64 protein-coding genes, 1 pseudogene and 1 riboswitch (2 of these 66 cut by a window edge) are annotated in these 57,671 nt (G+C 41.4%); of the genes and pseudogenes, 54 read left to right on the top strand and 11 right to left on the bottom strand.

Annotation, left to right across the window (positions count from 1 at the left end):
* Positions 1 to 961, top strand: partial view of a copper amine oxidase N-terminal domain-containing protein gene (locus NV379_RS01395; protein ID WP_258205470.1) — the 3' portion only. The gene continues 656 nt to the left of window position 1, outside the view; only the last 961 of its 1,617 coding nucleotides appear in the window; the start codon falls outside the window, past its left edge; its stop codon occupies positions 959 to 961.
* Positions 962 to 1,145: 184 nt separating this feature from the next.
* Positions 1,146 to 1,973: a hypothetical protein gene (locus NV379_RS01390; RefSeq protein WP_258205469.1), complete on the top strand. Its 828-nt coding sequence runs from the start codon at positions 1,146 to 1,148 to the stop codon at positions 1,971 to 1,973.
* Positions 1,974 to 2,047: 74 nt separating this feature from the next.
* On the opposite strand, the gene NV379_RS01385 is transcribed toward NV379_RS01390, so the two are convergent.
* The gene (locus NV379_RS01385; protein WP_258205468.1) at positions 2,048 to 3,163 is read right to left on the bottom strand and encodes an aminopeptidase; all 1,116 of its coding nucleotides are present in this window, start codon (positions 3,161 to 3,163) and stop codon (positions 2,048 to 2,050) included.
* A gap of 120 nt (positions 3,164 to 3,283) precedes the next feature.
* Between NV379_RS01385 and NV379_RS01380 the strand changes: the two genes are divergently transcribed.
* Positions 3,284 to 3,832, top strand: coding sequence for a hypothetical protein (locus tag NV379_RS01380; protein ID WP_258205467.1), 549 nt, complete (start codon positions 3,284 to 3,286; stop codon positions 3,830 to 3,832).
* Here the strand turns inward: NV379_RS01380 and NV379_RS01375 are convergent.
* On the bottom strand, positions 3,829 to 4,149 hold the full coding sequence (locus NV379_RS01375) for a hypothetical protein (protein ID WP_258205466.1): 321 nt from the start codon (positions 4,147 to 4,149) through the stop codon (positions 3,829 to 3,831). The genes NV379_RS01380 and NV379_RS01375 overlap by 4 nt on opposite strands.
* 348 nt (positions 4,150 to 4,497) lie before the next feature.
* Between NV379_RS01375 and NV379_RS01370 the strand changes: the two genes are divergently transcribed.
* The 31 genes and pseudogenes from NV379_RS01370 to NV379_RS01220 all read left to right on the top strand — a co-directional run bounded on the left by NV379_RS01370 (position 4,498) and on the right by NV379_RS01220 (position 29,053).
* On the top strand, positions 4,498 to 5,436 hold the full coding sequence (locus tag NV379_RS01370) for a metal ABC transporter solute-binding protein, Zn/Mn family (protein ID WP_258205465.1): 939 nt from the start codon (positions 4,498 to 4,500) through the stop codon (positions 5,434 to 5,436).
* A 30-nt stretch (positions 5,437 to 5,466) separates the two neighbouring features.
* Positions 5,467 to 6,234: a metal ABC transporter ATP-binding protein gene (locus NV379_RS01365; protein ID WP_258205464.1), complete on the top strand. Its 768-nt coding sequence runs from the start codon at positions 5,467 to 5,469 to the stop codon at positions 6,232 to 6,234.
* Between the two features lie 31 nt (positions 6,235 to 6,265).
* Complete coding sequence (locus NV379_RS01360; protein WP_258205463.1) at positions 6,266 to 7,198, top strand: metal ABC transporter permease; 933 nt, start codon at positions 6,266 to 6,268, stop codon at positions 7,196 to 7,198.
* The gene (locus NV379_RS01355; protein WP_258205462.1) at positions 7,195 to 8,058 is read left to right on the top strand and encodes a metal ABC transporter permease; all 864 of its coding nucleotides are present in this window, start codon (positions 7,195 to 7,197) and stop codon (positions 8,056 to 8,058) included. The genes NV379_RS01360 and NV379_RS01355 overlap by 4 nt, the downstream gene beginning before the upstream one ends.
* A gap of 152 nt (positions 8,059 to 8,210) precedes the next feature.
* The gene (locus NV379_RS01350) at positions 8,211 to 9,725 is read left to right on the top strand and encodes an MFS transporter (protein ID WP_258205461.1); all 1,515 of its coding nucleotides are present in this window, start codon (positions 8,211 to 8,213) and stop codon (positions 9,723 to 9,725) included.
* A 6-nt stretch (positions 9,726 to 9,731) separates the two neighbouring features.
* Positions 9,732 to 10,331 (top strand): acyl-CoA-like ligand-binding transcription factor, encoded by a 600-nt coding sequence (locus tag NV379_RS01345; RefSeq protein ID WP_258205460.1) that lies wholly within the window; start codon positions 9,732 to 9,734, stop codon positions 10,329 to 10,331.
* A gap of 164 nt (positions 10,332 to 10,495) precedes the next feature.
* A complete protein-coding gene (locus NV379_RS01340; RefSeq protein ID WP_258205459.1) occupies positions 10,496 to 10,960 on the top strand; it encodes an NUDIX domain-containing protein in 465 nt (154 codons plus the stop codon).
* A gap of 40 nt (positions 10,961 to 11,000) precedes the next feature.
* Positions 11,001 to 11,792, top strand: coding sequence for a GNAT family N-acetyltransferase (locus NV379_RS01335; RefSeq protein ID WP_258205458.1), 792 nt, complete (start codon positions 11,001 to 11,003; stop codon positions 11,790 to 11,792).
* A 37-nt stretch (positions 11,793 to 11,829) separates the two neighbouring features.
* A pseudogene (locus tag NV379_RS01330) lies at positions 11,830 to 12,096 on the top strand (NUDIX hydrolase); the annotation flags it as partial.
* A 309-nt stretch (positions 12,097 to 12,405) separates the two neighbouring features.
* Positions 12,406 to 12,837 carry a GNAT family N-acetyltransferase gene (locus tag NV379_RS01325; protein ID WP_258206193.1) on the top strand — a complete coding sequence of 144 codons (432 nt, stop codon included), beginning with the start codon at positions 12,406 to 12,408 and terminating at the stop codon, positions 12,835 to 12,837.
* A 27-nt stretch (positions 12,838 to 12,864) separates the two neighbouring features.
* Positions 12,865 to 13,416: a GNAT family N-acetyltransferase gene (locus tag NV379_RS01320; RefSeq protein WP_258205457.1), complete on the top strand. Its 552-nt coding sequence runs from the start codon at positions 12,865 to 12,867 to the stop codon at positions 13,414 to 13,416.
* Positions 13,417 to 13,444: 28 nt separating this feature from the next.
* Positions 13,445 to 14,140 carry a PIG-L deacetylase family protein gene (locus NV379_RS01315; protein WP_258205456.1) on the top strand — a complete coding sequence of 232 codons (696 nt, stop codon included), beginning with the start codon at positions 13,445 to 13,447 and terminating at the stop codon, positions 14,138 to 14,140.
* Positions 14,141 to 14,195: 55 nt separating this feature from the next.
* The gene (locus NV379_RS01310; RefSeq protein WP_258205455.1) at positions 14,196 to 14,696 is read left to right on the top strand and encodes a DUF4937 domain-containing protein; all 501 of its coding nucleotides are present in this window, start codon (positions 14,196 to 14,198) and stop codon (positions 14,694 to 14,696) included.
* Between the two features lie 314 nt (positions 14,697 to 15,010).
* On the top strand, positions 15,011 to 15,427 hold the full coding sequence (locus NV379_RS01305; protein ID WP_258205454.1) for a hypothetical protein: 417 nt from the start codon (positions 15,011 to 15,013) through the stop codon (positions 15,425 to 15,427).
* A gap of 161 nt (positions 15,428 to 15,588) precedes the next feature.
* The gene (locus tag NV379_RS01300; protein WP_258205453.1) at positions 15,589 to 16,689 is read left to right on the top strand and encodes a hypothetical protein; all 1,101 of its coding nucleotides are present in this window, start codon (positions 15,589 to 15,591) and stop codon (positions 16,687 to 16,689) included.
* A gap of 300 nt (positions 16,690 to 16,989) precedes the next feature.
* Entirely contained in the window at positions 16,990 to 17,448 is a 459-nt protein-coding gene (locus NV379_RS01295; protein WP_258205452.1) for a DUF5677 domain-containing protein, read from the top strand.
* 71 nt (positions 17,449 to 17,519) lie between these two features.
* Positions 17,520 to 17,711 (top strand): hypothetical protein, encoded by a 192-nt coding sequence (locus NV379_RS01290; RefSeq protein ID WP_258205451.1) that lies wholly within the window; start codon positions 17,520 to 17,522, stop codon positions 17,709 to 17,711.
* Between the two features lie 199 nt (positions 17,712 to 17,910).
* A complete protein-coding gene (locus tag NV379_RS01285) occupies positions 17,911 to 18,474 on the top strand; it encodes a hypothetical protein (protein ID WP_258205450.1) in 564 nt (187 codons plus the stop codon).
* Between the two features lie 184 nt (positions 18,475 to 18,658).
* Entirely contained in the window at positions 18,659 to 20,416 is a 1,758-nt protein-coding gene (locus NV379_RS01280; protein WP_258205449.1) for an ATP-dependent nuclease, read from the top strand.
* A 528-nt stretch (positions 20,417 to 20,944) separates the two neighbouring features.
* Positions 20,945 to 21,541 carry a chloramphenicol phosphotransferase CPT family protein gene (locus tag NV379_RS01275; RefSeq protein ID WP_258205448.1) on the top strand — a complete coding sequence of 199 codons (597 nt, stop codon included), beginning with the start codon at positions 20,945 to 20,947 and terminating at the stop codon, positions 21,539 to 21,541.
* A gap of 53 nt (positions 21,542 to 21,594) precedes the next feature.
* Positions 21,595 to 22,158 (top strand): GNAT family N-acetyltransferase, encoded by a 564-nt coding sequence (locus NV379_RS01270; protein WP_258205447.1) that lies wholly within the window; start codon positions 21,595 to 21,597, stop codon positions 22,156 to 22,158.
* A gap of 338 nt (positions 22,159 to 22,496) precedes the next feature.
* On the top strand, positions 22,497 to 22,940 hold the full coding sequence (locus NV379_RS01265) for a GNAT family N-acetyltransferase (RefSeq protein WP_258205446.1): 444 nt from the start codon (positions 22,497 to 22,499) through the stop codon (positions 22,938 to 22,940).
* A 244-nt stretch (positions 22,941 to 23,184) separates the two neighbouring features.
* Positions 23,185 to 24,066, top strand: a complete 882-nt coding sequence (locus NV379_RS01260) for a protein kinase domain-containing protein (RefSeq protein WP_258205445.1) — start codon at positions 23,185 to 23,187, stop codon at positions 24,064 to 24,066.
* 591 nt (positions 24,067 to 24,657) lie between these two features.
* Positions 24,658 to 25,008 carry a hypothetical protein gene (locus NV379_RS01255; protein ID WP_258205444.1) on the top strand — a complete coding sequence of 117 codons (351 nt, stop codon included), beginning with the start codon at positions 24,658 to 24,660 and terminating at the stop codon, positions 25,006 to 25,008.
* A 24-nt stretch (positions 25,009 to 25,032) separates the two neighbouring features.
* A complete protein-coding gene (locus tag NV379_RS01250; protein ID WP_258205443.1) occupies positions 25,033 to 25,488 on the top strand; it encodes a GNAT family N-acetyltransferase in 456 nt (151 codons plus the stop codon).
* Positions 25,489 to 25,806: 318 nt separating this feature from the next.
* Complete coding sequence (locus NV379_RS01245; RefSeq protein ID WP_258205442.1) at positions 25,807 to 26,277, top strand: NUDIX hydrolase; 471 nt, start codon at positions 25,807 to 25,809, stop codon at positions 26,275 to 26,277.
* Positions 26,278 to 26,281: 4 nt separating this feature from the next.
* Positions 26,282 to 26,665 carry an NUDIX hydrolase gene (locus NV379_RS01240; RefSeq protein ID WP_258205441.1) on the top strand — a complete coding sequence of 128 codons (384 nt, stop codon included), beginning with the start codon at positions 26,282 to 26,284 and terminating at the stop codon, positions 26,663 to 26,665.
* 50 nt (positions 26,666 to 26,715) lie between these two features.
* The gene (locus tag NV379_RS01235) at positions 26,716 to 27,240 is read left to right on the top strand and encodes a GNAT family N-acetyltransferase (protein WP_258205440.1); all 525 of its coding nucleotides are present in this window, start codon (positions 26,716 to 26,718) and stop codon (positions 27,238 to 27,240) included.
* A gap of 48 nt (positions 27,241 to 27,288) precedes the next feature.
* Positions 27,289 to 27,822, top strand: coding sequence for a GNAT family N-acetyltransferase (locus tag NV379_RS01230; RefSeq protein ID WP_258205439.1), 534 nt, complete (start codon positions 27,289 to 27,291; stop codon positions 27,820 to 27,822).
* Between the two features lie 119 nt (positions 27,823 to 27,941).
* On the top strand, positions 27,942 to 28,364 hold the full coding sequence (locus tag NV379_RS01225; protein ID WP_308860242.1) for a histidine phosphatase family protein: 423 nt from the start codon (positions 27,942 to 27,944) through the stop codon (positions 28,362 to 28,364).
* A 284-nt stretch (positions 28,365 to 28,648) separates the two neighbouring features.
* On the top strand, positions 28,649 to 29,053 hold the full coding sequence (locus tag NV379_RS01220) for a RidA family protein (RefSeq protein WP_258205438.1): 405 nt from the start codon (positions 28,649 to 28,651) through the stop codon (positions 29,051 to 29,053).
* Between the two features lie 205 nt (positions 29,054 to 29,258).
* Here NV379_RS01220 and NV379_RS01215 read toward each other — a convergent pair whose 3' ends face one another.
* Positions 29,259 to 30,092, bottom strand: a complete 834-nt coding sequence (locus NV379_RS01215) for a helix-turn-helix transcriptional regulator (RefSeq protein ID WP_258205437.1) — start codon at positions 30,090 to 30,092, stop codon at positions 29,259 to 29,261.
* Between the two features lie 125 nt (positions 30,093 to 30,217).
* Here NV379_RS01215 and fabF point away from each other — a divergent pair, with 125 nt between their 5' ends.
* From fabF to NV379_RS01170, 9 genes are all read left to right on the top strand, one after another.
* A complete protein-coding gene (gene fabF, locus NV379_RS01210; protein ID WP_258205436.1) occupies positions 30,218 to 31,453 on the top strand; it encodes a beta-ketoacyl-ACP synthase II in 1,236 nt (411 codons plus the stop codon).
* Positions 31,454 to 31,758: 305 nt separating this feature from the next.
* Complete coding sequence (locus NV379_RS01205) at positions 31,759 to 32,691, top strand: manganese-dependent inorganic pyrophosphatase (RefSeq protein WP_258205435.1); 933 nt, start codon at positions 31,759 to 31,761, stop codon at positions 32,689 to 32,691.
* A gap of 132 nt (positions 32,692 to 32,823) precedes the next feature.
* Complete coding sequence (locus NV379_RS01200; protein WP_258205434.1) at positions 32,824 to 33,351, top strand: YfiT family bacillithiol transferase; 528 nt, start codon at positions 32,824 to 32,826, stop codon at positions 33,349 to 33,351.
* The gene (locus NV379_RS01195) at positions 33,352 to 34,050 is read left to right on the top strand and encodes an HAD family hydrolase (RefSeq protein WP_258205433.1); all 699 of its coding nucleotides are present in this window, start codon (positions 33,352 to 33,354) and stop codon (positions 34,048 to 34,050) included.
* Positions 34,050 to 34,892, top strand: coding sequence for an alpha/beta fold hydrolase (locus NV379_RS01190; protein WP_258205432.1), 843 nt, complete (start codon positions 34,050 to 34,052; stop codon positions 34,890 to 34,892). Before NV379_RS01195 ends, NV379_RS01190 begins: the two co-directional genes overlap by 1 nt.
* A gap of 32 nt (positions 34,893 to 34,924) precedes the next feature.
* On the top strand, positions 34,925 to 35,446 hold the full coding sequence (locus NV379_RS01185) for a DinB family protein (protein WP_258205431.1): 522 nt from the start codon (positions 34,925 to 34,927) through the stop codon (positions 35,444 to 35,446).
* A gap of 126 nt (positions 35,447 to 35,572) precedes the next feature.
* Entirely contained in the window at positions 35,573 to 35,770 is a 198-nt protein-coding gene (locus tag NV379_RS01180; protein ID WP_258205430.1) for a YwbE family protein, read from the top strand.
* Positions 35,771 to 35,859: 89 nt separating this feature from the next.
* Positions 35,860 to 36,195 carry a cupin domain-containing protein gene (locus NV379_RS01175; protein WP_258205429.1) on the top strand — a complete coding sequence of 112 codons (336 nt, stop codon included), beginning with the start codon at positions 35,860 to 35,862 and terminating at the stop codon, positions 36,193 to 36,195.
* A 15-nt stretch (positions 36,196 to 36,210) separates the two neighbouring features.
* A complete protein-coding gene (locus NV379_RS01170; RefSeq protein WP_258205428.1) occupies positions 36,211 to 36,852 on the top strand; it encodes an HAD family hydrolase in 642 nt (213 codons plus the stop codon).
* 62 nt (positions 36,853 to 36,914) lie between these two features.
* Here NV379_RS01170 and NV379_RS01165 read toward each other — a convergent pair whose 3' ends face one another.
* From NV379_RS01165 to NV379_RS01140, 6 genes are all read right to left on the bottom strand, one after another.
* Positions 36,915 to 37,670 (bottom strand): DUF8817 family protein, encoded by a 756-nt coding sequence (locus NV379_RS01165; RefSeq protein ID WP_258205427.1) that lies wholly within the window; start codon positions 37,668 to 37,670, stop codon positions 36,915 to 36,917.
* A gap of 91 nt (positions 37,671 to 37,761) precedes the next feature.
* Entirely contained in the window at positions 37,762 to 39,036 is a 1,275-nt protein-coding gene (locus tag NV379_RS01160) for an ABC transporter ATP-binding protein (RefSeq protein ID WP_258205426.1), read from the bottom strand.
* A 9-nt stretch (positions 39,037 to 39,045) separates the two neighbouring features.
* On the bottom strand, positions 39,046 to 40,770 hold the full coding sequence (locus NV379_RS01155) for an ABC transporter permease (protein WP_258205425.1): 1,725 nt from the start codon (positions 40,768 to 40,770) through the stop codon (positions 39,046 to 39,048).
* A 267-nt stretch (positions 40,771 to 41,037) separates the two neighbouring features.
* Positions 41,038 to 41,208: riboswitch (M-box (ykoK) riboswitch) on the bottom strand.
* A gap of 80 nt (positions 41,209 to 41,288) precedes the next feature.
* On the bottom strand, positions 41,289 to 42,644 hold the full coding sequence (locus tag NV379_RS01150) for a polysaccharide deacetylase family protein (RefSeq protein ID WP_258205424.1): 1,356 nt from the start codon (positions 42,642 to 42,644) through the stop codon (positions 41,289 to 41,291).
* Positions 42,637 to 43,851: an MFS transporter gene (locus tag NV379_RS01145; RefSeq protein ID WP_258205423.1), complete on the bottom strand. Its 1,215-nt coding sequence runs from the start codon at positions 43,849 to 43,851 to the stop codon at positions 42,637 to 42,639. The genes NV379_RS01150 and NV379_RS01145 overlap by 8 nt, the downstream gene beginning before the upstream one ends.
* 201 nt (positions 43,852 to 44,052) lie before the next feature.
* Complete coding sequence (locus tag NV379_RS01140) at positions 44,053 to 44,346, bottom strand: YerC/YecD family TrpR-related protein (RefSeq protein WP_258205422.1); 294 nt, start codon at positions 44,344 to 44,346, stop codon at positions 44,053 to 44,055.
* A 230-nt stretch (positions 44,347 to 44,576) separates the two neighbouring features.
* Here NV379_RS01140 and hppD point away from each other — a divergent pair, with 230 nt between their 5' ends.
* From hppD to hisC, 7 genes are read left to right on the top strand one after another with little or no spacing between them, the layout of a single operon-like run.
* A complete protein-coding gene (gene hppD / locus NV379_RS01135) occupies positions 44,577 to 45,692 on the top strand; it encodes a 4-hydroxyphenylpyruvate dioxygenase (protein ID WP_258205421.1) in 1,116 nt (371 codons plus the stop codon).
* Between the two features lie 45 nt (positions 45,693 to 45,737).
* Complete coding sequence (locus NV379_RS01130; RefSeq protein ID WP_258205420.1) at positions 45,738 to 46,349, top strand: flavin reductase family protein; 612 nt, start codon at positions 45,738 to 45,740, stop codon at positions 46,347 to 46,349.
* Positions 46,350 to 46,383: 34 nt separating this feature from the next.
* On the top strand, positions 46,384 to 47,337 hold the full coding sequence (locus tag NV379_RS01125) for a fumarylacetoacetate hydrolase family protein (protein WP_258205419.1): 954 nt from the start codon (positions 46,384 to 46,386) through the stop codon (positions 47,335 to 47,337).
* Between the two features lie 19 nt (positions 47,338 to 47,356).
* Positions 47,357 to 48,520, top strand: coding sequence for a homogentisate 1,2-dioxygenase (locus tag NV379_RS01120; protein ID WP_258205418.1), 1,164 nt, complete (start codon positions 47,357 to 47,359; stop codon positions 48,518 to 48,520).
* A gap of 50 nt (positions 48,521 to 48,570) precedes the next feature.
* Positions 48,571 to 49,290, top strand: a complete 720-nt coding sequence (locus NV379_RS01115) for a CoA transferase subunit A (protein WP_258206191.1) — start codon at positions 48,571 to 48,573, stop codon at positions 49,288 to 49,290.
* On the top strand, positions 49,287 to 49,937 hold the full coding sequence (locus tag NV379_RS01110) for a 3-oxoacid CoA-transferase subunit B (RefSeq protein ID WP_258205417.1): 651 nt from the start codon (positions 49,287 to 49,289) through the stop codon (positions 49,935 to 49,937). Before NV379_RS01115 ends, NV379_RS01110 begins: the two co-directional genes overlap by 4 nt.
* Positions 49,938 to 49,966: 29 nt before the next feature.
* Positions 49,967 to 51,073 carry a histidinol-phosphate transaminase gene (hisC, locus tag NV379_RS01105; protein ID WP_258205416.1) on the top strand — a complete coding sequence of 369 codons (1,107 nt, stop codon included), beginning with the start codon at positions 49,967 to 49,969 and terminating at the stop codon, positions 51,071 to 51,073.
* Positions 51,074 to 51,271: 198 nt separating this feature from the next.
* Here hisC and NV379_RS01100 read toward each other — a convergent pair whose 3' ends face one another.
* Positions 51,272 to 51,772 carry a hypothetical protein gene (locus tag NV379_RS01100; protein ID WP_258205415.1) on the bottom strand — a complete coding sequence of 167 codons (501 nt, stop codon included), beginning with the start codon at positions 51,770 to 51,772 and terminating at the stop codon, positions 51,272 to 51,274.
* A 185-nt stretch (positions 51,773 to 51,957) separates the two neighbouring features.
* Between NV379_RS01100 and NV379_RS01095 the strand changes: the two genes are divergently transcribed.
* From NV379_RS01095 to NV379_RS01080, 4 genes are all read left to right on the top strand, one after another.
* Positions 51,958 to 52,851: a TetR/AcrR family transcriptional regulator gene (locus NV379_RS01095; protein WP_258205414.1), complete on the top strand. Its 894-nt coding sequence runs from the start codon at positions 51,958 to 51,960 to the stop codon at positions 52,849 to 52,851.
* A gap of 33 nt (positions 52,852 to 52,884) precedes the next feature.
* On the top strand, positions 52,885 to 56,025 hold the full coding sequence (locus NV379_RS01090; RefSeq protein ID WP_258205413.1) for an efflux RND transporter permease subunit: 3,141 nt from the start codon (positions 52,885 to 52,887) through the stop codon (positions 56,023 to 56,025).
* Between the two features lie 117 nt (positions 56,026 to 56,142).
* Positions 56,143 to 56,241, top strand: a complete 99-nt coding sequence (locus tag NV379_RS01085) for a YjcZ family sporulation protein (RefSeq protein ID WP_258205412.1) — start codon at positions 56,143 to 56,145, stop codon at positions 56,239 to 56,241.
* 155 nt (positions 56,242 to 56,396) lie between these two features.
* Positions 56,397 to 56,894, top strand: a complete 498-nt coding sequence (locus NV379_RS01080) for a DinB family protein (protein WP_258205411.1) — start codon at positions 56,397 to 56,399, stop codon at positions 56,892 to 56,894.
* A gap of 141 nt (positions 56,895 to 57,035) precedes the next feature.
* Here NV379_RS01080 and NV379_RS01075 read toward each other — a convergent pair whose 3' ends face one another.
* Positions 57,036 to 57,671: the 3' portion of a MarC family protein gene (locus tag NV379_RS01075; RefSeq protein ID WP_258205410.1), read on the bottom strand. The gene runs 3 nt beyond the window's last position; the window shows 636 of its 639 coding nt (coding positions 4-639); its start codon lies beyond the right edge, outside the window; the stop codon is at positions 57,036 to 57,038.

Below are 57,671 nucleotides of genomic sequence, written 5' to 3'. Positions count from 1 at the left end.
GGGTGGCGGCAGTGCCACAGCACCAACGCCAAGTCCATCTCCGACTCCAGCAAATACCTCCACACTAAAGCTAGATAGCAATGGAAAACTCAAGTTATCGCTGGACCAGCTAAATAAGCTGAAATCAGATAAACAACAACTAGCGGTGCAAACAACAGATACGTTGCTCACATTTACGGGAGACTTACTGGATAATGAAGTACTTAGTCAAAGTTTATTTTCATCTGGATCCTATCTGGAGTTATCTGTTAAAGTGCTCAAGCAAGATGAACGTAAAGAGCTGCTCTTACAGGCAGGGGTTGGTGAATCGAAAGGGATCATTGATGTTGGCGGCGTGACCTTGGAGCTAACTGCAGCAATTGTACAGAAAGACGGCTCTAAGACATCCATATCGAACCTGAGTGAACCTCTTGCCGTTACGATGGATGTTTCGGATATTATGCTAACGAGTAAGGATATCGCTCATCTAACGGGAGTCAGTTATTCAACTGATGAACGAGGAGTGGTTACCATTGTGAAGTTAGGTGGCACGTACGACGCCTCGAAGAAGACAATTACGTTCTATGTGAATCAACTAGGAAGTAAGATCAGCATTGCTAAAGCTACAAACCTAACAACAATTGGCTTGAAATTAGGTGATACGAATACGAAAGTTAATGGGGTTAATAAATTGAATGATGTCGCACCAATCCTCATAAATGACCGTGTTATGGTGCCTGCAAGGTATATTGCTGAGAGTTTAGGAGCAATAGTCAGTTGGGATGAAGCAACTGGACACATTGGTATTGAACTTGATGGAAAGCGACTCACGATGACAATCGGCCAGCTGATCGAAGGGTTCGATACTCCACCTGTAGTCGTTTTGGATCGTGTGCTTGTTCCAATCCGCTATATTGCTGAGCAGTTCGGTGCTTACGTGCTCTGGTTCCCATCTTCAAGTTCAGTCGAGATAGTGAAGTAAGCTTTTGTCAGGTAATAACGGGAGGTGTAAACCTCCTCAGGCTGTCGAGAAAGTCCTCGACAGCTTTTTTTAATTCCACATGTTGCGCTCAAATCGGGCAGATTCAATTTTTCCAATTGTTGTAATTTATTTCATGCGTTATGATGAGGATAGAATTGTCCTAATAGTTGAGGGAGATGATACGATGCCTACGCCTGCACAAAGTAAGGAGAAGGTTGAAGCTGTACTACCATTGCCGCGAAAATGGAGTTCGATCATGGTTGCCGCTCATATTGTGCTTGCTTTTGCAGTAGCATTCATAGCTGCCTGGCTTCTACATCCCGGATATAACCTGATCGCAGTTCTTGTGATTGAAGCTTATGTGATCGCTGTCATCGGTCTGGGTAAAATGAACAACATATTTGGTATTTTTATCAATGAAAGAAATTTAATGAGCTTGTCACGCTTACAGGTTGTGGTGTGGACGCTACTAATCACTTCTTCTTTTTTCACCGTGTTTGTCGAAAGACTGGCTTCAGCTACAGCTGATCCGCTTAATATTGAAGTAGATCCGTCCCTCTGGACATTAATGGGGATCAGTGTGTCATCTGCTTTGTTCGGAGCTATGATCCAGAATACGAAGAAGAATCGTACGGTTGATATCGAACTGAAAAATACGCTTATTCGTAAAGCTGATGCCGCTTATGGGCAAGGGGAAGATCAGATCGCAGAGAACTTGCAAGGTACGTTATTTGCGAATACTTCATACACCGAAGCACGGTTCACAGATATTTTTGAAGGAGAAGAAATTCAGAATCATGCTTATATCGATATCGCAAAAGTACAAATGTTTATTTTCTCGGCAATAACATTTATTGCATACTTTGCAGCGGCTTTTAGTCTCATACACAAAGCAGGTGTACCTACGCAACTCCCCATTCTTAATGATCAATTCCTAGCACTAATCGGCGTTAGCCACGGGGGTTACTTAATAGGAAAGATCCCGAACTATACGAAATCTACTCCTGAATAAAATAGCTCCCAACAAAAAAACTGCTAAGAACGTTAAGTTCCTAGCAGCTTTTCATGTATAGGTGACCTTCTAACTTATTTCAAGTTCTCAGGGTTCAAGCACTCAAGTTCAGGAAGGACAAAGCGTCCATCTTTACGAATAAGTACATCATCGAAGTAAAGTTCGCCGCCGCCGTATTCAGGGCGTTGGATCAATACCATATCCCAGTGTACGGAAGAACGGTTCGTGTTATCTGCTACTTCATAAGCTTGTCCTGGCGTGAAGTGGATGGAACCATCGATCTTCTCGTCGAACAAGATATCTTTCATTGGTGTTTGGATGTATGGATTCACACCGATTGCGAACTCACCGATAAAGCGTGAGCCTTCATCTGTATCCAAGATTTCGTTAAGCTTCGCTGTATTGTTGGAAGTCGCTTCAACGATCTTACCATTTTCAAAGCGAAGAACCACATTTTCAAAAGAAGTGCCTTGGTAAATGGTTGGGCAGTTATAAGAGATAACGCCGTTTACGGAATCAAGAACCGGTGCTGTGTACACTTCACCGTCTGGAATGTTACGCAAGCCCGCACACTTAACCGCAGGGATGTCCTTGATGGAGAACGTTAGGTCTGTTCCAGGGGACACTAGACGTACTTTGTCTGTTTTATTCATTAAGTCTTGAAGTGGAGTCATAGCTGCATCCATTTTGCTGTAATCTAAGTTACACACGTTGAAATAGAAGTCTTCGAAAGCTTCTGTACTTGTGTTCGCTTGTTGCGCCATGGATGGGCTTGGGTAACGCATAATGCACCATTTCGTATGGTTAACACGTTGATTAAGTACAGGACGCATATACTCAGTCATGAATAGTTTCATTTGAGCATCTGGCACGTCGGATGATTCTGTGATGTTGTCGCCACCGCGAACACCGATGTAAGCTTGCATTTTCTTCATACGGAACAATTCAACTTCAGCCATACCACGGAATAATTCAGCAGTACCTGTCATTTGAATTTTACGAGTTAGAGTAGGGTTGCGGTATTCAACGAAAGCATGTCCACCAGCAAGAGCTGCTTCTTCGATGAAGCATTTACCTACTTCAGGATCCGTTATGCCGATAAGTTCGATAAGTACATTCTCACCCGGTTGTAGGTTACAGGAGTAGTTAATAATGTTTTTCGCAAAAGTTTGTAGACGAGGATCTCTCATATTTAATCAATCTCCTTATAATTTAAAAATAACAATCAATTCTTATTATATATCATTTTGCGGAAGGATTCCAAAGAAAAAGGGTATCCTACATCAAGGAATGAATAGGAGGCAAATCATATGGCAAGACAGCAAATACAAGTTCCGTTTGGTTATGTAGAGCCGAAGGCAACGATGAAGGGTACGATGATCGTATTCGATCTGTTCGAGGATTGGGATGAAGATGCTATGCAAGTCCTTATTCAATATGCGGAGGAAAAATCGTTCGAGAAGGTCGTTCTCTACCCCCAGCACGAAGAAACGTTAAAGCGGATGGGGATCAAGACGACGATGCCGTATTATGCAAGGGTGAAACATCTTCACTCTTTATTAAAAATGCCCGAGGCAAACGATACATTTGTAGAAATAGATATCGATGAATGGGAAGGCAAGCGGAAGAAATATACGCCGCTGGATACTTCACTTCGTTTTTTAACAGAGAAGAATAAAGGACCTTATTTCGTCTTCATGCCGGACATCTATGCGAATATTTTCGCGGCAATAACTGAATTCGATATGTGGATCAAGCAGCTTAGGATGCTTATTGATGTGAAACATGTTCCCGCTTTGCACCCTAAACTGCAAGCATTAAGTCATCGGTGGGACGTCATATCGTTTGTGAAACGTTAGCGCACTTGCTTCGGCAACTTGGACTTATCGATGGATGCTTTCACATCTTGGCTAGCATCTTGTAATTCTTCAGCTGTCTGATGAAGCTGTCTGCTAAAGTGATAATCCGTACTGAACTCGGATAAATGTTTGGTTGCATCCATGACTTTATTATTCACTTGTGCTAAGCGATCCTTGGCGGAATGAATAAGCTCAGGATCTGCTAGTTCAAGTGCATCAGCTAGCATGGCTTCTGCTCGCTGTGCCGCCATAATTGCACTCTCTGCATGTTCTTCTGCATGTTTGATTGGTTCTTGGTGCTGCTCGGATTGTGTCATCGATATACCTCCTGCGAATTAGGTCAAACTTCTTACCTTACCATGTGTCAAAAAGGATGGATTCATTCGGGAAATGAGTCAATTACTATTTCCCAGGCAAGCGCAGAATGTGAGCCAGATTGCGTTTTTCGACAACAAAAAAAGGAGATTTAACAAAAATTTTCTGCAAAATTAGTTTTTCCCTCTTGCAACTTTTTTTCATTTGTATAATAATGTGGTTATAAGTAAACAAGGGCCGTATATTTTTTTAAGCAAAAAGTTTCCTTAGGACAACATTATTTCGCAAGTGAAAGTTCATTGTATAACATATAAAGGGGGAGCAGAATCCAAATGCGTATTGGGAAGCGAATGAAATCTTTGCAAATCATGATCATGTTACTTGTAATATCCTTAGCAGTTGCAGCTTGTGGCAAGAACGAACAGATCAAGCAAGGACAAGGTGAAGATAACAAAATTAAAGTAACGACAACCATTGGAATGATTGCCGATATTGCTCATAATGTTGGCGGTGAGCATGTGGAAGTGACAGGACTTATGAAACCGGGTGTTGACCCGCATTTATATAAAGCATCGCAAGGCGATATTAAGAAGCTGGAACATGCGGACATCATTTTCTATAACGGAATACACTTGGAAGGCAAGATGGTCAACATTCTGGAAAAAATGAACGAGCCTGACCGCCCGACGGTTGCTGTCTCGGATGGGATCGATCATGCCACATTAAGATCTGGCGGCGATATGGGAACGGAGTTTGACCCGCACATTTGGTTTAATGTACAGAACTGGATCAAGGCGACGAAGAAAGTTCAAAGTGAGCTCATTAAACTTGATCCTACAAATCGCACTGGATATGAACGCAATGCTGAAGCTTATATTGCAAAGCTAACAGAACTTGATGAATACGTGCGTACGCAGATACAGACGATTCCGAAGCAGTCCAGAGTACTCGTTACCGCGCATGATGCGTTTGGATATTTTGGGGATGCATATGACATTGAGGTAAGGGGCTTGCAGGGCATGTCTACAGCCTCAGAGTACGGTTCGAAGGACGTTATGGTACTTCGTGATTACCTCGTAGAGCACAAGATCAAGGCTGTATTCGTAGAGTCATCGGTTCCGAAGAAAGCCATTGAAGCTGTTATTAGCGGCGCGAAGGAAAAAGGACATACAATCGTAATCGGTGGTGAATTGTTCTCAGATGCCATGGGAGCGACAGGCACACCAGAAGGTACGTATATCGGAATGGTTAAACACAATGTAGATACAATAGTTAATGCACTTAAATAATGGATCATCTATGAAAAAGGAGGAAGCAATATGAAAGCAACACCACTTCAAGTAAATGGATTAACAGTAGCTTATCAGAAGAAACCCGTTCTAACGGATGTAACATTCGAAGCTCCAGCAGGGAAATTGATCGGTATCGTTGGGCCTAACGGAGCGGGGAAATCGACATTAATTAAAGCAGCACTCGGACTCATACCCAAGTTATCTGGTGATGTAGCGTTCTTTGGTCAGTCTTATAAAATGCAGCGTAAACAAATCGGTTATGTACCACAGCGTGAATCAGTTGATTGGGATTTCCCAACGAATGCTCTTGATGTTGTGACGATGGGACGTTATGGACATCTTGGTCTATTCAAGCGTCCAGGTAAGAAAGAGAAAGATATCGCGATGCATTGCTTGGAAAAGGTCGGAATGGCGGACTTTGCGAATCGTCAAATTTCTCAATTGTCTGGCGGACAGCAGCAGCGTATTTTCCTTGCTCGTGCACTTGCACAGGATGCCTCTCTCTACTTTATGGATGAGCCGTTCGTCGGTGTAGATGCCGCGACTGAGAAAGCAATCATTGCCCTTCTTGAAGATTTGAAAAAGCAAGGCAAAACCGTTCTAGTCGTTCATCACGACCTATCGACTGTTAAGGAATACTTCGATTGGGTCATGCTGCTGAATGAAAGCATTATCGCCTACGGACCAACGGAAGAAACATTTACCCACGCGAATTTGCATCAAGCATACGGAGGCAGACTTGCCTTATTAGATAGAGAAGAAGTAAAGAGTCGTGAAGAAGTAACAACTGGATAAATGAAATCAGCTAGAGAGGGGAGGATATGAAATGATAAGCCAGTGGATCGAGGCAATTATGGATCCGAACTTGCAGTGGATCTTGATCGGAAGTGCACTGCTCGGACTAAGTTCGGGGGTATTAGGGTGTTTCACTTATTTGCGTAAGCAATCTCTGATGGGTGATGCGCTGTCTCATGCGGCGCTGCCGGGCATATGTATTGCGTTTATGATAACAGGAACGAAGTCGATCTTCGGATTCTTGATTGGAGCCGCTATTGCGGGAATATTAGCGACATTAATGATCGGTTGGATTACGCGTTATTCGAAGCTGAAGCAAGATGCAGCGCTCGGAATTGTGTTGTCAGTATTCTTCGGATTCGGGATTGTATTATTAACTCAGATTCAACATAGCGACAGCGGTAATCAGAGTGGATTAGATAAGTTCTTATTCGGTCAAGCTGCGTCCATGGTATTGACAGACGTAGTGACACAAGCCATTATTTCTGTGCTGCTGATTGTAATCTGCGTTCTCTTTTTCAAAGAGTTCAAGATTATTAGCTTTGACCCGGGATTTGCACGGGGGATGGGTATTCGAGTAGGGATCTTGGAGCAATTGTTAATGTTATTAGTTGTTATTGCAGTCGTAGTCGGCATTCAAGCAGTAGGGGTTGTCTTGATGGCAGCGCTGCTGATTACACCAGCGGTTGCGGCACGGTATTGGACAGAGAAACTTGGGGTTATGGTCATCTTATCCGGTGTGTTCGGCGCAATTAGCGGTTGTATCGGTGCATTCGTATCTTCAATGGGTGCGAACCTACCAACAGGTCCTCTATCAGTTCTAGCAGCGACATTGATGTTTGTGATCTCCTTGCTATTTGCTCCGAAACGCGGATTGTTAATGAAGTTAATTCGATTTACCCTTTTGAGAAGAAAAACAAGAATGGAACAACAAAGCATAACTGAAAGGGGGCGAGCCGTATGAGTGATTTCTGGGTCATCTTAACTGGAGCATTGGTTGCATGTGCTTGCTCTCTGGTCGGTTGTTTCCTTGTATTACGCAAAATGTCGATGATAGGTGATGCGATCTCGCACTCGGTATTACCCGGAATTGTGATTGCGTTCTTGATCTCATCCTCACGTGATTCGATTCCAATGATGATCGGTGCGGCGGTAGTAGGCTTGATTACCGTATTTCTAATTGAGATGTTTAAACAAAGTGGACTGCAAAGTGATGCATCGATCGGAGTTGTATTTACGGCATTATTCTCAATCGGAGTATTGCTGGTCAGCATTTATACACGCCAAATTGACTTTGATCTAGATTGCGTTCTGTATGGGGAAATCGCTTATGTTCCTTGGAATACGATTGAAGTTGGCGGTGTGGATATTGGTCCAAAAGCCGTATGGATTATCGGGGTTGCCTTACTCTTGAGCGTACTTGTGATCGGATTATTCTTCAAGCAGTTCAAGATCTGTGCATTTGACCCCGCGATGGCAGCGGCGATCGGTATTCCGGTCATATTGTTCCACTACCTACTTATGGGACTTGTCAGTGTGACGACTGTGGCGTCTTTTGAAAGTGTAGGCGCGATTCTCGTGTTCGGTATGTTAATCATCCCTGCATCAACAGCGTACCTTCTGACAGAGCGTCTTAGTCGCATGATTGCACTTAGTATGGTGTTCGGTATTCTAAGTGCGATTCTCGGTTATGGAGTTGCTTATATGCTCGATGTATCGATCGCAGGCAGTATGATTGCAGTAAGCGGCATCCTATTCGGTATCGTGTTTGTAGGAACGAATGTGATGCGTAGAATTGGAATGCAGCGCTCGCAAGCAGTTTAATTTATAGGTGATTAGAAGGCTGTTGACTCTATGTAGTCAGCGGCTTTTTTTGTTGTATACGCAAAATAGTAAAAATGAAAGTTAGTGTCATTTGACAGTAACTATCAAATGTAATAATATACCATTATAAATATGGAGAGGTGGTTCATGTGATGGTTTCAGAAAAGAATCGTAAATGGTGGGTACTTGGAGCACTTGCCGTTAGCTTGCTGACAGTTGGTTTGGATATCACGGTACTCAATCTAGCGCTACCGACCCTGGCTAGCAAGATGCATGCAACAAACAGTGAATTGCAGTGGTTTGCAGATGCGTATAATTTGGTTATTGCCTCACTCTTGCTTCCAGCTGGGTTATTAGGTGACAAACTGGGTAGAAAAAAGATGTTGTTGATTGCATTGTTGATTTTTGGTATTGCATCTATGATTTGTGCTTTTTCGGATACCCCAAACCAGCTTATTGTTGGACGTCTCTTATTGGGACTTGGAGCTGCTTTTCTATTGCCTTTATCTATGTCAATTATTCCAGTTCTATTTACTGAAGAAGAGAGATCAAAAGCAATCGGAATTTGGGTAATGGCTAACTTTCTTGGTATTCCACTTGGGCCAATTCTTGGGGGATGGCTACTTAAAAATTATTGGTGGGGGTCAGTGTTTCTAATTAATCTGCCGATCATTCTAATTGGAATAGTTGCAATTTTCTTTCTACTAAAGGAGTCTAAAAGCACAGATCGAATAAAGGTCGATTATTTAGGAACCTTGTTGTCTAGTATCGGTATGATAGCTTTGACTTATGGTTTTATCGAGGTAGGTGAGCGGGGGTGGAGCAATATGATAGCGATGGGCTCCATGTTTGGCGGGTTAGCCATTCTTATCCTATTTATCCTCTGGGAGAGAAAGGTTGAACACCCACTTATTGATCTTAAGTTATTCAAATCATCCAGTTTTACTTGGGGTTCTATCTTGGCTACTATTGTTTCTTTTGCCATGTTTGGCTTACTTTTTGTACTGCCACAATACTTACAAGCAGTTGGCGGTTACGATACATTAGGTACAGGTTTAAGATTGCTCCCGATTGTCGGTGGGCTATTGGTTGGGGCTAAATTAGTAGATGTATTAAAAAAATTAAGTCCTAAGGCTATCTTTGTTATAGGCTTTCTATTACTTGTGATTGGGCTGGTAATAGGCTCCAATACTTCACTAACAGATGGATATGGCTTTGCTTGTATTTGGATTTCCATCGTCGGGTTAGGGATTGGCCTTATATTGCCTACTGCTATGGATGTCTCGATGTCTGCATTATCTCCCGAGCGAAGTGGAATCGGCTCCGCTATTATCATGACGCTGCGTCAAATCGGTGGGACGATAGGCATTGCCATTCTAGGATCTATGCTAAGTGTGGTATATCGTGATAAATTATATGTAGAAGGATTGCCAAGCGATGCAGTAGATTTGGTAGAGCGTAATGTATCCTCAGGTGTTGCTGTTGCTCAGAATCTAAAATCTACACCACTACTGGATTCCGTGCGGGGCGCTTTCGTACATGGGATGGATACATTATTATGGGTTTGCGCAGGGGTCACTGTATTTGGAATGATTCTTACGCTTGTATGTTTGCGACTACCACGAAATGAGAAAGAAGGTCAATCCAAAAACGTCATTAGGAGTTGAGACAGATTGCCGACAGATGAGGAACGGACTATTAGTCTACGAGAGCGGAAAAAAGCAAAGACGATGGCTATGGTTCAAAAGCATGCGCTGCGCCTTTTTCGGGAAATCGGGTATAATGCAACAACTGTTGAGCAAATTGCGGAAGTGGCAGAAATTTCCCCTAGCACTTTTTTTCGTTATTTTCCAACAAAAGAGGATGTAATTCTTAGGGATAACTATGATCCATTAATCATATCCGCATTCGAAGAGCAGCCGCTCGATCTAAGTCCACTTGCTGCAGTGCGTAATGCCATGCTATTAGCAGTAAAGGATATGTCGGAAGAAGATTTGATTACAGTGCGTGAGCGAAATCAGTTAATTATGTCTGTTCCAGAATTACGGGCTGCTACCTTGAACAATTTGATGCAAACGATGGATATGATAGCGGAATTGATTGCGAAAAGAGTGGGCAGAAGTCCAAATGACTTGGATGTCCGTATTTTTGCAGGTGCGATTATTGGGGTTAATATTTCGGTTATGCAGCATCATGCAGAGCATCCGGATTCCGATTTTGCAGTTTTACTGACTGAAGCTTTGAGTAAGTTGGAATCTGGTCAATTCTTATAGAGAATGCTAGACAGTTGTTTATTGATATTCTTGAAGGCGTGAGTTCGCTATGGTATCGGACTCATGCCTTATTAATTTTTACTTGTAAAGGATTTCAAGTGTGAACATCGAAGTAAAAATGATGGTTTTCGACAAATTTTACGATAAGACTAGCGAGGGATAACATGGCGATCAAAATTGTTGTTACAGGCGGGGCTATTATTCGAGATTCACAAGGTAGAATTCTGATGCAGAAGCGTTCAGACTACGGGGATTGGGGATTGCCAGGAGGCGGTATGAATCCAGGGGAGACTGTTGAAGAAACCGTTGTACGTGAAATTAAGGAAGAAACGGGTCTTGAGATCCTTCAATATGAATTGCATTCCATATATAGCGGTCCGCGTATGCAATATATGTATCCGGATGGGAATGAAGTTGTATTCGTCATGTTCTTATTCGAAGCGACTGCCGATTTAAGGGGTCGACTCGCTGATGATGGTCAAACCCTCCTTTTCGAAGATTCAGAAAAAGAATCCTTGCAATTAAAATTTATGGACTTACAATATATAAATATTCAAGAGATCAATCTCGTGCAAAAGCCTGTGTTTGAAGACTTAAAAGCAGGTAAGGAAGGGCTACTTCGCAGTTAAAGTAAAGAGAATGGACATCGGAGAGGGAGGTTGTTTGGCTATGATTAGACGTTTAGGGATAGATGATCACGAATCACTTATGCAGTATTTAGGGGAAGAGCCTTCGATTAACTTGTTTATGATTGGGGATATTGAGGCGTTCGGGTATGAGAGCGATTTTCAAGATATATGGGGGCAAATGGATACCGAGGGCAATTATGAAGCGGTCATGCTCCGTTACTTCCAGTCGTATATCGTATATGCCAAAGCCTCGTTCGATGTTCAAGGTTTCGCAGCTATCATGAATGAGGATCCGAATTTTAAAGAGTTCTCAGGCAAAGCAAGCGTCGTAGGAGCGTTCGAGAATGGGATTGTTCCTAAATTAGGGGAAAGAAAGCCAACCTATTTCAGTGAGCTGAAAGTTGAGAGCTTTACACCAATCTCGACTTCTGAGGATCGTGTGAAAGAAGCTGATCTTGAAGATATTGATCGAATTATTGAGATTCGGACCAAAGGGTTCAGCAGTTACAATACACGAAGTAACGCAAGAGAGAGTTTACTGAAAGTCATGGAAAGCGGTACTTCGCGCTCTTTTTATACAGAAGATCAAGGTGTGATGACAAGTATCGCTTCAACAACAGCAGAGAACAGCATGTCTGCGATGATCGTCGCGGTTTGTACAGACGCTAATTATCGTCAGCAAGGACTTGCTTCGGAAGTGATGTCTACATTATGTCGAAGAGTATTAAATGAAGGAAAGACGTTATGTTTGTTCTATGACAATCCCAAGGCTGGCGCGATCTATAAGCGATTAGGTTTTCAAGATATCGGCATGTGGAACATGTATAGATAGCTATTATTAATATAGTTAATTAAATGAGGGTGAGTGTATGTTTAAATTCAATATTTGTTTTATACGACGTGGAGATGAAGTGCTGCTCGTAAATCGTAATTATCCATCATGGATGGGTTGTTGGAACGGTGTTGGCGGTAAGCTTGATGATGGAGAGTCCCCAAGGGCTTCTGTCATACGTGAAGTGTTTGAAGAGACGGACATTGAGCTTGAGGATGTCACTTATAAAGGTGTTGTGTCATGGATTTCTAATGAAGGCAAGTATTACGGCGGCATGTATGTGTATGTGGCAGAGGTACCGTTTGATTACAAGTTCCCAACACCTTATTTTACATTAGAAGGTATCTTGGATTGGAAAAGAATCGATTGGGTGCTTGATCCGGAGAATGATGGTGTAGCCTCGAATATTTCGAAATTCCTTCCTTATGTGCTGAATGATTCACAAGCATACAATCACTTGTGTACGTTTAAAGGAAATCGAATGACTGGATTTAAGAGTTACGCTCTTTCCCCAGAGTCGGAGCATAATGAAGAGCTCGATAAAGAGTGGGGTGAAGTCTTCGATCCTACAGTATCTCCAATTCGCTTGCTAAAATCAGATGAACCACTTCCGATGGAGCTTCTGTTATTAGCGGACCCTGAAGAGGGTTTGGTTCAGAAGTATGTAGCTGAGGGACAGTGTTATGTGTATGAGGAACTAGGACAAGTTATCGGGGAATATGTGCTCTTGCCGAAGAATGAGACTGTGGTTGAGCTGATTAATGTAGCGGTATCTGAGTGTGTGCAGGGTAGGGGTCTAGGTAAGATGCTGGTCCAGCACGCGGTTCAGTCAGCTAGGAATCTTGGGTATTCAAGTATTGAAGTTGGAACGGGAAATTCAAGTGTCGGCCAGCTTCATCTATACCAAAAGTGTGGCTTCCGGATTACGGGCATTGATACAGACTTTTTCGTTCGAAATTATGCAGAGCCGATTATGGAAAATGGGATGCAGTGTCGGGACATGATTCGGATGAGTCAATTGTTGTATAGACTGGAAAATTATTGAAGCATTCGATAAGAGGAGAGGGTACAGATGGCAATTACGATGGAAACGCACAATTTGATGATTCGACCACTCAGAGAAACGGATTCAGAGGCGATGTTTGACTATTTTTCCAAACCAGAAGTCATGCAGTATTTCGGAAATGACCCTCATGCAACGATTGAGGACACTCGTAAAGTTCTGCATACGATGATGCACGGAGAAAATGACGGCAGAGCACGCTGGGGGATTGTAAGAAAAGGTGATGATGCGGAAGATACCGTAATTGGTACAATTGGTTATCACTTACACAATCTTGTGCATAAGCGTTGCGAGATTGGCTATGAGTTGCATCCGGATTTCTGGGGTCATGGTTATATGAGCGAAGCGGTGCGCGCAATTATTCAATTTGGGTTTACGGAGCTTGGATTGGAGCGGATTGCTGCGGTTGTTTATTTGGATAATGTAGGATCGATCCGAGTGCTAGAGAAGCAAGGTTTTGAAAAGGAAGGCATCTTGCGCAAATACATCGTATCAGGTGGGAAGTCGCATGATGTCTACGTGCTTTCCTTGTTACGAAGTGATTGGGAGTCTAGAAATTAAAGATAGTGAATAGATGGGAGTGTTCATAATGAGTCATTCGATCAGCTTTATATATGCGCATCCAGATGATGAAACGTTCGGCTGTGCGGTGTTAATTCGTCAGGTCGTAGATCGAGGTGGTAAAGCGACATTGTTATCTGCAACCCGTGGTGACGCTGGCAAGACAGGTCGATTAGGCGATATGACCAAAGAGCAGCTTGCTGTCGTACGTGTTGGAGAGCTGCGTGAGGCTTGCGATATTATGGGTATCTCTGAGATTAAACACTTAGGTTATCCCGATGGGAAGCTAAGTACGATTGACCGCACAGAGCTTGCGGAGAAGATCATTAACTTCATTAACGAGCATAAACCCGAAGTAGTCGTAACATTCCCAGAGGACGGCATTAGCCTTCATCCCGATCATACTGCCATTCACCACGCAACAAACGCTGCAATCTTCAGCGGTCGCTGCCCGTCCGTTCAGAAGTATTACTACAACGCCTCTCACCCTTTAGCACAGATGGGTCACTATCCCAATCTCCGTATCGATACCGAGCAGCAGTGGGATATGAAGGCAGATGCGCTTAAGGCGCATAAGTCACAGGCGTTCTCTGTTGAGCGTGTGTTTGGTGAGCATGTAACATTTGCTGAGAGTTATCGTTATGAGTCGTTCGTGCTTGTGTGGGAGCGTGGTGTGGAGTGGCCGGGTGGGCAGGAAAAGTGGGTTTTTGAGAGTTTGGAGTAGGTGGATGAAAGGTAACTGTTGTTGTTGAGAGAATGTGCCGGAGGAAGAAAATTCTATGCTAATCAAAATTATCATATGCACCGTAAATGATGAATCTAAGGAAAATTTCTCTCATGCTCAATCTCAGTGGAAAGATCTGAAATTTGCTCGTGGATTCATTGCCCAAGTTGGGGGATGGAATCTTGTTAATCCGAATGAAGCGGTCATAGTAGGTTTCTGGAAGTCAATGGAGGACTACAAGAAGTTTATGGCCGATCTTCATGATCGGATTATGGATTCGAATGAACAGGGAAAATCGTATGAGAAGATAGAAGTGGGTTTGTGGACGACGGAAGAGGTTTTGAGTGGGGATGAGGTAGCTAGGTTTGGATTCTTAGCGTTGATTGATGTTGAGGATGATGGTGTGGATGTGGAAGGCTTTATTGGAAAAGATTCTGTTGTGATGCAAATAGAGAGTGATGGAGTTAGGAAGATATTGGTGTTAGGTAGCACTATTGAAGGGGTTTTAGAAGGTTGTAGAGCAAGGGTACCATTTGATAAAGAGTGGATTGTATAAGGGGCTAATTAGGTTAGCTACTAAGAAATAAGTTAGAGTATTCACAACATTTAAGTGGCTTAATGCTGAATCCGTACTAAGAATTTAGTTGATGGATTCACAAGGTTCGTAAATATTCTGTTATATGAAAGTCAGGAAAAACTAATAAAAGGAGTGTGTACATAAAGAAGATGAGACTAAGAAATTACATCACCGATAGGCTTGATTCTTTTTTTGAATTCCTAGTAACAAAAAGTATTTCAAATCTTGCTAACCAAATTAGACAAATGAGAGGCCAATGCTTTAGGGACAATGATTTTCAGTATAATGAGTATATGAATTTATTACGGAACTTTTACATATTTGAAGCAGAGTCGTATTGTCAAAATAATAACCTAAGGTATATTGATGAACTTTTATTTAGAAGGAAAGAACTTAAAGACCAAAGTAACTATTGGTTGAGTGTAGGAGTTGGTATAGGCACAGGAATTCCAGTGGGACTTTTCGTTAATAACATAAGTAAATTTAGTTTTCTTGTCAGTGACCTCAATGATGGGGTGTTACAAGTAGCATTTAAGCTAATTTTAATTCTATCTGTAATGTTCTTTGTCATTTTGTTAGTTTTTATTATCCAAGCTATTTTCAAGTACTTTTCAATAAATAAAAATCCATTAGTTCAATATAGTGAAGAAGAAGAACTGAGAATTATAGAGGAACGAATTAATAATATTTTAACAGAAATCAATAAGTAAACCGAGGAAGCCTGACCTTCATATAACAAAGTATTCACACTGCGGGGACAAGTCCCCTTGGTCTGCCTGAGGCAATTCGGGGAAGTGTGTTCAGTCAGACAACCCTGCGAGGCTAAGTCCTGCGGACCCAGTCGCTGTGCTCCTTTAAGCCTCTCGGGTTCGTGAATACGCAAACGTTAGGCGAAATTACATTAAAGGAATGGTTATTTAGAATGAAATTTTACTATTCATCTTTATATATACATGAAACACTGAGTTCATTTGAAGACCTCAAAAATAAAATAGATCCTCAATTAATTGAACTATACTTAGATACAAATATTTGTATATATCTAACCAAACTCTACAAGGAACCGAGTAGTCTTGTAAGTCAAACAGATAATACTTTTGAAGAATTATTAGGTTTGCTTAAGAATATCGAGACGAATAATTTATTAGTTGATTTTTCTCTTGGGCTGGAGGAATCATGTCGAGAACTAAGTAACTTTGAAATTAATATGTCGAAGTTCAATGACATGAATAATGCAATTAGATCTTTATTCGAAATGGATTACTTTCAAATGTTGCAGCATAGCAAACTTATAAAGTTTGAACCATTCATTAAACATGAAACACGAAAAACGAACAGTAAAACAAATAGTTTGGAAAGCGTAAGTAGTTTCCAGCGTCTTCTATTTGTTTCATATGCTTGTTTGTTAAAAATGTACATATTGGATAAGAAAAAAAACTTAAAGAGTAATACTCAATTAATAATTGAGTATTTTGACTTCGTAGAAAAGGAAATAGATATTTTTAGTGCTTCAATAACTATGTTTGCTCATTATTATTTTAGTGGTAATAATAAAATTAGAAAGCTTATCCATAAAACAAAGAATAATGATGAAGATAAGCTACATGCAATATGGAATGCATCGTTAGACTTAACATTTCCAGCATTGGTGAGTCAAAAGTTTCTAAAAGATAAGATTATCCCAGTTTTCGTAACAGCAGATGAGAATTTATGGTTAATTTTTGATTCAATGAAAATGAAATTTATGATCACGAATGGAACTGAAGCAGCATTGCCTCCGTTTTTAGAAGTGGATTATACAAGAACTAACTGGACTCAAGCTGAATTACAAGAGATTAATAATTTTTACGATGGGATTATGGAACGAAGGAAATATAAATTCGTGTTTAATAATTTCGACCAAGAAGAACTAATCAATCGAATGCGGATATTATGCTTTAATTTAGAAAAAGAACTAAAGAATTCTCTCTAGAGTCATCGAAGAAGGCTGCAACTTCGCTAACAAAATATTCACGCATCGGGCATTCTCCCTCGGTCTGGCAGGAGTTAGAGGTGGAATTAGAGAGGTATTTCAGTTTCGAGGAAGCGGGAGCAGCCGGACACATCCGCACCACCTAACCGCGTCGCGGTCGCCACTCTGTGGCTTAAGGTGGTGGGACGTGGTGAATACAAGAACGTTATGCGAAATTATCTTTATTCAAAGGAGTACAACATGTAATTCGATCAAAATGGTTTTTTAGGCATTCAGATTGAAAGTATTTCAAATGAGATCGTGAATAAACATAGGAAAATATTTGATGTTTGTTTTGACGTTAATAAATTTTCACATAAAGTAAAATTTGAATTTGATATAAATAACAACAATATTCTACATGTTTTAAGCGCTTCTCTATTTTTAAAAATTTTAAACTGTTTTCAGTCAATCATAATATTGAGTAAGTTAGGTCTTGAAAGCGAATCTAAAATTCTTACGAGGACTTTAATAGAATCTCTGTTTGTACTTAAAGCAATCTCAGAAGATGAAAAAGAAATAAATAACTTTATTAAAACTGACTATAAGAAAAGAGAACAACTTCTTAAACTCATCTTTGATAAAGATGCTGAAAATACTTATGGAGAAATAAGAAAAAAGTTAGACAAGGAAATGTATGAAGAATTGCGATCATTTAATAAAGAAAAAGACATTAGAGATATTAAAGTACATGAATGGGCTAAGAAACTAATCTATTAAACTATTATGCTTTTGCATATAAGGTGCTCAATAGTGAGGTTCATGCAGATATTAGAACATTAGAGAAGTATTTGGATTTAGATGAGGAAAACGGATTACGAGGTTTTAATATTTTTCCTAGTGACCTCAATCTTAAAGATACCTTATTTACTGCATGCGGAGGAGTGATTATCTCACTGGAAAGTCTGTTTGAGATATTTTCATTAGAGTATAAAAACATTATTAGAGATTTTGAAGAAGAACTGATAGATGCAAGAAGGTAACTTAGCCTAACACCGTATATACGCTGCGGGCTTTGCCCTTGGTTCGCAAGAAGAGGTAGGCAGGGTAGCTATTTCAACTCACTACCCTACTAGGCTAAGTCCGTCGGACCCGGCGCGTGCGTACCTTAAGCCTCTCGGGTTCGTAGATACACGAACGTTATACGAAATTACAATAAATCTAACAAGGGAAGTACAAAAGATGATAAATGAAGAAAAACAAAAATCTTTATTTGCTCTAGATAATGCAAGAATATGGTGTAAAGGAGTAATTATCGAAAGTGATAGAATACTGGAATCTAATGATGAAATAATTAGCTTGTTTCAGGAAATTAGGGATATTAGTAGCTTTAGTTCCAATGATAGACAAAGAATGGACCACGTTTCGGATATGTCTAGACTTGAAGAGTATTACTTTGTAATTGCACTTAATAAAGCACTTGTATGGCTTATAGAGTGCAAGTCTTATTTTAATGAAATGCAGAATATAATTAATAGAATAAATAATGAGTTGCCTTATATTAGAGAAGTAAGAAATATGAGAGAACATGAAATTGAATACCATAAGAATGAAGGCAGAAAACAGGGAGATTTTATAAGACCATTAGGAGAAGAAGGCAAATCAATAGCAGATGCTACATCAACAATAGTTAATGAGGAAGGTTATTTCGTTGACGGCAGAATAAGTGTCCAAAAATCAAAAACATTATTCAACGAAATTTTTAAAGAACTGGAAATTCTGAAAGAAGCTCAGTGGAGAATATAACTTCGTATAACACCTATCTGTGCTTCAGCCTAACGACCTCGTCTGCAGGAGTGATTTCGAAGAAGAGTAAGACAATCCTGCACAGCCTAACCGCATCGCGACAAGTCGCTACGCTCCTTTAAGGCAGTGATGGTTCGTAGATACATAAACGTTATCTGAATTCAACAAACAGAGGAGAATAAATATGAAACTATCAAGAATTGGAATTAAAAATTTTCGTAGGATTGAGTATGTTGACCTAAATTTTAATACAGCATCCTTTATTATTGGTCCGAATAATGTAGGAAAAACATCTGTTATTAAAGCAATTGAGGCTTTACTTTCTCTTAGTAATACTATAAAGCCAGATGATTTTAGGGTACTCTCGGATGGGCAAAGAGAAAAGGAGATTGAGATTTGTGGCTATTTCACAGATATTGATGCGACTACTGCGAAATCAAGAGGATTCAAAGGTAGGGTAATAGATGGACAATACATATATAAAAAAACATTTGATATAGGCTCGACTAAGGCTAAAATATGGACACTACAATACCACTACACAATCAAAGAAGAGTTTGAGAATGTGAGCAAGTGGAAGGATTTAATAGAACTTGGTTTCAGAGAAGATATGTTGACAGATTTATTTGGACCAAAACCCTCAAATGGAAAGCTATCATCAGGGTGGGAATTCATTATAGAGGATGCTGTTGTTTGGAATTTTGAATCGGAACCTGAGTATATCGAGAATCCTGGTGGGATTGCTAGTAATGTTGCTTCGAAATTAACACGATTGGTTCATATACCATCTTATGCCAATGTTGATGATATAGGAAAAGCGGATGGAAATAAAACATTACTAGGTGAATGCCTAGGGATTTTGTTTGAAGATTTGTTGTCTCAGAATGAATTGGCTACTACAATTCAAGGTCAACTTACCGAACTACAAACGGTAATGTCTCCGGATAATAGTAGTTCATTGATAAGTGGATTATGTGCGGATGTCAATTCAGTTATTGATGAAGTATTTCCGGGTTGTGGAATTAAAATAAATCCTTCTCTTCAAGATTTAAATAGTGTATTGAAACCAAGGTATGATGTCGAAATGTTCTCTAATGTTAATACAAGTGCGGAGAAGCAAGGAACTGGTTTGGTGAGAACTGGTATTTTCTCTATGCTTCGATATCACTCGCACTTAAAAGCATTGGGAGAAGCTAAAACTAGGCCATTGTTAGTTGCTTTTGAAGAACCTGAAATCTATTTGCATCCTGCAGCGGCAAATCTTTTGAGGGATACGATTTACTCCTTGGGTGAAACTGATCAAATTATTTGTTCAACTCATTCCCCATGGATGATAGATCTGTCAAAAGATTGGTTAAGTTTGACCAAACTGTACACTGATTCTAACGGATATACCAAATCATTCAATTATGGCTTGAATGATGCTGTAAAGGAATTAGAGACGGAAGAAAAGGAATTATTGAAGATGGTCAAGACTTTTGATGACGAATTATCGCGAATTTTCTTTGCTGATAGATGTGTCATTGTAGAAGGGGATTCCGAGGTCATTGCTATAAAAAATACATTAAAGTTGCTTGATGCTACTACAAGAAAAGATATTCTGTCAAAAACACAAGTTATAAAAGCAAGAGGAAAAGCAGCAATAATACCTTTAGTAAAGTATCTGAAAAAACTTAGCGTTCCCCTATATGTTATCCACGATCGTGATAAAGGTGTGGCTGGAGCAGAGAAATTCAACCTCCCTATTGCAACTGCTATCGGAAATCCTGCTTGTGTATCTATGTTGGAGGAATGCTTGGAGGAGTGCTTAGGATATCAAGCGCCTAGTAGTGATAAACCATTTAAAACTCATTCAGAAACAAGCAAATGGAAAGAAAAAAGTGAAATCCCTGAATCATGGAAGACAGTTTTCCAAAAAGCTTTCGAATGTAATATAGAATAGAATATTGAACCAGTGAAAGTTAGATTAGGTTATCTGAGGGGCCCTTGAATTTAATTTGTACAATATTTTGCAACGGCTCTTACGCAGTCTTTCGGAGGACTTTGAAGAGTTCTTCCAGTAGAAAACCACTTAGTATTTCATAAATAAAGAAAATATAACTGATTTAAATAAGATTGTAATGTAGCCCAATCAAAAAAATGTTGAAATATGATTGGAAGATAGACAAGGAAACTGATTATTATATGTTTGAATGTAGTTCAAGAAGTATGTGAATGGTGATTCGCAAAAGTGAATTTTGAATAGTATTTCGAGGGAGTCGTTGACTTCAGTTAACACCGTATCTACACTTCGGGACTTGCGTCTCTTGGTCTGCACGAGGAATTTCGGGGGAAGTGGAATCAGTCAGACAACCTTGCTAGGCTAAGTCCTGACGGACCCAGTTGCTATGCTCCTTTAAGCCTTTCTGGTTCGTGAACACATCAACGTTATCTGAAAGATACATAAATCTTATATGTGAGGGTGATTCGAATGAAGCAAGGAATCATTGTGTTGATAAACGGAACTTCAAGTGCAGGAAAGACTAGTATTTCTATTGAACTGACAAATCAGAAAGAGATTCTTTTTCATCATTTATCAGTAGATGATTTTTATAATAATTACAATGAATTTATTAATAATAAATTTTCAGATGTTGAACCTACGAGAGAAGTAGATGATCAAGCTGTCGGACAAATACTTTTTGATCCCATAATCTCAGTGTACTATGCGACAGTTAAATTATTTTCAGAAATGGGTTTGAATGTAATAGCAGATACTGTAATCGACAATGACAAGAGGTTTAATGAGTGTCTTGATCAATTTTTCGATCAGCCTACATTATTTGTAGGTGTAATATGCTCGAAAGAAGAACTCATAAGAAGAGAGAAATCAAGAGGAGATAGAAATATTGGGCTAGCAGCTTCACAGTTCAACAAAGTATATTGTATTGATGAATATGACATCGAAGTAAATACGGAAGAATTGAGTCCGGCAGAATGTGCTGAAAAAATATTAAGTTTTATTAAGTCCAATAAGGAATACTCGGTATTTAAGAAATTAAGTAAAAGAAATGTTAGTGTTTCATAGAAGGCGTATCCATCAGATAACAACATATTCACTAATACAGAGGGGATTATAAAATGAATCCAATACTTATAGATTTTCCAAACCAATTTACAACTGAAAGGTTATTGATTAGAACACCTCTACCTGGTGATGGCAAGGTAGTATATGAGAGTATAATGTCATCGATTAATGAGCTCAAGGAGTGGTTATCGCTTTTTGCACAGAACGAATTTACTGAACAGTCTATCGAAGCAATCCTACGAGAATCATATGTAAAGTTTATTAAGAGAGAAGAACTTAGACTTCTGATATTTGATAAAGATACGAATCAATTCATTGGTTTATCTGGATTGAACAAGCCAGATTGGGAGATACGTAAATTTGAAATCGGATACTGGGTTGATTCACGTGTGAGTGGAAAGGGGTATATGACTGAAGCCGTTCAAGGAATAACCAATTTTGCCTTTACAGAGTTGAAGGCTAGAAGAGTAGAAATTCGTTGTGATACTTTAAATTACAAGAGTAAGGCGATTCCAGAAAGATTAGGTTTTCAATTAGAAGGAACATTAAGATGTGAAGATTTATCATCAGATAAGAGTCAGATAAGAGATACACATATCTACGCTCTAGTTAAATAAATGGTTGGTGTTAGTGGCCAAAGAAGGCTTTGACATCCTATAACACCTATTCACGAATAGGCTATTTACCCTAGCCGGACACATCCGCACTACCTAACCGCATGGAGGCAGCGACATTGTGGCTTAAGATGGTGAGAAGCCGTGAATACAATAACGTTATTCGAAATTCATAGGAATTGTCTAATAAAACATGAAAGATCAAATAGCATGAAAGGAGTGATGTGGTATGAAAAATATAAATGTGAATAAAACCAACAGTGATTTAAGAGGTGTTTTGATTTAACACAGAGGAATGATTAAGTGATTCCTCTGTGTAACTTGACTAGGAGGAATCTAAAATGGTAATTAGTTTGATGCCTGTATCGGTTGATAACTGGTACAACTGCACACAATTGGAAGTAACAAAAGATCAAAAGAAAGTATTCCCAGCCCCAATAGTATATTGGATTGCTGAATCTAAGTATGTGACTGACTTCGAGCCGATGGCAATTTATTTAAGTGAGGATATTATAGGTTTTATTGTATATTGTAAGATACTAGATAATGAGGGTAACTATTGGATTCCAGCACTGATGATTGATGAAAGGTATCAGGGAAAAGGGCATGGAAAACAATCGATGAAGCTATTGATAGAATTAATGAAAGAAACATTGGACTGCCAAAGAATTATGATAGGACATAGACTCGAGAATACAGTTGCAGGCAATCTATATGAATCTCTGGGATTTGAAAGAGTAAGTAAAGAATTAATTGACGGTGAAGTGGTTCGTCTTTTGACTTAAATGAATCGATTAGTTATTCAAAGAAGTCAATGAACATCGTATAACATCATATTCATGCCGCGGTCGCAGATGCTTCCTGGGTCTGCCCGCGGTACTTTCGAAAAAGCTGAATCAGGCAGATGCAAGACTAAGTGGCTAAGCAACCCGATTGATAACGTCCTTTAAGCCTATGGGGTGCATGAATACACAAAACGTTATACGAAACATTTGTAAGGACGGAAATTTAAAAAGAATAGGGGAAATTATGACCGAACAAATTGTTACATACCATATTGATAAAGTCTCATTTAGTCTAAAGGAAAAAGTTTGTTTTAATTGGTTGACGAATTTGGGCTGTGTATTTGTCGTATTCGATGAACAAGATTCCGGCAATATTTGCTTTGGAGTGGAACAAGGCGGGCAAAAGAAGTTTGTTAAATTTGCAGGTGTAAAGACACTTAACTATAGTGGTGATTCTACAGATGCTGCTGCGAGGTTGATAAGAGCCATTCCCGTATATAATGATTTGAAACATCCGAATGTGATCAATTTACTTGATCATTTTAAAGTCGATGCTGGGTATGTGGCGGTGTTCGATTGGTTCGAAGGTGAGAACCTCCATCCCCATTGGATTTATCCTCCACCAGCCAAATACATTGATCCGAATTCTCCATTTTATAAATACAAGCGATTGACGCTCCAACAAAGAATGGAATCACTAGACAAATTATTCTCGTTTCACGTATTTATCGAATCCAAAGGTTATGTAGCCATCGACTTTTATGATGGCAGTATACTTTATGATTTTAATCGTCATGAAACAAGAATATGTGATATTGATTTTTATGAGAAGAAACCATACATAAATTCAATGGGCAGGATGTGGGGCTCATCTAGGTTTATGTCTCCTGAAGAATATGAATTAGGGGCTGCAATTGATAGTCGAACGAATGTATTCAATATGGGAGCATCAGCTTTTGTCTTGTTAGGGGGAGAGCTTGATAGGTCATTCGAGAAATGGGAAGCCAGTCATGAACTCTATCAAGTTGCATGTAAAGCAATAGATGCCGACAGGAATCAAAGATATCAGTCTCTTTCTGAATTTTATAAAGCTTGGAATGAGGTAAGGAACGGAATGACAGTATAGTAAAGGCATCGGGTAAACCAGCTAATCAAAGTCAACAGACTTAATTAAGCCTACTCCGAGAAATAAGTTGATGGTAAAATATTACTATGAAATTGCGTTATGTGCACTGAAAAGGAGCGCCGTTACGCAGAATTCCGAAAATCATGCGCAAAAGTTTGTTAGAGGCATTTGGGGTTAGTCTGGGAAGGCATTGACATCTCATAACAAAGTATCTTATGAAGTTAAATCAGGCAGATAACTCTGCAAAGCTAAGTCCTTCAGACCCACTCGCTGCGCTCCTTTAAACCTCTCGGGTTCGTGAACACACAGAAACGTTATCTGAAATTAATGCAATGGAGGGTACGTGATGAAGAAAGTTAAACCAAAATTTCAATATTTGTTGTTGTAGTTATTATATTAATTGTTGGTTGGTGGAGTGGGTATAGATTTGATGGTTTAAGTGCGGCAAGGGCAAATTCCTCTGTTCCAAAGAATGCAAAGTTAATAGATCAAATTGATTATGATTGGGGAGGAGTATACATATTTGATTCTCCTGAAAAGCCTATTACTGCTACAAGCATCAATGATTACGGTTATTTGTGGTCTTCAAAAATGTCTGTTTATTACTATCATAACGATGACACAATAAAAACAATTGGCAGTGTGTCTCTAGCGAATCCAAGGGAGAAGGCGACTGTAATAAGTGTGTTGGTAAAAGATCCGGACATATCCTATATTGAAATTGGTCCGCAAGAAAAAAGATTAAGGAAAGGGGCAACCTTAGATAAACCAATAACATTTTCATGGGATGTTCCATATCAGTGGAACGAGTTAACTCCAAAGGCATTTAACAAGAATGGTGAATTGATCTACGAATATCGGTTCGCCAAAGCGAATGTTACCAAGGCAGAGGATTTAAGGTGGTATTCAACAAAAGAGAAGTTAAAATTGGATTTTAAATAAGAGAATGAGAGGGGATGCATATAAATGATTACTTTAGATGTAATGAATTCTACTGAATTCCAAGAGTATTTAAATACCGCAATTCATAGTTATGCAGAGAGCAACGTTCAGTCTGGTAATTGGAGCGAGCAGGAGTCTATTAGTAAGGCAATGGAACAATATACTCAACTTTTGCCGGATAACGAGAAAACCGCTGATAACAAATTATTTACTATTCGATTTGAAGGTGAAGAGGTAGGAGTTATTTGGATGGCTTTGAAACCGAACAACAAAGGCTTTATTTACGACATAAAGATTAAGGAGGATTATCGCGGACGTGGATTTGGTAAGCAAGCGATGGGGGAAATAGAAAAGGTGGCTAAAGAATATGGCTTGAAGAGTATTGGTCTTCACGTCTTTGCTCATAACCCACTAGCACGTAGTTTATATGAAAAGCTAGGATATAAAGAAACGAGTATCGTCATGGCAAAAGAATTATAAAACAATATCTAGTTTAACTAACAGAGAAATCGATAGTAAAATTAATAAGAACATTATTATTTGGAAAAAGGTGCTGACTTCCTATAACAGTATATTCACATATCATCGCCTATCGACTTAATACCCTAAGCGATTTTACATAAGAGAAAGAGGATGCGACTTGATGCTGAATTACACAAACACAACAAAAGAATTATCAGAAAGCGGTATTGATACGGCTATTATCTCTGTTGGTGCGACAGAGTGTATGGCAAAACTTTAAATGCATACGTAATTTTAACAGAAAGACAAGTAAACCATAATTAGGAGGCTAACAAAATGAACTATATCATGGAATTAAGAAAATTAGTGGGTTCACGACCATTAATTATGGTAGGAGCATGTGTGCTTGTATTTAATGATGAACGATATCTATTACTTCAAAAACGAACAGATAGTCTGGACTGGGGTGTTATTGGTGGTGCTATGGAATTAGACGAATCATTAGAGGAAGCAGCGGCTCGTGAGCTATTCGAAGAGACTGGATTGAAAGCGAGAGCGTATAAATTTATAGCTATACACTCGGGAGCGGATATGTATTATAAGTATCCACACGGCGATGAAATCTATAACGTCACGGCAGTCTATGAGGCAATAGAAGTTGAGGGTACACCAATTATTAACGATGATGAAGGGATCGAATTAAGGTACTTCTCATTGGAAGAACCGATTCCAAACATGAACTCTTTTACAGAAGTATTATTAAACAAACTAGGCTATAAAATGACAACACTAACACCAAGGGGCTAGTAATATGAATTGGACAGGATCAGCAGCTGTTTGTATAAACGAGAATAATCAATTACTCATGGTTCTTCAGGGAAAGCCAGAAGAAGAGAAAAAGTGGTCAGTTCCTTCTGGGGGAAGAGAAGCGAACGAAACATATGAAGAATGTTGTATGAGAGAAGTCTTAGAAGAAACCGGCTATCAAATAGCTGTTAAGGAGTTAATTTTCTGTAAGAACGAAATTGTTTATTATTATTTTGCAGAAGTCATTGGTGGAAGTGCTATTATTCAAGACCCTGACGAATTAATTTACGATATAGCATGGAAATCAGTAGAGGAACTAAGGAATTTGAACCTATCATTTGAAGAAGATCGTGAGTTTTTAATATCGATTTTAGAACACAGACATTAAGATAACTACAGAAATAGTATATTTAAGTGAGGAATAAATGAATGCTATACATGAATTACAGAGCGTTAACGCTTGAGGATTGTGTAAAAATAAATGATATGAACCCTTCGCAATTTATCCAAAGAGCATGGAGAGAAGTTGATGGAAAGCGTCAATTGGTCAACATTGATTATCAAGATAATAATTGGCCGAACGGGTATAAATATCATTTCAAACATTTACAGGAAACGATTTTATATAAAGGTTATGCTGTAGGTGTTTTTGATGAAAGAGATAGATTAATAGGATTTGCTACGCTAAATCGTGAATTTTTCGGTGAGCAATATAAGTATGTTTTGCTGGATCAATTATTCATAAATTTGGAACATAGAGGCAAAGGAATTGGGAAGAAACTGTTCGCAATGATCTCAGATGAGGCGCTAAAGTGGGGTGCGAATAAAGTATTTATTTACGCGGGTTCTGCAGAAGAGACTGTCGCCTTTTATTTCGCAATTGGCTGTGTTGAAGCAATAGAGATCAATAAAGAGTTGTATGACAACGATCCGAGGGATTTTCAATTGGAGTATTTGCTATAAGTTGCAAAGTGAAAACTGAGAGAAACAGCTAAGGGAGGAGTTAAGAAAATGAACCAGAGAATAATATTATCACCAGCTACTTTAGAAGATGTAGACTTCTTAGTTGATATCAAAACCTCGATTTCCTTATGGCCTTATGAAGATTTGCTTTCAATTGATAAAGATGCAGTTCGAAAGAATGTGGTTGATAGGATCAATAGCGACTGGTATAAACAATACATAGTAAAGCTTGATACACCAGAGCGAACACCCATTGGAGAATTGCATATTCATTGGTATGTAGAAGAACGCCGAAGTTGGGAGATGGGCTATTGCATTTTTCCTGAATATCGCGGGCAAGGATATGGGGTAGAAGCAGCAAGAGAAGTATTAAAATACGCTTTCGATGAATGGAATGCGCATAAAGTAGTTGCGATGTGTAATGCGCACAACACTGCTTCTTATAAGTTGCTTGAGAAGTTAGGGTTGGTTAGAGAAGGAGTGTTTAGAGAAGAGTTACTCTGGGATGGCAGATGGGTAAATCAATTGTTCTACTGCATTCTAGACAGTGAGTATCGAAGTATGAATAGCGAAGAGAAGTGATAATATGAAAACAACTATTTATTTATTAGACACGCTGAATCACCATACATAGAAGGTATGGAACTCACAAGAGGGCTTTCAGAGAAAGGTAAGCGAGATGCTCTTACAATCAGTGAACTATTAATATTTACATATCAAGTCCGTATGAAAGAGCTATTGAAACGATTAAAGCCGCGGCTGGGACGAATGAAATAACACTTTTTGATGATCTAAGAGAAAGAGAAATTGGTCAATTTGAAGGAATGAGTTTTAAAGATGCCAAGTTGAAGGTGTACACAGATACGAATCATTCATTCCCAGAGGGTGAATCGAGTGCCAGCGCTCAATTAAGGGTGGTTAGGGTGATAGAACGGATCTTAAATGAGCATGAAGGGAAGAGAATTGTAATTGGAACCCATGGGGATATTATGACTCTAATTATAAATTACTATGATAAACAATATGATTATGAGTTTTGGCAGTCAACTTCAATGCCAGATATTTATAGTTTAGAGTTTATTGATATGAAGCTAGAAGATATAAGGCGATTATGGCAAAGATAGTTTAATGAATATGTAGCCTTAAAAATAGTTCGGTGTTGGCGCGTAATATGGGAAAGGCTGGGGAGAACACAACTAAATTCGTAACTTCGTTGGGGATGGCATATTAACTGAATTTACAAACAAATTATTGACAGACCTAGGACAAGGCCTTATTATACCAAAGATGTTTCGATATATTTCGTGATTACAGAAGTTTAGACCCAGTCATGTTTCTCTTATGTACGTGATTACACAAACGTTATTCGAAAGCACCAATAATCTATATTTTACGAGGAGTGAACGTAATGCAAGATAATAAACAAGTGATTTTTAGGAATCCACAATCCATGCCGCCAGCAAATGGTTATACGCAAGTTGTTGAAGTACGAAATGGAAGAACGATCTATGTATCTGGGCAAATTGCCGTAAACCAGAACAGAGAAAGGGTAGGCCAAGGCGATATTGCTGCACAAACCAAGCAGGTATTCGAAAACATCAAAGCTGCGTTAGAATCTTCGAACGCAAGCTTTAACGATGTTGTGAAATTGACGTTCTTTATGACGGACATTTCCCAAATACAGGTCGTTATGGACATTCGGGATTTGTATGTGAATACGAATAATCCACCTGCCAGTGTGGCAGTTGAAGTAAGTAAACTAGTAACTGATCATTTCTTGATTGAAATTGAAGCAATAGCCGTGGGGGACTAACCTATTAATTGTTTAATATATCTGGAAGCAGGAAGATCAATGAAAAGTGTCTATATTGCTTCTAGCCTTAAGGAAGAAAATAATAAGCATTTATCGTAGAGTTCATAGTCACTGGCGATAGACTAACAATGAATAAACTTCCTGATTTAGTAGATTGTTCGATCTGCTAGAGCAGGAAGTTTTTTTGATAGATTCATTTAATATACTAATTCATCAACTTGTCCAGCTTCGCTTCCGTTGCCGTTTCTGGAGCGGGTGTGTAGATGCTACACCGCAGGTCGTTACTACCTTGAACTTGAAGAGAAGTGAGGTGGAACAGCATCTTGCCTGCTTTCGCATGGCGGAACTCAATGGCAACCTCTGGTGCAGTGCTGACTTCACTCTGATTCCATAACCGCGCAAACTCGGGATAGGATTGACTCATCTCCTCAATGAATTTCCCATACCACTCATCCTCTACATATTGCCCGTAATACGTGCGGAAGATGGATAGGAACCCTTTTACGAAGTGCTCCCAATTGACTGCCAAGCTCTGAAATTCTTTTCTTGTAAAAAGAAGCTTGATCATATTCCGCTCACTCATTGGAATGAGGTTGAAATCGATAAACACATGCGCTGCCGCTTCGTTCCAACCTACAATATCGCATCTGCGATCCGAGATGATCGTCGGACAATGTCGCAACTCTTGTAAGATCCGAGTTAGTGCAGGGCTGATCTGTGGCTGTTCAATTTGCTTTAGACTTGTGCTTAAAGTGGTATCAAGTGCGAGCGCATATAAGTATTTGCGTTCATCTACAGTTAGTTGCAATGCACCAGCGATACAGTCGAGCACGGAAGCAGATACTTTGATGTCCCGACCTTGCTCCAGCCATGTATACCATGTTGTACTAACACCCGCTAACTGCGCCACCTCTTCACGGCGAAGCCCAGGTGTTCGTCTGCGTGATCCTGCTGGTAGACCAACAGAATCGGGAAGAATCTTAGCACGCTGACTTTTTAAAAATGTGGATAATGCCTGCAATCGTGACTGCGAATTCATGAGCTTCACCTCTTTCGTACATCCTTATTATGGTACTCATTATACTAGGATAAACTACAACTTGTAATAGGATATTTACAGTGAGAAGATGTATACAGTAAGTAGTGTTGAAGGAGGAAATGAAAATGAATCGAGTTGTCGTAACAGGAATGGGTGTTGTATCACCGCTAGGTAATGATGTGAATACATTCTGGGATCATCTCATTAATGGGAGATCGGGCATTTCAATGATAGATACATTAGATACAAGCAGACATAAAGCGAAGATTGCGGGTTTGGTCAAAGATTTTGATGCAGATGCGCTATTCGGGAAGAAGGAAGCGAGAAAGCTAGATCGATTCAGTCAGTTCGCCCTCGCTGCCGCTGAGCAAGCATATAATGACGCAGGGTTAACGAACGAGAACGTAATACCTGAACGACTCGGTGTATATGTGGGTTCAGGCATTGGTGGAATCCAGACGTTAATCGATCAGCATGAAGTATTACTAAATCGCGGTCCAGAGCGAGTAAGTCCTTTATTAGTGCCGATGATGATCGCAAACATGGCTACTGCACAAATTAGTATGAAATATGATGCACAAGGACCTACGATGGCACCTGTAACTGCCTGTTCGGTGGGTAATACGGCAATTGGTGAAGCCTTCCGACTTATTCGCTTAGGTATTACAGATGTGATGATTGCAGGTGGATCAGAAGCGGCGATTACCGATGTGTCAATTGCAAGTTTCTCGAATGCAACAGCATTATCTACGCGAAACGAAGAGCCTGAGCGTGCAAGCAGACCGTTCGATACGGATCGTGATGGCTTCGTTATGGCAGAAGGAGCGGGTATCCTGGTGCTTGAGTCGCTATCTCATGCATTAGAGCGTGGTGCGACGATCTATGCTGAAGTTATTGGCTACGGTGCAAGTTCGGATGCTTATCACATGGTGGCGACACATCCCGAAGGTCGCGGTGCGAAGATTGCGATGCAAGCAGCCCTTACCGAAGCAGGCATTCAGCCACAAGAAGTCGATGTCATTAGTGCACACGCAACGAGTACTGAACTCGGAGATCGCACAGAGACAGTTGCCATCAAGCATGTGTTCGGCGAATCTGCCTACAATATCCCGGTCACAGCCAACAAATCCATGCTCGGTCACATGCTCGGTGCATCTGGAGGCGCACAGGCTATCGCCTTGATCAAATCCTTACAATCCGGCATCATCCCACCAACCATCAACCTAGACGAGAACGACCCATTGTGCGACTTGGACTATGTCCCTAATACCGCCAGACATGCAAATCTTCAGATCGGCATGTCCAACTCCTTCGGCTTCGGCGGGCATAATGCGGTTATTCTTCTGAAGAAATACGAATAGTTTTTAAGTTGCATAAGGGTATGTTAGAAAAAGGATAACGGTTGAGAAATAATACTGGAGGAGCGTAGCGTTCGACTTTGAAAGAGTAAAAATACCATAATATAAATTCAAAATTTACGATTTCACCGGAGGCCGGAAGTATTATTTCTCAATAGTGGCAACTCCTTTTCCTATGATACTCAGACTATTTAGTATATTCCGATAAATTTACTATGTTTTATGACCGAATTACGATATAATCTTGATTGTGATTGTCGTTCTAAGGTATACTTTTATAACGAAAAAAGATGAATAGGAGCTTGAAAATGGAAAAAGTATTGATTTTCGGTCATAAAAATCCAGACACAGATACAATCTGCTCAGCGATCGCTTATGCAGATATTAAGACACAATTAGGTTATAACGTTGAACCAGTTCGCCTTGGTAGCGTGAGCGGTGAAACACAATTCGCATTAGATACATTCAAGACAGAAGCACCGCGTCAAGTAGAGACAGTGGCTAACGAAGTTTCTGGCGTTATTCTTGTTGATCACAATGAGCGTCAGCAAAGCGTGTCCGACATCGAGCAAGTACAAGTGCTTGAAGTTATTGACCACCACCGTATCGCGAACTTCGAGACGAGTGGCCCACTTTACTACCGCGCAGAGCCAGTTGGTTGCACAGCGACTATTTTGAATAAAATATACAAAGAAAAAGGCAAGTCCATCCCGCAAAACATCGCAGGACTTATGCTATCTGCTATTATCTCGGATTCCTTGCTATTCAAATCCCCAACTTGCACGCAAGAAGACATTGATGCAGCTCTTGAGCTTGCAGCAATCGCTGGCGTGGATGCGAACGTGTACGGTCTTGATATGTTAAAAGCTGGCGCTGACCTTAGCGACAAGACGATTGCTCAATTGATCTCTTTGGATGCAAAAGAATTCCAAATGGGCGGCAGCAAAGTGGAAATCGCACAAGTAAATGCTGTAGACGTAAACGACGTGCTATCCAAGCAAGGGGAGATCGAAGCTGCACTTAACAGCATCATCGAAGCGAAGGAATTAGATTTGTTCTTGTTCGTTGTAACAGACATCTTGAACAATGATTCCGTAGGTCTTGCTCTAGGTCGTGCTGCGGATGCAGTTGAACAAGCTTACTCCGTAACTCTTGCGGATAACAAAGCAGTTCTTAAAGGCGTTGTATCTCGTAAATCGCAGATCGTACCGGTTCTAACTGATATTTTTAACAAACGTTAAGCTGTTTAAAATAGTACTCATAAGGCTGCTGGCTATAGCTCGGTGGCCTTTTTGCATGTGTGAAATAAAAAGCTTAATTTTCTGAAAACAGATGTATAATGATAGAAGACTAAATCCTTAGGAGGGAAAACCATGGAAAACTTACAATATCCAATTGGTACATTCGTTAAACCAGATCAAATTACAGAGGAACAGCTTGCCGCATGGATACAAGAAATTGAGACTTTGCCAAGTAGATTGCGCGAAGCTGTTGAAGGATTATCCAATGAGCAATTAGATACTCCTTATCGTCCTGGAGGTTGGAGCGTTCGCCAAGTGGTGCATCATCTAGGAGATAGTCATATTAATTGTGTAATTCGCTTCAAACTAGCATTAACAGAAGAACTCCCAACAATTAAACCCTATGAAGAGCAAGAATGGGCTTTGCTTGGCGACTGCGTACATACACCTATTGAAGTATCACTTGAACTACTTACAGCTTTACATGAAAAATGGGTTATTCTACTCAAATCGATGTCTGCAGCGAACTTTGATCGTGCTTTCCTTCATCCGGTAAATGGAGAAACGAAGCTAGATAAAGCTACAGGATTATATGCATGGCATGGAAACCACCATCTTGCACATATTACAAGTCTTGCAGAGCGTATGGGCTGGAATTAAATGAGCCGAGCATCGGCAGTCATTTTTGACCTAGATAATACATTATTGGATCGAACGTTAACGTTTCAACGTTTTTGCGAGAAATGGGTAGACACGTATTTTCCTAATATTGAAGCCGAACAAAGTCAATCCTATATCGATTATATGATTCAAGCCGATCTTGACGGATACCGACCGAAGCCGGAGCTTTTCGAAGAATTGATCGAAGTATTCCAGTGGCAGTCTATTAAACCAACTGAAGATCAATTAATGGAGTTCTACCAGATTCATTATGTGCAGAGTGCGGTGCTAATGGATGGAGCGCTAGAATTACTTACGATGTGTAAGCAGATGGGGATGAAAGTCGGTCTTGTAACGAATGGTCGCAACGTGATCCAATATGGGAAGATTGATCAACTTCAGATGCGAGATTACTTTGACCATATTATTGTGTCAGAAGAGGCAGGTTGTAAGAAACCTAATCCTCTTATTTATAAAATGATCCTTGAACGCTTACAAGTTCATGCGGAGCATACGATATTCGTTGGTGATCATCCTGCGAATGATGTTGAAGGTGCTGCGAATGTTGGCATGCAGACGATATGGTTGAAACGTAATCAAAAGTGGGACGATCGTCTTCACGCAATCCCTATTCGTACGATCACGCTTCTCGGTCAATTATTGAATGACACAGTCTGGATGAGAGTAGGAGGAAGCTAATGCCTTATTGCGAATTGCCGAACATCAACATCCATTACGAAATTCACGGGCAGGGCAAACCCATTGTTATTCTTCATGGTTATAATGGAGATATGACACTTGTAAAAGGTGGGTTAGAGCCAATTTTTGAACATATAAATGAGGAGTGGCAGCGGATTTATATTGATCTACCGGGGATGGGGCGTAGCGACCGACCAGCGTGGATTCATCATTCTGACGACATGCTTGCAGTTGTGGAGCAAGTGATAGAGAAATTACTGCCGAATGAAACGTTCTTGGTAGCAGGTTACTCGTATGGCGGTTATCTAGCACGAGCATTGCTCAAGCGCATGCATGCGCGTATTCAAGGTATGTTGCTCTTATGCCCTCTCATCATAGCGGATCGAACTGACCGAGAATTACCAGAGAAGACGGTCGTTTATAAGAATGAAGCGTTTCTAGATCAAGTGGAGCGCAGTGAGACTTTCGCTGCATTCCAAACGTTCGCGACGGTATATGATGAATACCACTGGCAGAGATACCAACAGGAAGTACTGCCTGGTAAACAGCGTGCAGATGCGGAATTTTTAGCTCGTATTCAGCAAAATGGTTATGGTCTCTCATTCGATGTGGATCAAGTGGAAGTGCCTTATGATCAGCCCGTCTTACTCCTATTAGGTAGACAAGATCAACTGGTAGGCTTTAAAGACGCATGTAAATTGATGGATCACTACTCCAGAGGTACTTTTGCAGTTGTGGATCGTGCTAGTCATAACCTTGCCATTGAGCAAAGCGAAATGCTGCATTTGATGGTTACAGAGTGGCTCAATCGAGTCCGAGAGTATATAAGCACTGCGAAGTAATCATTTTGATAGGGATAAAGGAGATGTTTAAGATGACAAATCAAGTGCGTCCAACATCGAAGGAGTATGCAGAGCATTATGAACCATATGTCGGCCGAGTGCCAGACGGAGATATTGTGGAGTTCTTGGAGCAGCAGATCGAGAGAACGGTGAAGATTTTACTTGATGCTACCCCGGAGCAAGCAGGATTCCGGTATGAGCCGAGCAAATGGACGACCAAGGAAGTGATCGGTCATATGGGCGATGTGGAGCGTATCATGATTTATCGAGCGCTTCGCTTCTCAAGAGGAGATCATACTCCGCTTCCGACGATGTATGAAGACGATTATGTGGCGAATGGAAACTTCAATGAGCGTAGCGTACAGAGCTTGGTAGATGAACTTGTTGCGATTCGCAAAGGTTCGATTGCGTTGTTCGCTGGACTTGCTGATGTTGCTTGGGATCGCACTGGTACGGCAAGTGGAGCAACAGTATCCGTGCGCGCACTTGCATACATTATCGCAGGACATGAGTTACACCACTTGGACATCTTAAACCGCAGATATTTGGTGTAGGAATTGATATAAGAATCACAGACTTGGTGTAGGAACCAAACGATTAATCTCTATGTGCATGTTTGTTAGTCTTTATGCGCCTTTTGTGTTACGCTAATACCTAACAACACGAACACGGAGGCGCATATGAACGGACAACAACGCAGTAACATTAGACCTGGAATTGAAGTTGACATTGTACTGAAACAAGATCAACGTACAGGTAGATTGACCCGAGGCATTGTCAAAGATATTCTGACGAATTCACCGAATCATCCACACGGCATCAAGGTTAGACTGACAGATGGTCAAGTGGGGCGGGTTAAAGAGGTTATCACAAAGTAAGCTACTTACATGGAATACACACCGAGATTACTCCAACTGATGTGGGGGTAGTCTCTCTTTATTTTACGATGAAAATGGGGATGCAGCACATGTCGACACGACTTGAGAAGTCCAACTTACTCACATTAAGTAATCAAATTGAAGAAACATACAAGAACTTCGTCGTAAGTGATGTGAATGAAAGTTGTTTGCGATTAGCCGTTATTCAAGGGGAGTATCCATGGCATTGCCACCCGACTTCAGATGAACTGTTTATCGTTCTCGAAGGGGAGCTCTTTATCGATTTTCAAGATCAACCGACGATCGCACTGAAAGCGAATGATCAGCTAACAATTCCCGCAGGTGTCATTCATCGAACTCGTACTGAAGTGCGTACCGTGAATTTATGTTTTGAGCATACGGATGCCGATACAACATTCATTTAGAAAGTAGGTTCATTCATGACCATTAAAAGTGTAATCTTCGATTTTGACGGAACCTTGGCAGATACGCTGCCGGTTTGTTTCTATGCATTTGGGCGTGTTTTTAAAGAAATTGATGGTCGTGAAGTAACGGCAGAAGATGCAGTTGCGATGTTCGGTCCATCTGAGGTTGGAATCTTGGAGCAGAATATCGCGAATCAGCATCTTGTCACTAAAGCAGTAGAAGACTTCTACGCGTATTACGAGCAAGAACATCAGAAGTTCGTCGCATACAATACCGACATTGCATCACTATTAGTGCAGTTGAGGGAACAAGGCTTGAAGATTGGCATCGTAACAGGCAAGGCACGCCGAAGCTTGGATATCTCGATGAAAGTATTAGAGATGGAAGGTTTGTTCGATGTGATCATCACTTCTGATGATGTGGAGAAGCATAAGCCGCACCCGGAGGGCATCTTCAAAGCGATGGATTTACTGCAAGTAGAAGCGGAAGAGACGCTATTCATCGGTGATAGTCATGCGGATGTAAGAGCAGGGAAAGCAGCTGGAGTAACAACAATTGGCGTACATTGGCTGCCGACGGTTCAATCGACCGATTTTGACCCTAAACCGGATTACTTATTTACGAATGTGAAGCAGTTAATCGATTTTTTAGCTTAATTTAAAAAAGCGTTCTTATAAGAAAGATCCCTTGAAATCATTAGATTTAAGGGATCTTCTATTTATTCTATCCATTCGTCTTGAATCTGCGCTAAACGTTCCCTCTCAGCACCAACCTTGCTCTCCTCATGGGCAGTTAATTCGATTGCTTGAATCGCCTTAATAATTTCCTTAGCCGTATCCTTTTGTTCCATCATCACAGCTACATCCAATTGCAACACTTTCGCTTTAAACAGAAGCTCATTTGAGACCTGTTTATGATGTTTGAGTAGAGCGGACTCCAGTAAATTTCTTGCGGCGCGATAGTCTTCCTTCGAATACGCGAAGCGATACGCTTGTTTGTACAATTTTTCAAAAGCAGATAGCGTCTTGAGATTTTCAGTTTCTTCATTATACGAGGTTTGCGAATCTTTAATTGGCGTTCCGACGATCAGGTAATTACCGCTAGGGTCCGTGATATTAAACCTACGATCCTCCACGGTCATGTTAAGCTTCGAAATTCGCCCCAGTCCCTTGATAGGCACTTTCCCGTAATACTTCTTCAAACTTGTCTTCACTTTCTCATAAACTTCTTCCACATTCGGTACGGAAATATAGCAACCGCCCTCTTTTTTACCAATTTCAAAATGTTTGTCTGTATAGAAGCTGATCTCTGCAAAATCACTTCGTACCGATGCAAAGCGATAGGGAGCCTTCTGGTAATAATTGATTTCAAATCCCATCGCCGTATAAAACTCCAAATGATCGTCCAGTTCATAAAGGCAATAGAAGATAGGGATCGTTCGGCTTTGTGTCAGTGTGGCGTGATCGTTGTTCATTCATGAATCGCTCCTTCGGTAATGAGTTGGAATCAAAGTATACCGAAATTCAAATGAAATTTCCTATTCGATTTTATGGTAAAATAAACCATCATTCAAGAAATAGTAATTTGGCTTTCTCATCGTACGCCAGAAGTTCCGCATATCGTCCCCAATCGATCATGATGTCTAGTTGATGACCAGCCTCTTCAGATCCGAAGTGTTTCTCGAAAATCTCTAAGAAAAATTCGCGCTCCATCTTATTGTTCGATTTGGACTGAAGAATCCAGACGATCTTCTCCATCATAGGGACATGGGCAAGCACTTGTTTCTTGAAAATATCTTTGCGCTCCAGTACACTCGCATTGGCGAATTGGCTGCCGCTTTCAGTAAGGGTAATATCTCCATGCTGGATACTGGCAAAATCGAGCATTTGTGCGGCTTCCACAATCGGCAGGAAATCTTCGAGATTCAGACTCAGCTGCTCCGCAAGCTTATATAGGTCAACGGTATTGCCTAAATCGTCAATCAGCTCAATAAACCCTGTTAACGCACCAGCAGGCACTTCTTGTACTTTCTCGATTTGCTTCTTCTGTTCCTGAGCATGCTCATGTCCCTTATATTCGCGGTTCGTCAAGATAGAGTAGATGCGATCCACATGTTCGGTAAAAGCTGCTTCTTGCTTGTCGCGCCAGTGTGGCATGGTAATTGGGATATCAGCGATGATGCGAGCAGGATCACGAGATAGGACGATTGCGCGATCTGACATGTAGACCGCTTCTTCAATACTGTGCGTGACCATGATAATTGACTTAGTCGGAATTTTTCTCTCTGTCCACAGCTCTAATAAATCGCGTTTTAAGTTCTCGGCTGTGAGCACATCAAGCGCAGAGAAAGGTTCATCCATCAGTAGAATGTCTGGTTCCATCACAAGTGCACGGCCGATTCCGACGCGCTGTCTCATCCCACCTGATAATTCTTTGGGATAGGCACTTTCGAATCCGTCGAGTCCAATTCGATCAATAATGGAGAGCGCTTTGCGCATTTTCTCCGCTTCAGATAATGGCTTGTTTTCAAGTCCTAGCTTTACATTTTCCAGTACGGTAAGCCACGGGAAGAGGGCGAATGATTGAAACACCATTCCGACCCCTGGATTGGTACCAACAAACTCATTTCCGTTATAATAAACGGCTCCACTTGAAGGTGGGACAAGACCCGCGATAATGCGCAGAAGTGTGGACTTACCTGAACCAGAAGGCCCTAAGATCGATATAAACTCACCATTTGTAATGGATAATTGGATATCTTCCAAGATCGTTACCTGATTCACATTGGGCATGTCATAATGTTTGCCGATTTTACGAAGTTCAATTAAATTAGCATTCATGAGAGCACCTCATTCCAAATTGTATTTTTTCTCAGAAATTGTATATAATCTGCGCCAGAAGAAGCGGTTCAGGATGACGACGAGCATGCACATGACGAAGATTCCCCATATGATTTGCGGCCAATCCCCATTCGTAGTAGCTTGTGCAATGTACGTGCCGAGGCCGGATGCCTCTAACGTATCGCTTTTCCAAGAGACAATCTCCGAGACAATACTGGCGTTCCATGCACCACCGCTTGCTGTTATGCACCCTGTAATTAGGAAAGGGAAGATGCTAGGAAGAATTAACTTCTTCCAAGTTTGTCGACGGTTCAGTCGCAAGATAGAAGCAGCTTCTTTCAAGTCGGAGGGAATAGCCATCGCACCTGCAATCACATTAAACAGAATGTACCACTGCGTTCCGAGCATCATAAGTGGAATAGCTCCGATATTCATGTTAATGCCAAATTTTAAATACAGAATTGTAAATAAAGGGAAAGCCATATTCGCGGGGAAGGATGCTAACACCTGCACAATCGGTTGTGCGATACGAGATAACTTGGGATTGGTACCGATCATTACCCCAACTGGAACGGTCCATATAACCGCGAGAATCGTAGCGATAAACACCCGCAAAGCGGTCTTAAGTCCAAGTAGGAGCACTTCCATTAACTCATGTGAACGGAGTTGTCGGATCTCAAGTACAGCTTCATACATAAATTTGCCTATCCATAGCACAATGATCAGCCAGATTATGCCTTTCACTATTTTCATTACGACGGAAGGTGGTTTAGGTAATTGAACCTTTGCACTCTTGTTTCTCATTGTGGTCGCAAGATCGCTTAAGAAAGTGCTGACTTGTCGTTGTACATCCTGTATAAATTTTGCACGCTTGAGGATGTCGTACACCCACGATTTGGGGACTTCATTAGACTCAGACTGCTCATTCTTGAACTTCTGTGACCATGCGACAAGTGGACGCCAGAACAGCTGATCCACCAAGCAGATGAGGAGGATCATAGTTAGAATCGAATAGATGATAGCAGGAACATTACCTTGATCGGCAGCCTTCGCCATATAAGAACCTATACCCGGAAGCTGAATGTCTTGGTTTAGTACACTGATCGACTCACTTGCTGCGAGGAAGAACCATCCACCGCCGAATGACATCATACTGTTCCATACCAGCCCAATCATGGAATAGGGAAGTTCAAGCTTCGTAAACCGCGACCATGAACCAAGACGATGTATGCTTGCAGCTTCATTCAGTGGGCGAGGGATGGATTGAATGGAGTGATAGAAACTGAATGTCATATTCCACACTTGACCTGTAAATATAGCGAAGATCGAAGCGCACTCCACACCAAGTAAGCTACCTGGGAAGAGCGCCATAAACATCATGACCGTTGCCGATAGAAAACCGAGTACGGGAACCGACTGTAAGATGTCGATGGCTGGAATCATAAGCTTCTCAGCTGTGCGATTATACGCGGCAATTCGACCATAGATGAAAGTGAAGAGTAGGGATGCACCAAAAGCGATGAACATCCGAAGCAATGATCGCCCTGCATAGTAAGGAAGATTCATCGGATCAAGACTAATAGAGGAATGCTCCGCTTGGGAGAAGGATACTTGCATTCCCATGCTCAGATGAGCTGTGATGTATAGGATTGAGAGCAGTGTGATGATGACTAGAATATCTGCGAATCCAAATTTATACTTATTTTTCATTTGAAAAAAACCGTTCCATTTCATTGCAATTACCTCCTCTTCAATAAAAAAAGCTCCCCTCACTTTGGGTGAGGAGAGCACGATAAATATTCCTAAGCTAACCCGTATGTATGAGGGCATACTGGCAGTAGGAAATAGACGTTCTCTTAACCGCAAAGATGATGTGTGATATTCCATGTAAGTGACACAATCGACTACTACTGTCCATTCCAGTTCTCCCTCCTTCAAAATTCAGATATAAAAATGCCCCCATGGATAGTCCAAGGGGGCATGTGTAAGCACATACGAATAAACCGTTCCCCCTAGTCCAGTTTTAGCACTATACAACGTAAAGAGCGTTTGCTCTTAGCCACCTTATGAAGAGCCTTAATCCGGCAATTCCTGTTCTACCCATTGGCATCTTTCGATATTTTTGGGCAGTGGCCTGTGTTTATATAGGAGCCTCACCTAACGAGGACATATGAAATTCCTTAGTCATCATACCCCTAACATTAATTTATTGCAAGAGGTAAATTGAGTGCATGATAACGAAAACCTATTTTTCAATCTAACGATAATGGTGGAGAATAGTTTAAAGTACCGGGCTGTTGTAGGTTTAATGCATCGTGTGGCATTGGATACTTTTTCTTATAAAAGTCGGAAGACATCACGACAATTTTCGGAACGAGCATGTCTCTGCGAATTTTTAATCGCTCTTTACCATCAGGATGCAAGACGTACATGAGCATACGCAGATAACGCTTCGTGATGGAAGCGAACAATCCTTTTGGCATATCAAATGCATTGAATCCAAGATTCTTACTGCCGCGGTGAATCAACGTAATTCCGTACAATCCCTTGACATATCTGCATTCAATATCGTTATAAATGAGGTTCATCAATTCGGGAAGACCGCTTTGAATTTTGTTGAGCATTTGGACCGCTAGATGAAGGTTAGAGCGGCTATGAAGTGCAATGTCATATAACATGTGATTATCAAAATGGATTTCGACTACCTTGTCACCTTGACGAATGTGCCCGCCATCATCCAAATAGATGGGTTCTCCACTGTATGTGGTCACCCGATAATGGAAGATCGAATTTCCTTTGTCCACCGCTTTAAATTGGAACAAAGTGTGCCAGATCTTTTCCCAACCAAACCAAACTTTGATGAGCATTTTCTTGGATATCTTGAGTTTGGCTTCATGTTTCTCCAGATCACGTAACATGTCATCGACTCGGACGTACTTATAACCTTGGGCTTGTGTATGTTCTAAGAATGATCTCAGTGCTCGGAGCATGTATTTCGGAGCGTCTGGTTCTGCACCGAATGTATCGCCGCTATCATGTAACAGTAGGATACTTCCTCTGTGGAGATTACTTAACATGCGCTGAGAAATTTTATCTTCGCCGCCTCGTGTTCGCCAGTCTTCAGACATGATCGTCCACATCACAAATTTCATCGTCCTAGGGAGGAACATGTCGAAGATATTGAATACACCCCAAGGTGGGCGATAATAAACAGGTCTTGTACCTGTAATCTGTTCAACAAGGTCTGCCGTATCTCGAATTTGCTTACGAACTTTCCAAGGAGCCATGAAAGGGTTAGCGAAATGAACGTAGTTGTGTATGCCGATTTGATGGCCTTCTACATGGATTCGCCTGATCAGATCCGGATATAACTCGGCTTTCTTGCCAAGGACGAAGAACGTTGCTTTCACATTATGTTCTTTCAATAAATCAAGTAGTTCAGCGGTATAAATTGGATCTGGCCCATCATCGAATGTAAGTGCAATACCGGCATCCTTATGAGTGGGGCCTTGATGAATCGAACGATATCCGAACAATCGAATAATGAGTGTAGGGATGATCGCATAAAAAGCAAAGATAATGGTAGCTCCTATAATGTATCTACTCATTGGCATGATCTCTTTTCATTGTATTGTTGGGCTTTTCTTCTTGATAAAAGCTAGTCGACAAGACGAGATAGAAGATAGCAATACCTCCTAATATCAGGGAACTTATTCCTATAGTTAATGTATCACTAAACTGCTGTGCAAGCCATCCCCCAATTACAGGACCGATCACAACCCCAATTCCTTCAATACTGGAAAATAGACCCCAGCCCATACCTTGCTGCTCTTTGGGAACGTGTCCAGCAAGCAGAGCGTTCCACGCCGGAAGTACGGCTGAGTATGATAATCCTATGAAAGCTGCAAGCAGAATAGAAGCAATTAGACTGGTAGAAAAAGTTAATCCCAATAGACCTAGCGAGAATCCACCGAAACCAAGGACAAGAAACCACTTTTTGCCGAAGCGGTCAGATAATTTGCCCATCGGAACTAAGAGAAGTACGGTCATCGCTCCGCCGGCAGTTAGCACATACGAATACTCGGTGTAACTGAGTCCAAGCGCATGCGAGGCAAAGTTCGGCAGAATCGGCAAGAGCATGCCAGCAGCGGCAGTTTGCAGAATCATACCGGGGAGCATTAATTTCATCTTACGCAGCCGCTGCCACAAGAGTTCAACTTGTTTACGCATCGGGAGTGTTTTGGGGATAGAGGAACCTTCGAGCTTTGGCATAAAGAATGCAAGCAACGTACAGATTGCCCATAATCCGACGAGAATCCAGTAGGTGAGTAAGAATCCACGATCGATGAACAGGTTGATCACAACAGGTCCAGAGCCAAGTCCAACTAGCCAAACCGTATAGAGAGCACCCATTTGCTGGGCGCGTTTATCTTCTGTAACACGAGTGAGGCAGACGAGCCATAGTGGTGTAATCCCAACTCCGAATAGAGCGGATGCGAGAATGAGAATCCATTCTTGTGTTGGGCTGTAAAGCAGGACAAGCCCCACAAGTGAAGTGATAAGGCCGACAATTACGACTAGTTTCATGGAGAATCGATCCAAGAAATAACCTGCGAATAATTTCACAGTGGTATCAACGACATAGTGCACGGATACTGCCACACCGATGATCGTCTTGGAGAATCCTAATTCATTTACTCCATATACAGGTAAGAAGGACACAAGGAAAGCGCCTCTTACAAATTCAATAATAAATAATAGAAGAGCAAGCAAAATGAATTCTGCTCGGAATGCGAATGATTTGGATTGTGTCATGTAAGGGTAGTCCACCTTTCGAAAAGAGTAAGTCACTTCTTCCTATTATGTACAAAATTAGACAATGGATATGCTTCCACCATTTAGACGTAAAGTTTTTAAGAAACCCTTCAAACTTCGTTTCTTTTAATACGTAAGAATAAGAATAAAGACGCAAAAGCTTATCCAGCTCGAGCGTCTTTTTTGAGAAGCTAATTCCAATTACTTCATGTTGATCCGCTCTAATAAAGTCGAAATTCCACCATTGCCATGACTTAAACAACGCTTGACCCTGGAGATGATGGCTGTGCTTGCGCCTGTTTCAGCCTCAATTTCTAGGTAGGTTCGTCCTTCAAGCAGCAGTTTAGCAACTTCACATCGCTGTGCCATCGATTGTAATTCTTTGTACGTACATAAATCTTCTAAGAAAGCTTGGCATTCTTCGAGATCTTTCACCGCGACAATGAGTTCAAATAGCTGCTCGATGGAAGCCTCATTCATTTTATCCTGCTGCACAGGTTGATCACTCCAGACGAAAAAAATCTATTCTATATTTTTTGACAAATAAGGGATTGAATCCTGCTAAAGGAAGTATAAAAAATACATTTATCAGAAAACTCCTTCATTGCAAAAAAGCGTCAATGTATTCCTGAATGTCCGCGGTCGAGCGCGTTTTTGTCACTATTAATGATCTGAAATATACTAAATAAAGGAAGCATCCAATATCATGTAATGGAGGATATAACATGCAAAAACAACAATTATCTGAGCATGCTGCAACAGAGGTATTTCCAATTCAGGACATTGATTATATTGAATATTATGTAGGTAATGCGAAGCAAACGATGTACTATTTTGTCAAAACATTCGGATTTAAGCCGCTGGCTTACTCGGGTCTAGAAACAGGTAATCGCGATCAAGTATCGTACGTTATTGAACAAAATAAAATTCGCTTCGTCATCACAGGTTCGCTATCAGATACACATCCTGTTGCTTCTTTCGTGAAATTGCATGGCGATGGAATCAAAGATATTGCACTTCGTGTACAAGATGTTGAAAAGGCTTACACAGATGCCATAAGTCGCGGTGGTATTGGTGTTATGGAACCACAGACGATTGTAGATCCCGTTCATGGCACAGTGAAAAAAGCAATCATTGCGACTTACGGCGATACGATTCATACCTTAATTGAACGTGATAACTATAATGGCTTGTTCTGGCCGGGGTTCGCATCGATTGAGCAGAACATTCCTTCTGTATCGACTGGATTAATCGGGGTCGATCATGTTGTAGGTAACGTACCGGAGATGGAAGAATGGGTGTCCTACTATGAGAAAGTAATGGGCTTCAGCCAAATGAGACATTTTGATGATGAAGATATTAGTACAGAATACTCGGCACTTATGTCGAAGGTAATGTTTAATGGCGGTAAAATTAAGTTTCCTATTAATGAACCTGCGACAGGTAAGCGTAAATCGCAAATTCAAGAATATCTAGAGTATTACAACGGAGCGGGTGTGCAGCATCTGGCACTCATTACGGACGACATCGTATCCACGGTTCGTACACTCAAAGAAAATGGAGTAGATTTCCTAGATACACCGGATTCCTACTATGAAATGTTAACGGAGCGCGTAGGTAGTATTGATGAAGATATCGCGAAGCTGCAAGAACTTAAGATCCTTGTTGACCGTGATGAGGAAGGATATCTACTACAAATCTTTACGAAGCCAATCGTGGATCGACCGACCTTATTCTTCGAAATTATTCAGCGCAAAGGCGCAATTGGGTTTGGTGATGGGAACTTTAAGGCATTATTCGAATCCATTGAACGCGAGCAAGAGCGTCGCGGTAATCTGTAATTATTTTTAAAAATAGAGGACGAGGATGTAAAGGGGAGATAGCAGTTGAATATAGCACCGAGTGATCTAGCATGGAGAGATGCATACAAGTTGATGGTTGGCTCCATTTTGCCTCGTCCGATTGCATTTGTGTCAACGTTGGATGAAGAGGGAGTATCGAATTTAGCACCGTTCAGTTTCTTTGCTCCGATATGCGCAAGTCCGATGATGATCTGTTTTGCGCCGATGCTACGAGGGACAGACGGAGTAAAGAAGGATACGCTGCGTAATATTGAAGCGACGAAGCAGTTCGTTGTGAACATTGTAAGTGAGAAGTTAGCAGGACAAGTGAACGAATGTGCAACGGAGTATGCGTCTGATGTGGATGAGTTCGAAGCAGCAGGGCTTACGAAAGTGCCAAGCGAGAAGGTTCATGCCTTTCGCGTTCTAGAAAGTCAGATTCATATGGAATGTGAATTGCATGAAGTTCTATCATTCGGGGATCAAGCAGGTGCAGGACATCTGGTCATTGGTAAAGTCGTGTATATGCACGTCAATGATGAAGTGTATGACAATGGCAAGATCGATACGGTGAAGCTTGAACCGATTGGGCGGATGGCAGGAGCAGAGTATTCAAGAGCAAGTACAGATACGTTTATATTAGAACGAAAAAAATAGTGTTGCACGGGGTAAACAAAGTGAGGTTGATGATATGAAGTTGGTTTCGTTCCGAAATCGTCAAGGTGAAGAGCGCAGCGGCTGGCTTCGTGGAAACTTTGTCCTGGATATGCACGTGTATAGTCAAGGTCAATTACCGAGTCGAATGTTGGAGTTTGTGCAGCATTCGGCTTTGTATATGCCGCGCGTGCTTGAACTTGATCGAAATCTACAGGACTTAGAACTATCTACGATGCAGCTTAATTTTCCCAATGGGATATATACGCTGGATCAAGTTACACTTGCTGCACCAATACCTAGACCGCCTAGTGTACGTGACTTCTACGCATTTGAGTCGCATGTTAAGACAGCGCGTGGCAGACGAGGGCTAGATATGGTACCAGAGTGGTACGAGATACCGGTGTTTTATTTTACAAATCATCATGCGATTGTAGGGCCTGGAGTGGAGATTGAACGTCCAAGACGAACGATGAAGCTCGATTATGAGCTTGAAATTGCGTGTGTGATTGGCAAGGAAGGTCGGAATATCACTGCTGATGAGGCAGATTCTTATATACTCGGTTACTGCATTATGAACGACTGGAGTGCGCGAGATATCCAGCAGCAAGAAGTGAAGGTCGGGCTAGGTCCTGCTAAAGGGAAGGATTTTGCAACATCACTTGGTCCGTATTTGGTGACAAAGGATGAGCTTGAAACTTATCGCTCAGGGGATCGGTATGATCTGACAATGACAGCTTATGTAAATGGCACTTTACTCTCACAAGGCAACGCGCAAGAGATTCATTACAGCTTCGGCGAACTGATTGCACGTGCATCGGAAGATGCAACCTTGTATCCGGGTGATGTGATCGGCTCTGGGACAGTTGGAACCGGGTGTTTGTTAGAGCTTGGTGAAGAAGTTCATCGCTGGTTGGAGCCGGGGGATCAAGTAGAGCTTGAGATAACGGGTTTAGGACGTTTAGTTAATCATATTAAAGAATCAATATAGGGGAGGGAGTATCTGAGCTATGACATATTACCGTCAAATGGGCGCTGTACCTATGAAGAGGCATACGACATTTCGCAAAGAAGATGGTTCGTTATATCGTGAGCAAGTGATGGGTACTAAGGGATTCTCAGGGAACCAATCGATTCTGTATCATCATTATCCACCGACAGATGTGAGTCATGCAGAGGTTCATTCGAAAGTGGAGCATGTATATGAGACCCAAGGTGCGCTGCGCCATCGTCACCTATTAACGAGTGAATGTAAGGAAACAGGGGATGCGGTAGCAGGCAGACAGTATATGCTTGGCAATGAGGACCTCATGATCGCAATTGCGAATCCGACAGAAGCAATGGATTACTTTTATCGCAATAGTGACGGGGATGAGTTGCTCTTCGTTCATTACGGCACGGGCAAAGTTGAGACGATGTTCGGGACGCTGCATTATCAGCCAGGTGATTACATTATGATCCCAATTGGCACGATTTATCGTGTGCTGCCAGATGTAGGCGAGTCGAAGATGCTCGTTATTGAGACGACAAGCTGGATTACGACACCGAAGCGTTACCGTAATGGACAGGGGCAGCTCTTAGAACACAGTCCATTCTGTGAGCGTGATTTCCATGGTCCGTCTACCCTTGATACCCACGCTGAACTTGGTGAATTCGAGGTGCGCACGAAGTCTAGAGGTCATATCCATAAGCATATTTTTAATCATCATCCACTTGATGTGGTGGGTTGGGATGGCTACTTATATCCTTGGATATTCAACATTGCCGACTTTGAGCCGATTACAGGTCGTCTGCATATGCCGCCACCGATTCATCAGACATTCGAAGGCAATAACTTCGTCGTCTGCTCATTCGTACCAAGGATGTATGATTATCACCCGAATGCGATCCCAGCACCGTACTTCCATAGCAATGTAGATAGTGATGAAGTACTCTACTATGTGCGGGGCAACTTCATGAGTCGTAAAGGGGTTAAGGAAGGATCGATTACGCTGCATCCATCCGGAATTCCACACGGTCCACACCCAGGCAAGATTGAAGATAGCATTGGGAAAAAGGAAACCTTAGAGCTTGCCGTCATGATCGATACTTTCCGTCCGCTTCATGTTGTAGAGAAAGCACGTACGTATGAAGATGGCAACTACATGTACAGTTGGATCGTAAAGCCGAATTAATTCTTATTATTTAATTTGATGTGGGGGTGCTCCGCTTGGGTCAAAGTAAAATCGTGCATTCATGTGAGGCAGCTGTAGCAGACATCCAAGATGGCGCTACCTTAATTGTTGGGGGATTCGGTCTATGCGGCATCCCGGAGAACAGTATTTTTGCCCTAAGAGACAAAGGGGTTAAGGACTTAACGATCGTTAGCAACAATTGCGGTGTTGACGATTGGGGATTAGGTCTACTCCTTGCAAATAAACAGATAAAGAAGATGGTCTCCTCCTATGTGGGGGAGAACAAAATTTTTGAGCAGCAGTTCCTAAGTGGAGAACTTGAAGTGGAACTTGTGCCGCAAGGAACGCTTGCAGAGCGTATTCGGGCTGGCGGTGCAGGAATTCCGGGCTTTTATACGGCAACGGGTGTAGGAACGGAAATAGCGAAGGGTAAGGAACAAAAGGTGTTTGGCGGTCGTACGTATATTTTGGAAGAAGGCATTGTCGGTGACTTTGCCCTTGTGAAAGCGTGGAAAGCCGATACCCTTGGTAATCTGGTTTATCGTAAAACTTCTCGTAACTTCAATCCACTTGCTGCAACTGCTGGCAGAATTACGATTGCTGAGGTGGAGGAGATTGTCGAAGCGGGTGAGCTAAACCCAGATGAAATCCATACCCCAGGCATTTATGTACAGCAAGTTGTATTAGGCACGTTTTATGAGAAACGAATTGAACGACGCACGGTATTGTCTCGTAAACAAGCTGTAACGGACGGAGGAGATGTGCGATGAGTCAAGATCGTCTTACGATTGTAAATCGGGCCGTACAAGAGATTAAGGATGGTATGTACGTGAATCTAGGAATCGGAATGCCAACGCTTATTGCAGGTATTATTCCTCCAGACTATAACGTGATGCTGCAATCGGAGAATGGACTACTCGGTATTGGTCCTTATCCGACTGAGGGCGATGAAGATCCAGATCTGATTAATGCGGGGAAAGAAACGGTTACAATGATGGTTGGCGGTTCATATTTCGATAGTGCACAGTCATTTGCGATGATACGTGGGGGGCATATTGATCTTGCGATCCTTGGCGGGATGGAAGTGTCTGTTGATGGCGACTTAGCGAACTGGATGATACCTGGCAAGATGGTCAAAGGGATGGGCGGTGCTATGGATCTTGTAAGCGGAGCGAAGCGTATCGTCGTCATTATGGAGCATGTGAACAAGCATGGTGAATCCAAGATCAAGCAGAATTGCACCCTACCCCTAACAGGAAGCAAAGTTGTAAACCGACTCATCACGGAGCTTGCCGTATTTGATTTTACCCAAGAAGGGATGGTTCTGGTTGAAACGCAATCAGGTGTCACTCTCGAACAAGTGAAAGCAAATACAGAAGCAAGCTTTACAGTTAGTTCGACAATCGTTTACAATTAATACCAATTTAAGGCAGGAGGTCATCTCTTATGCAGACGTCAGATCGTATCCCAACGCGTAAAGAAATCGAGAACATTGGGGTTTATACCCCAGGTAAGCCATTGGAAGAAGTAAGAAGAGAGCTTGGAATCACGCATGTTATTAAGCTTGCTTCTAATGAGAATCCGAATGGCTGTTCACCGCTTGTCAAGGAAGCTATTATTCAAGAATTATCGAATGCTGCTCTCTATCCAGAAAGCACGGCACCAGAACTTACGAGCAAGCTTGCCTTGATGCTAGGAGTCCAGCAGGACCAGATCATTACAGGCAATGGTTCGGATGAAATTATTCGTCTGTTAACTCGCAGTTATGTGCGGACAGGGGACGAGGTGATCATGGCAAATGTGACATTCCCTCGCTATGAGACGAATGTTCAAATAGAAGGTGGGATTGTTGTCACGGTTCCGCTTGTGGAAGGTGCGCATGATCTCGAAGAGATGCTTCGTGCGATCAATCATCGGACAAGAATGATCTTCGTCTGTAACCCGAATAACCCGACAGGCACGATTGTTGGGGAGGAAGAGTTGTTAACGTTTATCCAGAAGGTCCCCCCTCACGTGATTCTTGTCATCGATGAAGCGTACTATGAATATGTACAAGACAGCGATTATTTGCAAACGCTGCCGTTGCTTGCTTCGTATCCGAATCTAGTGGTGCTTCGTACTTTCTCTAAAATATATGGATTAGCTTCACTTCGTATGGGCTATGGCATCATGCATCCTACGATCGTTCAATCGCTAATTAAGGTAAAGGAACCGTTCAATACGAATCGGCTAGCTCAAGTTGCGGCGATTGCGTCACTTGATGATGAGGCATTCGTAACCTCATGTGTGCAAGATAATGCAGAAGGTCGTAATTACTTGGAGCAGGAATTAGTCCGAATGGGACTCACGTATTTCCAATCGCATGCGAATTTCTTGATGATTCATATGAATCGCTCTGGACAAGATGTGTTCCAAGGTTTGCTAGCTGAAGGTGTCATCGTGCGCTCAGGAACACTTCTCGGCTATCCAGAGACGATTCGTGTCACGATTGGTACACCGGAAGAGAATAAGGCTTTCATTCAGGCGCTGGAGAAGGTTCTTACTACTGCCTGATAAGAGTGAGTTCAAAAAGTTAAAACGAAAGAGAAAAATGCACTGTAGGATGCTTCCGATGTACTTTTCCTTTGGAAAAGTTGTATCGCCTTTGAAATCGTGAAAATACCATATAATAAATTCATAATTCACAATTGAGAGAGCGACCGGAAGTGCATTTTTCTCTGCAGTGCCCCACTTTTTGACCTCACTCCCCCCTTACAACGAATTCGCAATCGCCATCAAATCTTGCTTCGCATCGCGCGAATCGTTCTTCAGCAGCGTGATTCGGTACGACCAGCCACCTTTTACAAATTTAACCGAGTCGAATAGGTGTTGGTCTTCCATGATTGCCTGTGTGCCGTCTTGCAAAGTGACGGCTTGATCAGCTTCAGGAATCACATGATTACCGTCGAAGGGACGAATAAATATTTTACAACGCTGATTCAATTTATCGTTAACATAATCGAGCTCAAGCTGATCCCCGGCAATGGTTCCCACGCTTTTCGTAATCGTGAATGGGAGGTTGTAGGGATGCGTGAGCTCTTTTCTTTGGAACTTGTCTTTGAACGTCTGTAGAGCTTCTCTAACTGGTTTAGTGATCGGTGTGGGCTCTTCGGTATCGGCATATGCCTGATGAGTAGGAATGGCAGTACATACTAGAATACCAACGGCTGCTAACTGCAATGTTCTGAGAAGGGATTGTTTAAATGTTGTCATGATTGTCTCCTTGTTGTGGTTTTACTTTATATGGAAAATAGTATGGACAAATAAGGCGCTATTTAGAAGGCGTCTTTTGTTTTTTCGAAAATTTGCATATGGAATTAGGCTGTCGTATAATAATTCTGACTCGTGGGTACTCAATCAGAACTCAGTAGTTCTTATCAGTCAGGGAGTGTAATCGGATGGTGCAGGATAAAGTCGCGAAGAAGAAAGAACAAATTTTAATTACCGCAATGAAATTGTTCTCGATGAATGGTTATCACAACACATCCATGCAAGAGATTGCGAAAATATGTGAGATGTCGAAAGGTAGCTTGTATGTACATTTTAAATCGAAGGAAGAGCTCTTCTTTCATATTTTTAAATACTACATACAAATGCTTGATGATCGCTTGCAGGAGATTGATCAAGAGATGGATTTGACCGAGAAGGAGAGAATCGCTGAACTGATCAAAGCGCAACTTACCCTTGTTCTGGAGATGCGAGAGTTCATCATGATGCAGATGCGTGAGAATATTGGCAATGCGAATCACGATGTACAGAGTTTCTTGCATCAGAAGAAGCTTGAAGGGCTGAACTTGATGCATAAGAGACTATTAAACGTGTATGGGGAAGCAGTACGTCCATATGTGTGTGATGTCGCAATGCTTTTCGATGGTATGGTGATGGAATACTTGTCCGCGATGATTATTGCGCAGTTCCCGCTTGAGGTTCAATCGGTATCTCAATTTTTACTCCGACAACTTGATTCGATCGTAGAGACGATGCTGCGAGATCAACCTGAGCCACTCATTAGAGAGGAAGCTTGGGCACAATTGATTGATCGCAAGCTGAGCGAAGAAATTGCGAAACCGCATCCGCTTGTGATGATCAAAGAGATGAAGGATAGTCTCAAGGAGTTAGATCTAGATCGACAGCAGCAGGAAGATGCACTTCAAGCCTTGCTCGTACTGGAAAATGAACTGAAAGAGCTGCAACCTCGAAGGGTTGTCATGCTCGGAATGTTGAACATTCTATGTCAGATTCCAAAGTTGCGAAACACGGCAAATGAACTAAGCGTAATACTGATTAGATAGGCACAAATAGCCTTGGGGAAGGTAGGAGATGGGATGAAAGGAATCATTAATTTTTCATTGAACAACAAGTTCGCAGTGTGGTTACTTACAATCATGATTACGATAGCAGGATTATATGCAGGGCTTAACATGAAGCAGGAGACCCTGCCGAACATTAATGTTCCATTCTTGAGTGTAACAACGGTATATCCAGGTGCAGCACCGGATACAGTTGTTGAGAATGTGACGAAACCGATTGAGCAAAGGCTGAAGAATGTTCAGGGGATTAAGAACTACACAGCAACATCGATGGAGAACGTTTCTTCGATATTCGTGGAGTATGATTACGGACAAAATTTAGACGATGCTATGAATCAAATGCGTGAGGCTTTAGATGCTGTGAAGCTTCCTGATGGAGTGAAAAAGGCAGATATTTCGAAGTTCTCTTTGAACTCTCTGCCTGTCATTTCCATTAGTGCTTCCGGTGGGAAAGATTTAGAAGAGTTGACCAAGATGATGGAAGAGAATGTGAAACCAGCCCTTGAAGGTATTCCCGGTGTAGCTTCTGTGCAAGTTGCAGGTCAATATGTAAAAGAAGTTCAGCTTAAATTCAATAAAGACAAGATGAAGCAGTTGGGCTTAGGCGAAGATATGGTCAAAGGTATTGTTCAAGGTTCCGCGATCAAAGTTCCGCTAGGTATGTTTGAACTAGACAAATCAGATAAGACGGTCGTGATTGATGGCAAGATTACAACGCTTGATGATTTGAAGAATGTTGTCATTCCAGTCATTCCGACAGGTGGTGGACAACAAGCTCCAGGTCAAGTGCCAGCTAATGGTGGGCAGCCTACAAACCAAGTTGGTCAAGGTAACGCACAGCTAGGTGGTCAAGTCTTAGATGGCATGCCAACAGTGAAGCTATCTGAGATTGCAGATATTGAGGTAAAAGGTAAAGCAGAATCCGTCTCCCGTACGAATGGGAAGGAATCCATTGGTATTCAGATCGTAAAGACGAATGATGCCAATACGGTTGAAGTTGTTAATGGTGTTAAAGATGAAATGAAAAAGCTTGGTGACACTTACAAAGACATTCAATTCATCACTTTGATGGACCAAGGTAAGCCGATCGAGGATTCTGTGTCCACGATGTTAAGTAAAGCGGTATTTGGCGCACTATTCGCCGTGTTTATTATTCTTATCTTCTTACGCAACATTCGAATGACATTGATCTCGATTGTCTCGATTCCATTGTCGCTATTAATCGCATTCCTCGTCTTGAAGCAGTTAGATATTACGCTGAATATGATGACGCTTGGTGCGATGACTGTAGCGATTGGTCGTGTCGTGGATGACTCGATTGTTGTTATTGAGAATATTTACCGACGGATGTCACTGCCTGGTGAGAAATTACGTGGTAAGGAACTCATTCGTGAAGCGACACGCGAGATGTTCGCACCGATCTTCTCTTCCACGATTGTTACTATTGCGGTGTTCTTGCCGCTTAGTTTAGTGAGTGGAATGGTTGGCGAATTGTTCTTGCCGTTCGCATTGACAATGGTGTTCTCCCTTCTTGCTTCACTACTTGTTGCGATCACTCTCGTTCCGATGATGGGACATTCGATGTTCAGCAAAGGACTTAAGTCCTCGAAAGTGAAGCATGACGATAAACCGGATAAACTTGCAAGATGGTATCAACGTGTACTAAAGAAGACGCTAAACCACAAACTCATTACGATGGGAATTGCAGTATTGATGCTAATCGGCAGCTTCTTCTTAGTCCCAGTCATTGGGGTTAGCTTTATGCCTGAGCAACAGGAGAAGTACGCTATGTATACGTATAAACCAGCTCCAGGGGATCGTCTGGAAGATGTTGAGAAACAAGCACTTGAAGCAGAGAAAATTATTCTTGCTGAATCGAATGTGACGAACATGCAATATTCGGTTGGTGGTGCGAATCCATTAAGCCCAGGTCCAAGTAAATCGGCATTATTCTATGTTCAATATAAATCAGATACGAAAAACTTTGAGCAAGTAAAAGCAGACCTCTTAAATAGTCTTAAAGAGAAAGTGAATGTGGGCTCATGGGGCGAAATGCAGGATATGGGCGGCATGGGCGGAAGCAAATTCAACCTAAGCGTGTATGGGGAAGATGCGAAGCAAATTCAACCTGTCGTGGATCAAATCGTTGATATTATGAAGAACGATGATTCTTTTGAAAAGGTAGAAACAAGCTTGTCTAAATCGTTTGAGCAGTACACGTTAGTTGCCGATCAAGCGAAGCTAAGTAAGCTTGGACTGACAGCAGGTCAAATGGCAATGGCACTAAGCCCTGTACGTGAACGTCCAACACTTACAGAAGTGGAAGTGGATGGTAAATCGTACAAAGTGTTCATTGAAACAGACAAGACCGAATACAAGTCTATTGAGGACATTGAGAATGTGAAATTGAAATCTCCACTTGGTATGGAAGTTACACTAAAAGACGTTGCGAAAGTGGAAAAAGGAACTTCTCCTAACTCCATTACACGTAATAACGGAAAAATGGTCGTTGATGTAAAAGCGAACATTACAAAAACGGACGTAGTGAAAGCTTCATCCGATTTGCAAAAGAAAGTTGAAGAGCTTCAAAAACCAGCTGGTGTTGAAGTGACATTCGGCGGTGTAACACAACAAATTAATGAGACGTTTACGCAGTTAGGCCTTGCGATGGCGGCAGCTGTTGGCGTGGTGTACTTCGTACTCGTTCTAACATTCGGTGGGGCACTTGCACCATTTGCGATCTTGTTCTCCTTACCATTTGCAATTATTGGAGGACTTGTAGGTCTGTTAATCGCTGGAGAGACGCTAGATGTATCCGGTATGATGGGAGCGCTCATGCTCATCGGAATCGTCGTAACGAACGCGATTGTTCTTATTGACCGTGTTCGCCACAAAGAGCAAGAAGGCTTGTCCACTAGAGAGGCATTACTTGAAGCGGGTGCTACTCGTCTTCGTCCGATCTTGATGACAGCTCTTGCAACGATTGGTGCATTATTACCGCTTGCTTTCGGATTTGAAAGTGCAGGTATGATTTCCAAAGGTTTAGCAGTTACTGTAATTGGTGGTTTAATCAGTTCTACACTGCTTACACTGGTTATCGTCCCAATTGTATATGAATTCTTAGCGAAATATAGAAAAAAAACCGTGCAAGAATAGGCACTAGCACCAAATTCAACTGATTTTTCAGGAACTGAGCTATCATCCATGCCTCACAGGATTTCATTACATATGATGGTCTTGTAATGAATATTGCCTGAAGATGAGGTGAGATATATGTCTGGAGTGCTTGGAATTGGTGGATTCAATAACACTGGCTCTATTTTGGTTCTTTTCATCTTGTTAGTTATTATTAGCTGCACAGTTTGTTTCTAATTTAATCGCTAATGAGGGCGTAAAGGCAATCCATGGGTTGTCTTTACGCTATTTTTTTGTACATAGGAAGATAAAGGATTCTACGATGTAAGCAAGAATATAGAGGTAGGCAATTTATTCCTAAACTTTGCTGTACACGACAGGAGGCTTCCCAATTGTTAAGTTCTAGAAAGTTATTATTGGAACAAATGAATGCTTGTTATAATGAAGAAGGTTGGTTTGCATCCTTTCAGACAGCGCTCGATGGTGTGAATGTAGAGCATGCAACATGGAAAGCAAGTGAGGATACCAATAGTATTTGGGAAATCGTCGAACACATTATTTTCTGGAACGAAAGGTACTTGGATCGATTTAATGGAGTTCCGCTTGAACAGATCGAAATTGTGAATCAGGAAACTTTCAGTCTCAAAGATACCGAGCAGACAGAAGAAGTGTGGCAGAGTCGTGTGGATGCATTAAACACAGCTTTAGCGCAGTGGCATATTGCAGTTAAGACGTGTGAAGAAGCGAAGCTAGACAGTCCTTTTAGCTTGGAATCGGATGAGACATGGATGGAAATACTCTTGCACTCTCCCATCCATATTGCGAACCACATTGGACAAATTGTGTTTATTCGTAAGCTACAAGGTTCTTGGCACAAGGAACGCTGGTAACAACTGGATTGAGCGTTTTCTGTAGATTCTAGTGCTACCATAGCTTACGCTAGATTCATAGAAAAGCTTGGGTTATCGCGATTATTTTTGTAAAATAATTCATGACAAAAGACCGCCAAATCGGCGGTCTTTTCTGTGATTCTAGCTTATTTTCAAAATATCACGAATGATCGGTTTAAGCCCGCTCACTAAGAATTCAATGGCAATTACCATGACGATCAATCCCATAATTCGCATGAGTACATTGTTGCCGGTTTCACCGAGTATATGAATAATCTTGGAAGAGTTCACGAATATCAAGTAAGTGACGTAACAAATAACGAATATGGAGCAGAGCAGAATGACAATCATGCCAATTGAGCTCGCACTTTCCATCAATACGATGGAGTTCGTAATCGCCCCAGGACCGCAGATCATGGGGATCGCAAGAGGTGTGATCGAGATGTCATTCACGTACTTTTTCTTCTCGGAATCTGTAAGTTTCGGTTTAACGAGTCTAGCTTGAAGCATGTCTTGTCCCATAAGGAAGAAGATAACACCGCCAACGACCTTCAGGCTGTCAACCGAGATAGCAAAGAACTTAAACAGCAATTGACCCGTAATCGCAAAAATAACGAGGGTAATGAACGCGACAAAGACCGATTTACGTGCAGTACGTATACGGTTTGTACTCTCCAGATCAGAGGTCATCGTGAGGAAAATGGTCATGACACCTAATGGGTTAATTAATGTGAAGAATGAAGTTAAACATAGAAGTGCAAATGAGAAGTACTCATT

It is taken from the genome of Paenibacillus radicibacter (genome assembly GCF_024721995.1).
Lineage (GTDB): Bacteria > Bacillota > Bacilli > Paenibacillales > NBRC-103111 > Paenibacillus_AM > Paenibacillus_AM radicibacter.
This window is presented reverse-complemented; position numbering and strand designations above follow the sequence as displayed.

Excerpts from the sequence above, each read along its gene's own strand:
- NV379_RS01390 (WP_258205469.1), top strand. The coding sequence starts at position 1,146 with ATGCCTACGCCTGCACAAAGTAAGGAGAAGGTTGAAGCTGTACTACCA.
- NV379_RS01385 (WP_258205468.1), bottom strand. The coding sequence starts at position 3,163 with ATGAGAGATCCTCGTCTACAAACTTTTGCGAAAAACATTATTAACTAC.
- NV379_RS01380 (WP_258205467.1), top strand. The coding sequence starts at position 3,284 with ATGGCAAGACAGCAAATACAAGTTCCGTTTGGTTATGTAGAGCCGAAG.
- NV379_RS01375 (WP_258205466.1), bottom strand. The coding sequence starts at position 4,149 with ATGACACAATCCGAGCAGCACCAAGAACCAATCAAACATGCAGAAGAA.
- NV379_RS01370 (WP_258205465.1), top strand. The coding sequence starts at position 4,498 with ATGAAATCTTTGCAAATCATGATCATGTTACTTGTAATATCCTTAGCA.
- NV379_RS01365 (WP_258205464.1), top strand. The coding sequence starts at position 5,467 with ATGAAAGCAACACCACTTCAAGTAAATGGATTAACAGTAGCTTATCAG.
- NV379_RS01360 (WP_258205463.1), top strand. The coding sequence starts at position 6,266 with ATGATAAGCCAGTGGATCGAGGCAATTATGGATCCGAACTTGCAGTGG.
- NV379_RS01355 (WP_258205462.1), top strand. The coding sequence starts at position 7,195 with ATGAGTGATTTCTGGGTCATCTTAACTGGAGCATTGGTTGCATGTGCT.
- NV379_RS01350 (WP_258205461.1), top strand. The coding sequence starts at position 8,211 with ATGGTTTCAGAAAAGAATCGTAAATGGTGGGTACTTGGAGCACTTGCC.
- NV379_RS01340 (WP_258205459.1), top strand. The coding sequence starts at position 10,496 with ATGGCGATCAAAATTGTTGTTACAGGCGGGGCTATTATTCGAGATTCA.
- NV379_RS01335 (WP_258205458.1), top strand. The coding sequence starts at position 11,001 with ATGATTAGACGTTTAGGGATAGATGATCACGAATCACTTATGCAGTAT.
- NV379_RS01325 (WP_258206193.1), top strand. The coding sequence starts at position 12,406 with ATGGAGCTTCTGTTATTAGCGGACCCTGAAGAGGGTTTGGTTCAGAAG.
- NV379_RS01320 (WP_258205457.1), top strand. The coding sequence starts at position 12,865 with ATGGCAATTACGATGGAAACGCACAATTTGATGATTCGACCACTCAGA.
- NV379_RS01315 (WP_258205456.1), top strand. The coding sequence starts at position 13,445 with ATGAGTCATTCGATCAGCTTTATATATGCGCATCCAGATGATGAAACG.
- NV379_RS01310 (WP_258205455.1), top strand. The coding sequence starts at position 14,196 with ATGCTAATCAAAATTATCATATGCACCGTAAATGATGAATCTAAGGAA.
- NV379_RS01305 (WP_258205454.1), top strand. The coding sequence starts at position 15,011 with ATGAATTTATTACGGAACTTTTACATATTTGAAGCAGAGTCGTATTGT.
- NV379_RS01285 (WP_258205450.1), top strand. The coding sequence starts at position 17,911 with ATGATAAATGAAGAAAAACAAAAATCTTTATTTGCTCTAGATAATGCA.
- NV379_RS01280 (WP_258205449.1), top strand. The coding sequence starts at position 18,659 with ATGAAACTATCAAGAATTGGAATTAAAAATTTTCGTAGGATTGAGTAT.
- NV379_RS01275 (WP_258205448.1), top strand. The coding sequence starts at position 20,945 with ATGAAGCAAGGAATCATTGTGTTGATAAACGGAACTTCAAGTGCAGGA.
- NV379_RS01270 (WP_258205447.1), top strand. The coding sequence starts at position 21,595 with ATGAATCCAATACTTATAGATTTTCCAAACCAATTTACAACTGAAAGG.
- NV379_RS01265 (WP_258205446.1), top strand. The coding sequence starts at position 22,497 with ATGGTAATTAGTTTGATGCCTGTATCGGTTGATAACTGGTACAACTGC.
- NV379_RS01260 (WP_258205445.1), top strand. The coding sequence starts at position 23,185 with ATGACCGAACAAATTGTTACATACCATATTGATAAAGTCTCATTTAGT.
- NV379_RS01255 (WP_258205444.1), top strand. The coding sequence starts at position 24,658 with ATGTCTGTTTATTACTATCATAACGATGACACAATAAAAACAATTGGC.
- NV379_RS01250 (WP_258205443.1), top strand. The coding sequence starts at position 25,033 with ATGATTACTTTAGATGTAATGAATTCTACTGAATTCCAAGAGTATTTA.
- NV379_RS01245 (WP_258205442.1), top strand. The coding sequence starts at position 25,807 with ATGAACTATATCATGGAATTAAGAAAATTAGTGGGTTCACGACCATTA.
- NV379_RS01240 (WP_258205441.1), top strand. The coding sequence starts at position 26,282 with ATGAATTGGACAGGATCAGCAGCTGTTTGTATAAACGAGAATAATCAA.
- NV379_RS01235 (WP_258205440.1), top strand. The coding sequence starts at position 26,716 with ATGAATTACAGAGCGTTAACGCTTGAGGATTGTGTAAAAATAAATGAT.
- NV379_RS01230 (WP_258205439.1), top strand. The coding sequence starts at position 27,289 with ATGAACCAGAGAATAATATTATCACCAGCTACTTTAGAAGATGTAGAC.
- NV379_RS01220 (WP_258205438.1), top strand. The coding sequence starts at position 28,649 with ATGCAAGATAATAAACAAGTGATTTTTAGGAATCCACAATCCATGCCG.
- NV379_RS01215 (WP_258205437.1), bottom strand. The coding sequence starts at position 30,092 with ATGAATTCGCAGTCACGATTGCAGGCATTATCCACATTTTTAAAAAGT.
- fabF (WP_258205436.1), top strand. The coding sequence starts at position 30,218 with ATGAATCGAGTTGTCGTAACAGGAATGGGTGTTGTATCACCGCTAGGT.
- NV379_RS01205 (WP_258205435.1), top strand. The coding sequence starts at position 31,759 with ATGGAAAAAGTATTGATTTTCGGTCATAAAAATCCAGACACAGATACA.
- NV379_RS01200 (WP_258205434.1), top strand. The coding sequence starts at position 32,824 with ATGGAAAACTTACAATATCCAATTGGTACATTCGTTAAACCAGATCAA.
- NV379_RS01195 (WP_258205433.1), top strand. The coding sequence starts at position 33,352 with ATGAGCCGAGCATCGGCAGTCATTTTTGACCTAGATAATACATTATTG.
- NV379_RS01190 (WP_258205432.1), top strand. The coding sequence starts at position 34,050 with ATGCCTTATTGCGAATTGCCGAACATCAACATCCATTACGAAATTCAC.
- NV379_RS01185 (WP_258205431.1), top strand. The coding sequence starts at position 34,925 with ATGACAAATCAAGTGCGTCCAACATCGAAGGAGTATGCAGAGCATTAT.
- NV379_RS01180 (WP_258205430.1), top strand. The coding sequence starts at position 35,573 with ATGAACGGACAACAACGCAGTAACATTAGACCTGGAATTGAAGTTGAC.
- NV379_RS01175 (WP_258205429.1), top strand. The coding sequence starts at position 35,860 with ATGTCGACACGACTTGAGAAGTCCAACTTACTCACATTAAGTAATCAA.
- NV379_RS01170 (WP_258205428.1), top strand. The coding sequence starts at position 36,211 with ATGACCATTAAAAGTGTAATCTTCGATTTTGACGGAACCTTGGCAGAT.
- NV379_RS01165 (WP_258205427.1), bottom strand. The coding sequence starts at position 37,670 with ATGAACAACGATCACGCCACACTGACACAAAGCCGAACGATCCCTATC.
- NV379_RS01160 (WP_258205426.1), bottom strand. The coding sequence starts at position 39,036 with ATGAATGCTAATTTAATTGAACTTCGTAAAATCGGCAAACATTATGAC.
- NV379_RS01155 (WP_258205425.1), bottom strand. The coding sequence starts at position 40,770 with ATGAAATGGAACGGTTTTTTTCAAATGAAAAATAAGTATAAATTTGGA.
- NV379_RS01150 (WP_258205424.1), bottom strand. The coding sequence starts at position 42,644 with ATGAGTAGATACATTATAGGAGCTACCATTATCTTTGCTTTTTATGCG.
- NV379_RS01145 (WP_258205423.1), bottom strand. The coding sequence starts at position 43,851 with ATGACACAATCCAAATCATTCGCATTCCGAGCAGAATTCATTTTGCTT.
- hppD (WP_258205421.1), top strand. The coding sequence starts at position 44,577 with ATGCAAAAACAACAATTATCTGAGCATGCTGCAACAGAGGTATTTCCA.
- NV379_RS01125 (WP_258205419.1), top strand. The coding sequence starts at position 46,384 with ATGAAGTTGGTTTCGTTCCGAAATCGTCAAGGTGAAGAGCGCAGCGGC.
- NV379_RS01120 (WP_258205418.1), top strand. The coding sequence starts at position 47,357 with ATGACATATTACCGTCAAATGGGCGCTGTACCTATGAAGAGGCATACG.
- NV379_RS01110 (WP_258205417.1), top strand. The coding sequence starts at position 49,287 with ATGAGTCAAGATCGTCTTACGATTGTAAATCGGGCCGTACAAGAGATT.
- hisC (WP_258205416.1), top strand. The coding sequence starts at position 49,967 with ATGCAGACGTCAGATCGTATCCCAACGCGTAAAGAAATCGAGAACATT.
- NV379_RS01100 (WP_258205415.1), bottom strand. The coding sequence starts at position 51,772 with ATGACAACATTTAAACAATCCCTTCTCAGAACATTGCAGTTAGCAGCC.
- NV379_RS01095 (WP_258205414.1), top strand. The coding sequence starts at position 51,958 with ATGGTGCAGGATAAAGTCGCGAAGAAGAAAGAACAAATTTTAATTACC.
- NV379_RS01090 (WP_258205413.1), top strand. The coding sequence starts at position 52,885 with ATGAAAGGAATCATTAATTTTTCATTGAACAACAAGTTCGCAGTGTGG.
- NV379_RS01085 (WP_258205412.1), top strand. The coding sequence starts at position 56,143 with ATGTCTGGAGTGCTTGGAATTGGTGGATTCAATAACACTGGCTCTATT.